The organism is Mangrovibacter plantisponsor, assembly GCF_003182475.1.
In the GTDB taxonomy this organism is placed as follows: Bacteria; Pseudomonadota; Gammaproteobacteria; order Enterobacterales; family Enterobacteriaceae; genus Mangrovibacter; species Mangrovibacter plantisponsor.
In genome coordinates this window covers 1-56574 of the sequence record NZ_QGTS01000001.1, presented here as the reverse complement: position 1 = coordinate 56574, position 56574 = coordinate 1, and the positions used below count along the sequence as shown (strand labels likewise).

Annotated in this window: 57 protein-coding genes, 1 other RNA gene and 1 other annotated feature (1 of these 59 only partly in view); of the genes, 24 read left to right on the top strand and 34 right to left on the bottom strand. The window is 48.9% G+C overall.

The features are described from left to right. Window positions 1–791, top strand: the 3' portion of a protein-coding gene (locus DES37_RS00295; protein ID WP_245929912.1) for a LysR substrate-binding domain-containing protein. 148 nt of this gene lie to the left of the window's left edge; only the last 791 of its 939 coding nucleotides appear in the window; its start codon lies off the left edge, out of view; the stop codon is at window positions 789–791. On the opposite strand, the gene DES37_RS00290 is transcribed toward DES37_RS00295, so the two are convergent. Beyond that, window positions 750–1841 carry a lactonase family protein gene (locus DES37_RS00290; protein ID WP_110024446.1) on the bottom strand — a complete coding sequence of 364 codons (1092 nt, stop codon included), beginning with the start codon at window positions 1839–1841 and terminating at the stop codon, window positions 750–752. The two genes, DES37_RS00295 and DES37_RS00290, sit on opposite strands and share 42 nt — an antisense overlap. 309 nt (window positions 1842–2150) lie before the next feature. Between DES37_RS00290 and phbB the strand changes: the two genes are divergently transcribed. Both phbB and DES37_RS00280 read left to right on the top strand, forming a co-directional pair. Then, window positions 2151–2894 carry an acetoacetyl-CoA reductase gene (gene phbB / locus DES37_RS00285; protein ID WP_110024445.1) on the top strand — a complete coding sequence of 248 codons (744 nt, stop codon included), beginning with the start codon at window positions 2151–2153 and terminating at the stop codon, window positions 2892–2894. 73 nt (window positions 2895–2967) lie between these two features. Then, window positions 2968–4305: a CitMHS family transporter gene (locus DES37_RS00280; RefSeq protein ID WP_110024444.1), complete on the top strand. Its 1338-nt coding sequence runs from the start codon at window positions 2968–2970 to the stop codon at window positions 4303–4305. 44 nt (window positions 4306–4349) lie between these two features. Here the strand turns inward: DES37_RS00280 and DES37_RS00275 are convergent, their stop codons facing one another. The 5 genes from DES37_RS00275 to DES37_RS00250 all read right to left on the bottom strand — a co-directional run bounded on the left by DES37_RS00275 (window position 4350) and on the right by DES37_RS00250 (window position 13171). Beyond that, a complete protein-coding gene (locus tag DES37_RS00275) occupies window positions 4350–5243 on the bottom strand; it encodes a GntR family transcriptional regulator (RefSeq protein WP_110024443.1) in 894 nt (297 codons plus the stop codon). 557 nt (window positions 5244–5800) lie between these two features. Next, the gene (locus tag DES37_RS00265; protein WP_110024441.1) at window positions 5801–7162 is read right to left on the bottom strand and encodes a flavin monoamine oxidase family protein; all 1362 of its coding nucleotides are present in this window, start codon (window positions 7160–7162) and stop codon (window positions 5801–5803) included. Between the two features lie 201 nt (window positions 7163–7363). Next, on the bottom strand, window positions 7364–10468 hold the full coding sequence (locus DES37_RS00260; protein WP_110024440.1) for an efflux RND transporter permease subunit: 3105 nt from the start codon (window positions 10466–10468) through the stop codon (window positions 7364–7366). 25 nt (window positions 10469–10493) lie between these two features. Then, window positions 10494–11630, bottom strand: coding sequence for an efflux RND transporter periplasmic adaptor subunit (locus tag DES37_RS00255; protein ID WP_110024439.1), 1137 nt, complete (start codon window positions 11628–11630; stop codon window positions 10494–10496). A 44-nt stretch (window positions 11631–11674) separates the two neighbouring features. After that, the gene (locus tag DES37_RS00250; RefSeq protein ID WP_110024438.1) at window positions 11675–13171 is read right to left on the bottom strand and encodes an MFS transporter; all 1497 of its coding nucleotides are present in this window, start codon (window positions 13169–13171) and stop codon (window positions 11675–11677) included. A gap of 109 nt (window positions 13172–13280) precedes the next feature. Between DES37_RS00250 and DES37_RS00245 the strand changes: the two genes are divergently transcribed. The 3 genes from DES37_RS00245 to DES37_RS00235 all read left to right on the top strand — a co-directional run bounded on the left by DES37_RS00245 (window position 13281) and on the right by DES37_RS00235 (window position 15136). After that, entirely contained in the window at window positions 13281–13877 is a 597-nt protein-coding gene (locus DES37_RS00245) for a TetR family transcriptional regulator (RefSeq protein ID WP_110024437.1), read from the top strand. A gap of 77 nt (window positions 13878–13954) precedes the next feature. Beyond that, on the top strand, window positions 13955–14713 hold the full coding sequence (locus DES37_RS00240; RefSeq protein WP_110024436.1) for a MipA/OmpV family protein: 759 nt from the start codon (window positions 13955–13957) through the stop codon (window positions 14711–14713). Between the two features lie 87 nt (window positions 14714–14800). Further along, window positions 14801–15136, top strand: coding sequence for a helix-turn-helix domain-containing protein (locus tag DES37_RS00235; RefSeq protein WP_110024435.1), 336 nt, complete (start codon window positions 14801–14803; stop codon window positions 15134–15136). 801 nt (window positions 15137–15937) lie between these two features. Here the strand turns inward: DES37_RS00235 and DES37_RS00230 are convergent. The 3 genes from DES37_RS00230 to DES37_RS00220 form a co-directional block, all read right to left on the bottom strand. Further along, window positions 15938–16486 (bottom strand): VOC family protein, encoded by a 549-nt coding sequence (locus DES37_RS00230; RefSeq protein ID WP_245929909.1) that lies wholly within the window; start codon window positions 16484–16486, stop codon window positions 15938–15940. Between the two features lie 184 nt (window positions 16487–16670). After that, window positions 16671–17450, bottom strand: a complete 780-nt coding sequence (locus tag DES37_RS00225; protein ID WP_110024433.1) for an SDR family oxidoreductase — start codon at window positions 17448–17450, stop codon at window positions 16671–16673. After that, on the bottom strand, window positions 17450–17776 hold the full coding sequence (locus tag DES37_RS00220; RefSeq protein WP_110024432.1) for a nuclear transport factor 2 family protein: 327 nt from the start codon (window positions 17774–17776) through the stop codon (window positions 17450–17452). The genes DES37_RS00225 and DES37_RS00220 overlap by 1 nt, the downstream gene beginning before the upstream one ends. A gap of 90 nt (window positions 17777–17866) precedes the next feature. Between DES37_RS00220 and DES37_RS00215 the strand changes: the two genes are divergently transcribed. Beyond that, window positions 17867–18193, top strand: a complete 327-nt coding sequence (locus DES37_RS00215; RefSeq protein ID WP_110024431.1) for a winged helix-turn-helix transcriptional regulator — start codon at window positions 17867–17869, stop codon at window positions 18191–18193. Between the two features lie 595 nt (window positions 18194–18788). On the opposite strand, the gene yfjT is transcribed toward DES37_RS00215, so the two are convergent. The 6 genes from yfjT to DES37_RS00185 form a co-directional block, all read right to left on the bottom strand. Next, complete coding sequence (gene yfjT / locus DES37_RS00210) at window positions 18789–19256, bottom strand: protein YfjT (protein WP_110024430.1); 468 nt, start codon at window positions 19254–19256, stop codon at window positions 18789–18791. Between the two features lie 23 nt (window positions 19257–19279). Beyond that, window positions 19280–19720, bottom strand: a complete 441-nt coding sequence (locus DES37_RS00205; protein WP_110024429.1) for a YfjS/YafY family lipoprotein — start codon at window positions 19718–19720, stop codon at window positions 19280–19282. Next, the gene (ypjK, locus tag DES37_RS00200) at window positions 19720–19956 is read right to left on the bottom strand and encodes a protein YpjK (RefSeq protein ID WP_001144029.1); all 237 of its coding nucleotides are present in this window, start codon (window positions 19954–19956) and stop codon (window positions 19720–19722) included. Before ypjK ends, DES37_RS00205 begins: the two co-directional genes overlap by 1 nt. Before the next feature lie 40 nt (window positions 19957–19996). After that, window positions 19997–20698: a DeoR family transcriptional regulator gene (locus tag DES37_RS00195; protein WP_110024428.1), complete on the bottom strand. Its 702-nt coding sequence runs from the start codon at window positions 20696–20698 to the stop codon at window positions 19997–19999. 216 nt (window positions 20699–20914) lie between these two features. Further along, the gene (locus tag DES37_RS00190; RefSeq protein ID WP_110024427.1) at window positions 20915–21736 is read right to left on the bottom strand and encodes a DUF932 domain-containing protein; all 822 of its coding nucleotides are present in this window, start codon (window positions 21734–21736) and stop codon (window positions 20915–20917) included. Between the two features lie 91 nt (window positions 21737–21827). Further along, a complete protein-coding gene (locus DES37_RS00185) occupies window positions 21828–22652 on the bottom strand; it encodes a GTPase family protein (protein ID WP_425451678.1) in 825 nt (274 codons plus the stop codon). A gap of 234 nt (window positions 22653–22886) precedes the next feature. Between DES37_RS00185 and DES37_RS00180 the strand changes: the two genes are divergently transcribed. Continuing rightward, on the top strand, window positions 22887–23258 hold the full coding sequence (locus DES37_RS00180) for a hypothetical protein (protein WP_245929906.1): 372 nt from the start codon (window positions 22887–22889) through the stop codon (window positions 23256–23258). A gap of 256 nt (window positions 23259–23514) precedes the next feature. Continuing rightward, a complete protein-coding gene (locus tag DES37_RS00175) occupies window positions 23515–24918 on the top strand; it encodes a hypothetical protein (protein ID WP_211320523.1) in 1404 nt (467 codons plus the stop codon). Between the two features lie 89 nt (window positions 24919–25007). Here DES37_RS00175 and DES37_RS00170 read toward each other — a convergent pair whose 3' ends face one another. The 3 genes from DES37_RS00170 to DES37_RS00160 form a co-directional block, all read right to left on the bottom strand. Then, window positions 25008–25631, bottom strand: coding sequence for an inovirus Gp2 family protein (locus DES37_RS00170; protein WP_110024424.1), 624 nt, complete (start codon window positions 25629–25631; stop codon window positions 25008–25010). A gap of 222 nt (window positions 25632–25853) precedes the next feature. Continuing rightward, window positions 25854–27266 (bottom strand): YfjI family protein, encoded by a 1413-nt coding sequence (locus DES37_RS00165; protein WP_110024423.1) that lies wholly within the window; start codon window positions 27264–27266, stop codon window positions 25854–25856. A 125-nt stretch (window positions 27267–27391) separates the two neighbouring features. After that, window positions 27392–27604, bottom strand: coding sequence for an AlpA family transcriptional regulator (locus DES37_RS00160; protein WP_110024422.1), 213 nt, complete (start codon window positions 27602–27604; stop codon window positions 27392–27394). Between the two features lie 125 nt (window positions 27605–27729). Between DES37_RS00160 and DES37_RS00155 the strand changes: the two genes are divergently transcribed. Further along, window positions 27730–28605 (top strand): hypothetical protein, encoded by an 876-nt coding sequence (locus DES37_RS00155; RefSeq protein WP_110024730.1) that lies wholly within the window; start codon window positions 27730–27732, stop codon window positions 28603–28605. A 62-nt stretch (window positions 28606–28667) separates the two neighbouring features. Here DES37_RS00155 and DES37_RS00150 read toward each other — a convergent pair whose 3' ends face one another. From DES37_RS00150 to smpB, 3 genes are all read right to left on the bottom strand, one after another. Beyond that, the gene (locus DES37_RS00150) at window positions 28668–29909 is read right to left on the bottom strand and encodes an integrase (protein WP_110024421.1); all 1242 of its coding nucleotides are present in this window, start codon (window positions 29907–29909) and stop codon (window positions 28668–28670) included. Between the two features lie 203 nt (window positions 29910–30112). Continuing rightward, window positions 30113–30476, bottom strand: a transfer-messenger RNA (tmRNA) gene (gene ssrA, locus DES37_RS00145). A 97-nt stretch (window positions 30477–30573) separates the two neighbouring features. After that, the gene (gene smpB / locus DES37_RS00140; protein ID WP_036104014.1) at window positions 30574–31056 is read right to left on the bottom strand and encodes an SsrA-binding protein SmpB; all 483 of its coding nucleotides are present in this window, start codon (window positions 31054–31056) and stop codon (window positions 30574–30576) included. A gap of 147 nt (window positions 31057–31203) precedes the next feature. On the opposite strand from smpB, the gene DES37_RS00135 reads away from it, so the two are divergent. Continuing rightward, window positions 31204–31641 carry a type II toxin-antitoxin system RatA family toxin gene (locus tag DES37_RS00135; protein WP_036104016.1) on the top strand — a complete coding sequence of 146 codons (438 nt, stop codon included), beginning with the start codon at window positions 31204–31206 and terminating at the stop codon, window positions 31639–31641. Further along, window positions 31631–31924 carry an RnfH family protein gene (locus tag DES37_RS00130; RefSeq protein ID WP_405027736.1) on the top strand — a complete coding sequence of 98 codons (294 nt, stop codon included), beginning with the start codon at window positions 31631–31633 and terminating at the stop codon, window positions 31922–31924. The genes DES37_RS00135 and DES37_RS00130 overlap by 11 nt, the downstream gene beginning before the upstream one ends. A 104-nt stretch (window positions 31925–32028) precedes the next feature. On the opposite strand, the gene bamE is transcribed toward DES37_RS00130, so the two are convergent. The 3 genes from bamE to nadK all read right to left on the bottom strand — a co-directional run bounded on the left by bamE (window position 32029) and on the right by nadK (window position 35226). Then, window positions 32029–32376, bottom strand: coding sequence for an outer membrane protein assembly factor BamE (gene bamE, locus DES37_RS00125; RefSeq protein WP_110024420.1), 348 nt, complete (start codon window positions 32374–32376; stop codon window positions 32029–32031). Window positions 32377–32599: 223 nt separating this feature from the next. Then, window positions 32600–34261, bottom strand: coding sequence for a DNA repair protein RecN (gene recN, locus DES37_RS00120; protein WP_110024419.1), 1662 nt, complete (start codon window positions 34259–34261; stop codon window positions 32600–32602). Between the two features lie 86 nt (window positions 34262–34347). After that, window positions 34348–35226: an NAD(+) kinase gene (nadK, locus tag DES37_RS00115; protein ID WP_036104029.1), complete on the bottom strand. Its 879-nt coding sequence runs from the start codon at window positions 35224–35226 to the stop codon at window positions 34348–34350. A 98-nt stretch (window positions 35227–35324) separates the two neighbouring features. On the opposite strand from nadK, the gene grpE reads away from it, so the two are divergent. Next, window positions 35325–35933 (top strand): nucleotide exchange factor GrpE, encoded by a 609-nt coding sequence (gene grpE / locus DES37_RS00110; RefSeq protein WP_036104031.1) that lies wholly within the window; start codon window positions 35325–35327, stop codon window positions 35931–35933. 71 nt (window positions 35934–36004) lie between these two features. On the opposite strand, the gene DES37_RS00105 is transcribed toward grpE, so the two are convergent. Further along, window positions 36005–37297: an HlyC/CorC family transporter gene (locus tag DES37_RS00105; protein WP_036104034.1), complete on the bottom strand. Its 1293-nt coding sequence runs from the start codon at window positions 37295–37297 to the stop codon at window positions 36005–36007. 27 nt (window positions 37298–37324) lie between these two features. Continuing rightward, window positions 37325–38110 carry a cytochrome C assembly family protein gene (locus DES37_RS00100; RefSeq protein ID WP_036104145.1) on the bottom strand — a complete coding sequence of 262 codons (786 nt, stop codon included), beginning with the start codon at window positions 38108–38110 and terminating at the stop codon, window positions 37325–37327. A 163-nt stretch (window positions 38111–38273) separates the two neighbouring features. On the opposite strand from DES37_RS00100, the gene ffh reads away from it, so the two are divergent. The 5 genes from ffh (at window position 38274) to rplS (ending at window position 41858) form a co-directional block, all read left to right on the top strand. Then, window positions 38274–39635: a signal recognition particle protein gene (gene ffh, locus DES37_RS00095; protein WP_036104037.1), complete on the top strand. Its 1362-nt coding sequence runs from the start codon at window positions 38274–38276 to the stop codon at window positions 39633–39635. Window positions 39636–39849: 214 nt separating this feature from the next. Further along, entirely contained in the window at window positions 39850–40098 is a 249-nt protein-coding gene (gene rpsP, locus DES37_RS00090; protein ID WP_036104040.1) for a 30S ribosomal protein S16, read from the top strand. An 18-nt stretch (window positions 40099–40116) separates the two neighbouring features. After that, a complete protein-coding gene (gene rimM, locus DES37_RS00085) occupies window positions 40117–40665 on the top strand; it encodes a ribosome maturation factor RimM (RefSeq protein WP_036104043.1) in 549 nt (182 codons plus the stop codon). Between the two features lie 29 nt (window positions 40666–40694). Beyond that, the gene (gene trmD / locus DES37_RS00080; RefSeq protein WP_110024418.1) at window positions 40695–41465 is read left to right on the top strand and encodes a tRNA (guanosine(37)-N1)-methyltransferase TrmD; all 771 of its coding nucleotides are present in this window, start codon (window positions 40695–40697) and stop codon (window positions 41463–41465) included. Window positions 41466–41510: 45 nt separating this feature from the next. Next, window positions 41511–41858 carry a 50S ribosomal protein L19 gene (gene rplS, locus DES37_RS00075; protein ID WP_036104048.1) on the top strand — a complete coding sequence of 116 codons (348 nt, stop codon included), beginning with the start codon at window positions 41511–41513 and terminating at the stop codon, window positions 41856–41858. A gap of 167 nt (window positions 41859–42025) precedes the next feature. Here rplS and lpxP read toward each other — a convergent pair whose 3' ends face one another. The 4 genes from lpxP to yfiR all read right to left on the bottom strand — a co-directional run bounded on the left by lpxP (window position 42026) and on the right by yfiR (window position 45334). Beyond that, the gene (gene lpxP, locus DES37_RS00070) at window positions 42026–42940 is read right to left on the bottom strand and encodes a kdo(2)-lipid IV(A) palmitoleoyltransferase (RefSeq protein WP_110024417.1); all 915 of its coding nucleotides are present in this window, start codon (window positions 42938–42940) and stop codon (window positions 42026–42028) included. A 147-nt stretch (window positions 42941–43087) separates the two neighbouring features. Continuing rightward, window positions 43088–43579, bottom strand: a complete 492-nt coding sequence (locus DES37_RS00065; RefSeq protein WP_110024416.1) for an OmpA family protein — start codon at window positions 43577–43579, stop codon at window positions 43088–43090. 25 nt (window positions 43580–43604) lie between these two features. Next, window positions 43605–44810 carry a diguanylate cyclase DgcN/YfiN gene (gene dgcN / locus DES37_RS00060; protein ID WP_245929904.1) on the bottom strand — a complete coding sequence of 402 codons (1206 nt, stop codon included), beginning with the start codon at window positions 44808–44810 and terminating at the stop codon, window positions 43605–43607. A 5-nt stretch (window positions 44811–44815) separates the two neighbouring features. Next, window positions 44816–45334, bottom strand: coding sequence for a regulatory sequestration protein YfiR (gene yfiR, locus DES37_RS00055; protein ID WP_110024414.1), 519 nt, complete (start codon window positions 45332–45334; stop codon window positions 44816–44818). Window positions 45335–45731: 397 nt separating this feature from the next. On the opposite strand from yfiR, the gene DES37_RS00050 reads away from it, so the two are divergent. The 3 genes from DES37_RS00050 to DES37_RS00040 all read left to right on the top strand — a co-directional run bounded on the left by DES37_RS00050 (window position 45732) and on the right by DES37_RS00040 (window position 48874). Then, window positions 45732–46802, top strand: coding sequence for a 3-deoxy-7-phosphoheptulonate synthase (locus tag DES37_RS00050; RefSeq protein ID WP_110024413.1), 1071 nt, complete (start codon window positions 45732–45734; stop codon window positions 46800–46802). A 12-nt stretch (window positions 46803–46814) separates the two neighbouring features. Then, window positions 46815–47936, top strand: a complete 1122-nt coding sequence (gene tyrA / locus DES37_RS00045) for a bifunctional chorismate mutase/prephenate dehydrogenase (RefSeq protein WP_036104056.1) — start codon at window positions 46815–46817, stop codon at window positions 47934–47936. A 68-nt stretch (window positions 47937–48004) separates the two neighbouring features. Further along, complete coding sequence (locus DES37_RS00040; protein ID WP_110024412.1) at window positions 48005–48874, top strand: SMP-30/gluconolactonase/LRE family protein; 870 nt, start codon at window positions 48005–48007, stop codon at window positions 48872–48874. Window positions 48875–48903: 29 nt separating this feature from the next. Here the strand turns inward: DES37_RS00040 and pheA are convergent, their stop codons facing one another. From pheA to bamD, 4 genes are all read right to left on the bottom strand, one after another. Continuing rightward, the gene (pheA, locus tag DES37_RS00035; RefSeq protein ID WP_036104061.1) at window positions 48904–50064 is read right to left on the bottom strand and encodes a bifunctional chorismate mutase/prephenate dehydratase; all 1161 of its coding nucleotides are present in this window, start codon (window positions 50062–50064) and stop codon (window positions 48904–48906) included. Window positions 50065–50085: 21 nt separating this feature from the next. After that, window positions 50086–50211: a sequence feature (Phe leader region), on the bottom strand. Further along, window positions 50139–50210 carry a pheA operon leader peptide PheL gene (pheL, locus tag DES37_RS25735; protein WP_197499305.1) on the bottom strand — a complete coding sequence of 24 codons (72 nt, stop codon included), beginning with the start codon at window positions 50208–50210 and terminating at the stop codon, window positions 50139–50141. It overlaps the preceding feature by 72 nt. A gap of 102 nt (window positions 50212–50313) precedes the next feature. After that, window positions 50314–50646 carry a ribosome-associated translation inhibitor RaiA gene (gene raiA / locus DES37_RS00030; RefSeq protein ID WP_036104065.1) on the bottom strand — a complete coding sequence of 111 codons (333 nt, stop codon included), beginning with the start codon at window positions 50644–50646 and terminating at the stop codon, window positions 50314–50316. Between the two features lie 268 nt (window positions 50647–50914). Continuing rightward, window positions 50915–51652, bottom strand: coding sequence for an outer membrane protein assembly factor BamD (bamD, locus tag DES37_RS00025; protein ID WP_036104069.1), 738 nt, complete (start codon window positions 51650–51652; stop codon window positions 50915–50917). Between the two features lie 132 nt (window positions 51653–51784). Between bamD and rluD the strand changes: the two genes are divergently transcribed. From rluD to clpB, 3 genes are all read left to right on the top strand, one after another. Further along, window positions 51785–52765: a 23S rRNA pseudouridine(1911/1915/1917) synthase RluD gene (gene rluD / locus DES37_RS00015; protein WP_110024411.1), complete on the top strand. Its 981-nt coding sequence runs from the start codon at window positions 51785–51787 to the stop codon at window positions 52763–52765. After that, window positions 52762–53490: a purine nucleoside phosphorylase YfiH gene (gene yfiH, locus DES37_RS00010; RefSeq protein WP_110024410.1), complete on the top strand. Its 729-nt coding sequence runs from the start codon at window positions 52762–52764 to the stop codon at window positions 53488–53490. Before rluD ends, yfiH begins: the two co-directional genes overlap by 4 nt. Before the next feature lie 129 nt (window positions 53491–53619). Continuing rightward, the gene (gene clpB / locus DES37_RS00005) at window positions 53620–56193 is read left to right on the top strand and encodes an ATP-dependent chaperone ClpB (RefSeq protein WP_110024409.1); all 2574 of its coding nucleotides are present in this window, start codon (window positions 53620–53622) and stop codon (window positions 56191–56193) included. Window positions 56194–56574: the final 381 nt, after the last annotated feature.

Below are 56574 nucleotides of genomic sequence, written 5' to 3'. Positions count from 1 at the left end.
TGCTGCGTCTGCCGAGGGGCATCACCCTGACCCCAGCGGGTCATTCACTGCTCTATCATGCGCGTCAGGTGTTCCGCAATCTTGAAAAAATGGAAGAGGAGCTGAGTGATTATGCCGCGGGTATCCGCGGCCATATCCGTATTTACACCATCTCTGCGGCGCTGATGAATCATTTGCCGCGGGTGGTGAGCGACTATCTGTCGCTCTATCCGCAGACCGACATTGAGATTGAAGAACAAACCGGGATGAGCGTGGTTCAGGGGTTACTGGCAGGAGAAGCCGACGTCGGCTTTTTCTCCAGCTGGACGCCCGCGGCAGGGATTGCGTTCTGGCCCTGGCAGCACGATCTGCTGTCGGTGCTGGTGTGGCCCACTCACCCCCTGGCCGCGCGCAGCCAGCTTACCTTTGCCGATATCGTGAATGAGAAATTGATTGGCTCGCACCGCAACAGCGCCGTAAGTCATATTCTGGAGCGGCAGGCGCGCGCCCTGGGTAAAACCCTGAACGTGGGGCTACGTGTCAGCAGCTTTATCTCGATGGCCGAGCTGGTTGCACAGCAGTTGGGGATTGCCGTGCTGCCGGTGAATGAAGTGGCATCATCGACCCTGCACAGTGGTGTCAGGGTCATTCCGTTGGCGGAGCTCTGGGCGAAACGGGATCTGCTCGTCGGCGTCCGGGACTACGGGCAGGCTTCTCCCTCGGTGAAAACGCTTATCGGCAGCCTGCTACCGACCGAGCAGGCTGCGGGCTCAGACAAAACAGATGCAGGTTGGGCTGGCGGAGGGAATTGAAATCGCTGTTGCTGATAGCATTCCTGTTTCCGCGTCGACATCGAATACCTGAATGGTGTCGGAATCTTCATTCGCGCTGAAGAAACGTGCGCCATCGGGTGAAAGGGTGGTGAAACGGGGTGTTTTTCCGCCGCAGGGAACCCATCCCATGAGCGTCAGCGAGCCATCCTGCTGATTAATGCTGAACACGGCGATGGAGTCATGTCCCCGATTAGCGGCATAGACAAAACGCCCGGACGGGTGCACCTCTATCTCACTGGCATCGCTGCGACTCGTGTAGCCCGCAGGTAGCGCGCTGAGGGTTTGCTGGAGTGAGAAAGTGCCCTTTTCCCGATCGAGATGATATACCGTGACGGTGCTGCTCAGCTCGCTAATGCCGTACAGCCACTTCCCGCTGGGATGAAAATCGACGTGACGCGGCCAGCTGCCTTCCGGAAGTTGAATCTCATCCGCCAGGCATGAGCGGGTCTGCTCCCAGTGATAAAGGCGGATCATATCGATGCCGTTACCGGCCTTTCGGCCCTGAACCGGCACGGCAAAAAGAGTGCTTCCCGGTGCAAAAACAATTTCATGCGGGCGCGACAGCGTGGCATGCGCGGCGGTATGGCCTTCGATAGCGGCAAGATGTACTGGTGGCTCCAGACCCTGGTCGCTGACGGGCAGGGCGGCAATGTTGCCCCCTTCGTGGTTAGCGATGAGCAGGGTATTGCCGTCGGGAGTGAGGGCGGCCCCGACCGGATTATTCCTGCGGGCGGGATCCAGATCGGGATTACCGTGTCGGGGGCCGGTGGTTTGATCCTGGTACAGACTCAGCAGGCCTGTGTCAGGATCGCGGTTAAACACCGCAACGCGGTCGCCGTCGCCGTGTAAAACGTAGAGCCGGTTACGCGGCAGATCGAGCGTCAGCCACGAAGGGTTATCCTGCACCGAAGCAATGCATTGTAATAGCTCCCAATGACCTGAATTCTCAATCCGGTACACGCTGATTCCCTTACCACGTGCACCGCGCCATGCCGAAGTTCGGCAGCCAACATAAGCAAAGGTTGTCATGATTACTCCTGTTCTATTTGCATTTTTTATATAACAAATGCATTTATCGTATTGTGATTTCTCTCTCACTTCTCTGCCGGTGCTCCCTTTTTCTCGGCCTAATGCGCCATTCAGCCCTGTTCAGGTAAGATAAAATAGGAGGTGCAGTTTTTGACACCTCAACAAAACTGCATTTGAATGATGTTAAATGCAAAAATTGAACGATCCTGCTCACATTTCCAACAAGGTCAGGTTGCGGAATCACCATGCCCCCCGCTTAATGTTAATAAGAAGTGAGTGGATGTTAATAAACTGCAACGGGAGAGGGGTATGACCCAACGTATCGCGTATGTCACATCGGGAATGGGTAGTCTCGGTACGGCTATTTGTCGTCGGTTAGCGCAGGATGGCTTTATTGTCGTGGCCGGTTGCGGACCCAATTCAAAAAGGAAGGACGTCTGGCTGGAAGATAACAGGAAGTTAGGTTTCGATTTTATCGCCTCTGAGGGAAACGTTGCAGACTGGGATTCAACGGTAAAAGCCTTCGAAAAGATCCGCGCCGAGGTGGGTGAGGTGGATGTACTGATTAATAATTCCGGGACTGCGCGTAATGTCCTGTTTCGCGACATGCAGCCCCAGGAGTGGCGGGCGGTTATTGACACCAACATGAACTCCTTATTTAACGTAACGCGTCAGGTGGTGGATAGCATGATGGCGCGCGGCTGGGGGCGCATTATTAATATCTCCTCCCTGAATGCGCAGATTGGCACCGTCGGGCAGGTCAACTACTCCACCGCAAAATATGCCGTGCGGGGTTTTACGCGCGCCCTGGCGCGCGAGGTTTCGGCGCGCGGCGTGACGGTGAATACCGTCTCTCCCGGCTATTTGGCCACCAGTAAGCTGAAGACAGTCACCCCCGTTCAGGTCATTGATAAAATTGTTCAGGAGATACCGGTCAGGCGTCTGGGATCGCCAAAAGAGATCGCCTCCATTTGCGCCTGGCTGGCTTCCGATGAAGCAGGTTATGCCACCGGGGCCAATTTCTCCGTCAATGGCGGTATGCACATGAGTTAATCGCTTCTCCCAAACATTTAATAACGTACATTCCTTCATTACGCAGTTAGCAATATCTGCGTCGGAGACTCTTATGCTCTCGTTACTGGGTTACGGCATGATTGTGGTCTTTATGATCCTTATCATGACCAAAAAATTATCCGCTCTGACCGCCCTGACTATTATTCCCATTCTGTTTGCGCTTATTGCCGGTTTCGGTGGTGAGATGGGCGATATGATGATTGAGGGATTAAAGAAGGTCGCGCCCACCGCGATTATGGTTATTTTCGCGATCCTCTATTTTTGTACCATGTTCGACACCGGTTTGTTCGACCCGATAATACGTTTCTTCCTGCGCATTATTGATGGTGACCCGGTTAAAGCGGTGATGTGTACGGCGCTACTGGCGGCGATGGTCTCCCTCGACGGCGACGGTTCAACCACCTACATGATCTGCGTTACGGCAATGCTTCCGCTGTTTAAACGTATTCGTCTCGACCCGCTTGCCCTGACCTGTGTGGTGTTCCTTTCCGGGAGTGTAACCAACCTGCTGCCATGGGGCGGCCCGCTGGCGCGCGTTTCGGCGTCGTTAAAGGTGGAGTCGAGTGAGCTGTTTATACCGTTGATCCCCTCGATGATCTGCGGCCTGGTGGGGGTACTGGTGCTCTCCTGGTATATCGGCATCCGCGAACGTCGTCGTTTGGGCAAACTGAGTATTCAAACCAATGGGCATGGCTCGGTAATTGAAGAAGATGCCGAGAGCTATCTGCCTGCTATCAATGAAGTTAACGACGAGCTGCGTCGGCCAAAAATGTTCTGGTTAAATGCAACGCTGACGCTGGCGCTGATGGCCTCGCTGGTGATGGAACTCCTTCCGCTCTCCGTGCTGTTCATGGTGGCGTTTGCCATCGCGCTGCTGATTAACTACCCGCATCTCGATGCCCAGCGTCAACGCATTGCGGCACATGCGCCCGCCGCGCTGAATCAGACCTCTATTTTCCTCGCGGCCGGGATCTTCGCCGGGATTTTGTCGGGAACGGGTATGGTCAACGCCATGTCCAACACGCTGTTGGATGTGCTGCCTCAGTCCTGGGGTCCTTATCTGGCGCCAATTACCGCGCTCATCAGCCTTCCGGGCACATTCTTCATGTCCAACGACGCTTTCTATTATGGCGTGCTGCCCGTTCTGGCTGAGGCGGCAAAAGCCTACGGCATCGATCCGGTTGAGATTGGCCGGGCGTCGCTGGTGGGGCAACCGGTACACCTGTTAAGCCCGCTGGTGGCTTCGACCTATTTGCTGGTGGGGCTGGCAGGGGTAGAGTTCAGCGACCATCAAAAATACACCTTCAAGTGGGCATTCCTGCTTTGCATGGTCTTCCTGGGATCGGGCTTATTGCTGGGGCTTTATCCCGTCTATTCGGTCGCCAGCTAACCGAAAATCGGCTCACAATGTGAGCCGATTTTTTTGGGCAGGCTTTAACTTTCCGCGCTGATTCGGCGCATTTTTTTATTATCAAGGGCGACGGAGAGGTGCTGCTTCATGGTGTAGGACGCCTCTATGCGCTGCCCGGATTCGATCAGGGCGAGGATGCGCATATGATCTTTTACTTCGGCGTAGTAACGGTTGCGGTCATCCATGATCCGGTAGTCCATCAGCCGACGCATGCGGTTGACATTACGCAGCGAGATTTCAAAGAAGGGATTGTTGGAAAACGCGATAATGGTTTCGTGGAAGCGGTAGCCTGCCAGCTGCAGCTGGGTAGGGGAGAGGCGTTCAATCCCGCTCTCCAACAGCATCTCCAGCTCACGGCGGATCTCGTTAATCTTTTCCTGAGGCGCGTTGAAGGTGGGCTCCAGAATGGCCATCGGCTCAATAACCATACGGAAGCTGAAAATCTGCTCCAGTGCGGTCTTGGTTTTTGCCACCGGTAAAAAACGCCAGCCGTAGCCCTGTTTACGTTCCACCCAGCCTTCACTGATCCCCCTGGCAAGGACAGTCGACAGTTGGCTCTTAGTGAGGTTATAGCGCTTCATCAGGAATAGCTCGGTCACTTCTGACTCGATCTCGTCCCGCAGCCAATCTTCAGCAAGCTGGTAATACTCCGGTAGATCAAGCTCTTCCGACAGCTCCTGCTTAGTATCAGCTTGCGGGGTGTAGTCATCTTTAACAAAAAAGCCGCGGTTTGGCTTTTGCTGCAGAACCCCTTTCTGTTCCAAGTAAACTAAGGCTTCGCGAACAGGAGAGCGGGAGACATCGAAGATTTCGGCCAGCTTAGGTACACTCAGATGTGAACCCAGAGTAATATCGCCAGCATCGATTAACCCCATGACTTTTTGTGAAATTCTTTCGGTTAGTGCACTAATCTTCATCTAAGCGCCCTGAGTATGAAATGCAAATCTAACGATTATTATTGCATTTATAATTTATTAAAAGCAATGTTGAAGGCATTGAGTTCAAAGAAGATATTCCCTCGACTGAACTCACTGTTTTCAATCATATAGAACAGGTTGTCATACTGATCGGTAAAGAATGTTGAAACACGGCGTGGTGCCTGAGGAGTAGGCAACGGGCAAGATCATCAAGCAACGGTTTATTGCTGGGGTCCGCGACGATGATGAGCTATAACAAGTGGGCCAGATTCAGGAGAACGCCGCATGAGGTGTCGGCACTGGTGACAGGCGGTGTCCAGGCGCCGGGCGATCAGGTTGTGGTGTATGCGCTGCCGGAAGAACCTTTTACAGGACGATTAATAAAACAGCGTGGAGCCTTAGGCTCCACGTTAATATACGCAATGATAACGCTTAATCCGGCCAGTCTGGTTTCGCTGTATCAGCCCCTGAATACCCGTGCCGTAAAAATAGTCAGGTGGCCTTTATCAGCGCCTCACTTCCATGTTTGCCGTATTGAGGAGAGATTTTAATAATGATCAACGGGGATTCACCGGGCCAAGGCGCTTCGTAACTTCTTCTGCAGCGCGCAGCCCCGACAAAATAGCCCCGTTCATTGTTCCGCTTGTGTCATGAGCTGTCTCCGTGCCAGCCCAGTGTACACGACCTACTGGCTCACTGAGATACCGGCCAAATGAGCGCCACGCACCCGGACCGACAGCAGGATTAGGACCGCCAGCGGCAAAGGTATCATTTCCCCACGAGAAATCAGCGTAATCTGTTATCTCTCTGGCCCGCTCCCCATATAAATGAACAAGTTGCTCCACGACCCGACGCTGACGTTCTTCCTGATTAAAACCGTCGAATCCTCGCGCATCGCAGAATGCCATTATAATCCCTGTACTTTTGTCCTGCGGAGAAACGTCGAAAGTAAGAAAAACGGTTTCATTGTCGGATACTGATTCACCAGAAAGCCCATCCTCCCGCCAGAAAGGTTTTTCATAAGCGACGAACGCCTTGCTGAGCGCACCCTGTCGCCAGGCGCGCGCAAGCCCGTAATACTGTTCGGGAAGCGGTGGCGTAAAATTGATAAAGGAGCGATGTGCGGGAGAGGCCGTTATTATCGCGAATTGGGCATTTATTTCTTCACGAGGTGTCTGGACAGTCAAACCGTTGTCATTCGTGATGATGTGCTCCACAGGAGCGTTGAGGAGTATCCGGGCATCTAGACTGTTGGCAAATCGTTTAATCAGCCCCTGAGCGGTACCTTCAATTCTGTCCTGTTGATCGCCACCCTCGACCTTGAGCATAACCTCTAAACTGCCGAAACATTTGATGTAGCGAATGACATTCAACAGCGAGACGTCTGTAACGGGCGCCCCCCAATGCACAAGGCTGAGCACATTAAAAAACGCGCGAGTTTCCTCTGCTGCCTTAACGGTGGCAAGCCATTCACCGAAGGACATCGATTCCAGGTAATCGACGTTCGGATGCTCCCACGGAGCGGCAACGGGAACCGCATCAGCCAGTGTCTCCAGACTGAGGGCAATGCGCGACAAGTCATTGGCCAGCCCGGATGCGAAAGCAGATTCATTTTCATCCTGTCGCTTGCCGTCAAACGATAAAACACTTTTTCCGGAATGATATTGAGGAATTAACCGGACACCCATTCTGCTGGCGAGCCCGCGTACAGCAGTATGATGCGGCCCGACCCAGGTCGCTCCCGCATCGACCTCTGTGTCGGCAACATTGATCGTCTTAACCCTTCCACCGACTCTGTCCCGGCCCTCGACGATGATGACATCATAGCCTGAGCGGGTCAGCTGCTCTGCAGCGGCAAGCCCGGCAAGCCCTGCACCGATAATAACCACATCCGATGACAAATTCAGTTTATCGCTCATTTCATACTCCTTTTACATTTGACTGAAAGGATTACTGCTATCAACATTCATCCAGAATTGAAGGTCACATAACTCTCTGAAATTTATTAATTTAAAATAAAGTTGAAAATAATCGGACAGCGCTCAGAGCCTTTATTCATTTCCGTATATTGATATACAACGGGCTACAGGAGAGGTATTACCTCTCCTGTAAATAACCGATCAGGCGCGCGCTTTCTTCCTGAACTTGTCTACCAGCGTTAACACCGTTACGAAGAAAACGGGCACGAAAAAGATGGCCAGTAAGGTTCCGGTGACCATGCCGCCAAAAACCCCGGTACCAATTGCCTGCTGCGTTGTGGCACTTGCTCCAGAGGCGAGCATTAGCGGAACGACGCCCAGCGTAAATGCCAGCGAGGTCATCATTATCGGCCTCAAACGCATCCGCGCAGCCTTGACCGTAGCATTCAGAAGGCTTTCGCCTTCGTGTTGCAACTGGCGGGCAAACTCAACGATCAGGATGGCGTTTTTAGCAGAAAGACCAATGATGGTGATCATCCCCACCTTGAAGAAGGCGTCATTCGGCATCCCTCTCAGGTAGACTGCAATCATCGCCCCGATAAGGCCAAGCGGGACCACGAGCATGACTGAAACCGGGATGGACCAGCTTTCATAGAGAGCAGCCAGCACGAGGAAAATGACCAGCATTGATAGCAGCATTAACATCGGCGCCTCGGAAGCGGACTGCTGTTCCTGGAGTGACTGACCCGTCCATTCGATGGCAAAACCCGCCGGTAAATCTGCGGCAATTTTTTCCATTTCCGCCATTGCATCCCCGCTCGAATAACCCCAGTTTGGCCAGCCTGTTATCCTGAAAGCCGGATATCCCTGATAGCGGACCATCTGCACCGGTGAAACCTGCCAGACCGGACGGACGAACTCTGACAGCGGTACCATACCGCCATTTTTATTACGAACATTGAGGGACAAAATTTCGGGCAGCTGCATGCGTGATTCCGCTTCGGCCTGCACTATGACCTGCTGTATGCGGCCTTCATTAGGGAAGTCATTGACATAACTCGATCCAAGTGCGCCGGAAAGCGTCTGATTGATCTCATTGAAGGATACCCCCATCGCTTCAGCTTTTTGTCTGTCAACTTTCAGGCTCAGCCCCATTCCATCAGGCAGGCCGTCCATATACACGCCATACAGCGCTTCGCTTTGTCCGGCTTTTTCCAGAAGCATATTGAGGGCTTTCACCAGCTCCGGATAACCGTGCCCGGAACGGTCTTCCAGACGCAGGGTGAAACCGGATGAGGTGCTCAGCTCAGAGATCGCAGGAGGAAGAAGGCTGGTGACAGTGGCTTCTGGTATATCGCCCAGGGCATTCTGGATATGGGTCACTTCATTTTGCGCTGTCGCGCCGTTACGCTGATCCCAGTCTTTAAGCGTGGTAAACGCCATCGCGGAGTTTGTACCCGCGCCAGAGAAACTGAACCCCAGAATTGAAACGTTACGTTCCACCCCTGGACGTTCCATCACCTGTTTTTCATACTCTTTCACCACCGCCTCAGTACGTTTCATCGTGGCATCGGCTGGCAGCTGTATTGAGGTGATGAAATAACCCTGATCCTCTTCTGGCAGGAATGACGAAGGTAAGAATTTAAAGGCGAAATAGAGAACACCGCACAAGGCCAGATAGATGAAGGTCATCCTTCCTGTCTTACGTATGACCCGGGTAACGCCATTTTCGTAACGGCCTGTCAGCCGATCAAATGATGTGTTGAACCACGTGAAGAATCGGTTCTTTTTATGGGAGTCAGCCGTAACGGGTTTCAGTAGGGTTGCGCATAGCGCGGGAGTCAGTGTTAACGCCAGAAACGCGGAAAACAGAATGGAAACCGCCATCGAGAGTGTAAACTGACGATAAATCACACCCACCGAGCCAGAGGCAAGCCCCATTGGCAGGAAGACGGCGGTCAGAACTAATGTAATACCCACGACCGCGCCGGTGATCTCCTTCATGGCCTTAACCGTAGCCTCTTTAGGCGATAATCCTTCTTCCGCCATTAAACGCTCAACGTTTTCCACCACGACAATTGCATCATCCACAATTATCCCTATGGCCAGAACCATGCCGTACATCGTCAGAACGTTGATGGAAAAACCGGCCAGCATCATGACCGTGAAGGTACCCAACAACGCAACCGGCGCCACGATCGCCGGTATGAAGGTGTAGCGCACATTTTGCAGAAAGAGATACATCACCAGGAAAACGAGCACCATCGCTTCGATAAACGTATGGACTACCTTTTCAATCGAGATTTTTACGAAAGGCGAGGTATCAAAAGGAATGGAATATTCCATGCCTGACGGGAAGGATTTGGCGAGATCCTGCATCCTGGCCTTAACCGCGTCAGACGTACGAACAGCGTTCGCGCCGGGAGAGAGCTGAATGGCAGCGGCGGTTGAACCATGCCCGTTTTCCCTGATAGCAAACGAATAAGACTGTAATCCAAGTTCAACCCGGGCCACATCACCCAGGATTACCCGCGAGCCGTCCGGATTCGCCCTGAGGACGATTTTACGGAACTCTTCTGGCGTACCGAGCTGACCGTTGACGTCTAATGGATACGCTGTCAACTGATTCGCCGTTGCAGGAGAATCACCCAGTTTACCGGGGGAGACCTGCGCATTTTGTTCTGTAATAGCCGTATTGATATCGCTGATTGAGAGCTTGTAGGCAATGAGTTTTGAAGGATCGACCCAGATGCGCATGGCTTTCTCCGAGCCAAACGCCTGTACTTTGCCGACGCCATCAATACGACGAAGCTCATCTGTAATTTTTCGCGCAAAGTAATCGCTCAGGTCGGCCTCGCTGAACTTTCCGTCAGGGGAGTTCAGACCCACCATCATCAGAAATCCTGAGGAGGCGGCCTCAACGCTTAATCCATTCTGACGGACAGCCTGCGGTAGCCGCGGCTCCACGACTTTAATCTGATTCTGCACATCAACCTGGGCAAGCCGGATATCTGTACCCGGTTTAAAAGTGACAGTGATGGTCGCAACGCCAGACGTATCGCTGGTTGACTCGTAATAAAGCAGATCGTCAACACCTGATAACTCACGTTCAATGAGTGAAATGACCGATTCGTTCATGGTCTGAGGCGTTGCACCGGGATAGGTCACCGTAATAGACAGGCTCGGCGGCGCAACCGACGGATACTGAGCGACCGGAAGTTGCGGGATAGCGATCACGCCTAAAAGAATAATAAAAAGCGCAATAACCCAGGCAAATACAGGTCTGCGGATAAAGAACTGTGACATCAGAATTTCCTGTGAGTATAAGTCATTACGAAGCTAACTGGGTTTCATCAGGACGTGCGGTAACTTCAGCGCCTTCCTGTAGCTTGTCCTGACCTTCAATGACTATCTTGTCGCCAGCTTTCAGGCCGGCTGTTACCGTGATCCCTTTCGCCGTTTGTTCGCCGGTCTGTATTTCAACGCGTTTCGCTTTATTATCCTGACCAACAATCCATACTGTGGTCTTGTCTTCTGCTCTGTTAATAGCCTGCTCAGGAATGGCCATGCCCTCTTTTTCGATAAGGCGCGTGATTTGTAGCTTCACAAACATTCCGGGAAGCAGGGTCCGTTGAGGATTTTCGACTTCAGCCCGAAGAACAACATCACCGGTTTCATCGTTAACGCTCATGCCTGAAAACAGCAAACGCGCAGGCGTGTCATAGGGCCGGCCTTCATCATCAAGCACGACAGCGGTTACGCCAGACTGGCCTGCCGGTGCGGCGTCATTGAACTGGTACAGAGAGCGAAGAGCCTGAGATGGGACGCGTGCGTCTACATAAACACGATCGAGTTGCTGTATGACAGCCATAGCCTGCGTATCGCCAGGACTGACCAGCGCGCCTTCGGTAACGAACTCCTGATCCACTCGCCCGCTGATGGGAGCCTTAACGGTTGCATAATTTAAATCCAGCTTTTTCCGGTTTAGAGATGCTGTCGCTTCGGCAAGTTCAGCCGCGGCCTGGGCACTTGCCGCTTTTGCATCGTCAAGATCCTGCTGGCTTATTGCAGCGTTTTTTTGCAATTTGGAGAAACGATAAGCACGGCTACTCATCTGTTGATAGGTGGCTTTGGCCTTTGCAACCGCTGCGTTAGCCATTTCGACATCTGCCTCAAAAGGCGCTGCATCGATCTGAAAAAGTGCCTGTCCTTCACGTATTTCAGAACCCTGGCGGAACAGTCGCTTTTGAATGATTCCCCCTACCTGAGGGCGAATTTGCGCCGTCTTCACCGCAGTGATTCGTGCAGGAAAATCACGAACGGAATAGATATCTTCAGTGCCAAGCGTTTTAATGACGACTTTGGTTTTTGCTGGCGTGGAGGGCGTTTCAGCCATCTCTGCCGAATCACAACCTGTAATAAAGAATAAGCATAGCGTTGTGCTGATAGCCAGCTTCCTGATATTCATAGTTAATTTCCGAATTTATAAATGTAAGAAGTGTGGCACTGCCATCAGCTGTGGCTGACGGTATTACCCTGTTTGAAAATAAAAAAAGTCAGAATCATCAACACCATCAGAATTAATGAGGCTGATTCAAGCATGACATTGTGCGACTGCATAAAAGCAGACGATGCGGAAGTAAGAAGCTCCTCACGGGCTACTTCATCAAGATGGCGCGCAGCCTCAACGGCTTCGCTAAATGAGGCGCCTGCAGAAGCGCGAACTGATTCAGGCAGGTGCGCCGGCAGACGAACCGTAGTGGAATAAACACTAGCGAGAACCGAACCGAAAATAGTTATTCCCAGCCCGGTTCCCAGTTCGTAAGACATACCCTCAATGGAGCCAGCAGAACTGGCTTTATGCGCAGGTGCTGCAGACATGATGGCTGAGGAAGAAGCCATCAAAGCGATGGTATCCCCGGCCCCAAGAAGTGTCATCCATAGCCATGCTTTCGTGGCCTGAACACCAAAGTTAATGTCTGACAGCATATAAAGACTCAGGGCTGATACAGCAAGGCCTGACGCAGCAACCATCCTGATACCGAAGCTATTAATAAGATAACCGGCAAGAGGGCCAGCCAGACAACCTGCAAGCATCAGCGGCATGATATACAGCCCGGCCTGTACAGGCGTGAAGCGGTGGACGTACTGTAACTCCTGAGAAATGACAAGCTCAAAACCAACCAGGGTAATCATCGAGGTCAGCGCCAGAACGATGCCGGCGAGGATATTGCGTTGCTTCAATAACCCCGTATCCAGAAGAGGCCGTCGGCTCACCATCTGGAGAGTGATGAAAATGCCCAGTAAAACCAGACCGACCAGTAAGAGATAAACAGACATCAGGGTGGGGTTGCCATGATTTATGAGGCTCTTGGCGCCATAAATAGTTATCAGTATTGCACTCATCAGCAGAAGACCCTGAGAGAGGTTTACTGGTTGGCGGATAAGGTTTTCATCCTCAGGTATCAACCGCTGAATTAACATAATGACAATCAGCACAACCGGTACATTTATAAGAAAAACAGATCCCCAGTAAAATTGGCTCAGCAAAGCCCCTCCCACCAGTGGACCTGCCAGAGCGCCGCCTGTACCTATTGTTGTCCAGATCCCCAAAGCCATATTTCTGTCTTTATCATCCGTAAAATTCTTTCTTACAGCCGCAAGCGTCGCAGGCACAATCATTGCCGCACCGACTGCCAGAAGCGCACGCGCCGCTATCAGGAGTTCCGGCGATCGGGCGCAGGCAGCCGCTGCAGAAGCTATGCCGAAAACTATGCTTCCTGCGATCGCCATTTTTTTGTAACCAATACGGTCTCCAAATGAACCCATGGGCAGCAAAAGTGCAGCCATAATCAGAGGGTAGATGTCCATAATCCACAGTAACTGTTGATGAGAAGCCTGAAGCTGCGTACTCAAAACCGGCGCTACAACATAGAGAATTGTTGCGTCAATAGATACGGGTAAGTACATGAATATTATTACTAAAAGTACATACCATTTGCTTTTCATGCTGTAGGTGCCTTGTTGAAACAGTAAGAAGTGGACATGTGTTCAAGTTAAATTTATAGTGAACTTGAACGCATGTCCATATTGAGTTTGAAAAAGGAGTCGAATCGGAATGTCTTATTACAGTCGTGAGGTGAGACGGCAGATGATCCTGGAAACAGCCGTAAGCATTGCCTACCAGGAGGGATTATCGGCTATGACAGTAAGGCGAATTGCACAGGAAGCGCAAACTGCCATTGGACAGATTCATCACCATTTTTCATCTGCTGGCGAGTTGAGGTCCGAGGCGTTTAAGCTTTCGGTCGAGCAAGCCCTTAATCTGCTGACTGATGTGGGAAAAAAAGAAAACGCAAGTTGCCTGGAGATGCTTAGCTGGTGTCTGTTTATTGAGGATCATGAAGAAGCACATAAGTACAGTAAACTGTGGAAAGAAGCTGAGGTCATTTCATTTCATGATGAAAATATGCGTGACGCATTTCGGCTGGTTACCAGACAGTGGCATACGGCGATTGTCGATCTCCTTGAAAAAGGCGCTTTAAATAATGAATTTACCTATGACAGACCGAAAGAATTGATAGCATGGAATTTTATTGCTTATTCTCATGGTCTGGACGGTATATTCAGTCTCGGGATTGAGGATTTTGGTCATAAAGAATATAAAGAAAGTACGGAGTCATTTATCAGAAGTCAGATTGTGATGGTTAAGTAGCCAGGAAGATTTCACAGAAAATCTTCGGGTAAGTAAATGCGCTATAAGAATTATTTAAATTTTTGGCAAGGTAAGGTATGACATATAAAATTGTATCGGGCGTGTCTCTGGCACTTCTGTTGGGAACGTCTTTACACTCTGCACAGGCTGATGACTTTTCGTTAGGTCTTACTGCGGGATGGTCTTCAAAACTGTATAAAGATGTTAATCCGAACAAAAACAGTCTCATATTTCCCAATATCGATTATGATGCGGGTCGCTTCTGGTTCCATGGGCTTAGCGCTGGATTTGATATTCTTCAAACACCTGCGGATAACATCTCTTTAGTCGGATATTATTTCCCACTTTCTTTTAAAGCAAGTGACAGTCATTCCCATGCAATGCGACAGCTAAAAAACCGTCGCAGTACGTTGATGACAGGTATCAGGTATGAGCATGAAACTCTTAGTATGGGTAAATTTGAAACCACGCTTGCTACTGATGCCCTTGGTACGAGCAATGGGTTTCACTGGAACAACGCTTGGAGCTACCCGGTACAGATGGGTTCACTTGGTATAGAACCCGCTTTAGGTTTCAACTGGAATGATCGGAAATTTAATAAGTATTACTACGGCATTAGCGCCGATGAAGCCGGGAGAAGTGGGTTACGAAAATATACGCCGGGTGAAAGTGTAACTCCCTATGCAGAAATCAACCTGAATTATACGCTGACTGAAAAATGGAACATCTACGGGGGGGCTCGTTACACCCTGTTACCGGATGACGTCAAAAAGAGTCCAATGATAGAAAAAGATTCGCTTCTTTCCTTGTGGACCGGGGTTGCTTATACCTTTTAATTACGAGCCGGGTTTGGTAGCCCGGTTTTAATAATCACTAACTTTGGTGGCAATGCATAATAACCAGTTGTGTCTGTAGGTAATGTTATGAATGAAGTCCTGTTCTGTTCTGAATTAAAAATGTGGATTGAAGATAATATTACTGAAAGACTCCTTCTCGATGATGTTGCGATAAAATCCGGCTACTCAAAATGGCATCTGCAACGAGTATTCAAAAAAAACACAGGCATTTCTCTGGGGTTGTTTATCAAACGGAGAAAGCTCAAGTTTGCTTACAATGATATCATGGTAAAAGAAGAGACAATTACTGACATTGCATTAAAGTATGGTTTTGATTCATTGCAGTCTTTCTCTCGGGCTTTTACAAGGCATTACAGGTTTCCGCCTTCGATGATTCGTAAAAAACGCATTGAAAATAAATAAAAAAATAAGTTGACCTTATAATGAATGTTTCGCCCCATCAAAAATCACGGCGAGAATTCGTATTTGAGAACACAGGTTCGCCCCGCTTTTTATGCTAATCTTATAGACGGAAAATTTTCTGAAAAATTTTTCCTGTAATCAAGCAAGCTCCCAGGCTGAAGTGGCAAATATTGTTTCGCGGCAAACGCTTTGTCCGGAAAACCAGAGTGTGCCTGAAAAACAAAGGAAAGATGACTTCTTCAGAAATGCGGTAACCCTTTAAAAATATGGTTGCCGAAGCCTTCTTATCTTCAGAGTTGATGTCGCCTGTTTAGACAGGAATTGTAGATAATGAATGTTAGTAGGCGCCAACCAGAGTCGGTCGGCACCATTCAAAATCGACGCTTACGGCGTGTTTAGAGTAAGAATTTCAGCATAATATGAAGGTTCATTATGAAGATAAAATGAACCGCTTTATTCCAGTCGATTTTGTAGGCTGGTTGCATTTTTTAAACATGTGTTCTCGCAGGATTCATTAAGATAACTGAGGAGGCTCACACCAACGAAGATGCAGAGCATATCGTCGCAGCGAATGAAGGCAATGCGGTATCTATCGCAGCAGGAAGATAGTTTCCAACGGGATAAATATCCATTGCGTATATGGAAATTCAGGTTGCTGGTTTATAAATATATTACTGAGGTGGCAACTGAGTCAAAGCGTCTCTCTTTGAGCATCTAGTTGCCAGTTAAATACTTATCGATAATGATTAGCCATGTCTATGTTTTCTTACCGCTTACATAACCTGGCATGAATCAGGTAAATCAGCCCTTAGGTATCCAACGACGTTCTGTTGCCCCTTCATCGTAACGAACACCGGAGGGGAGGGATATTAACTCAACTAGTATGCCAAACGGCGTCATGCCAAACCACGTCTGGTTACCTTCTCCCTCTTCCTGCGCGAAACAGTCTGACGGCCCGTCAAACATTTCGGCTCCGTGTAAACGCATGTCGGCAGCAGTCTTATGGATATCATCCGTATACAGTGAGAAATGATTAATTCCCGGCTGGCCAGGACTGGCATGATGCTCCTGAACAGCGGGAGAGGTCTGAAACAGTTCGACGTTACAACCGTTCGCCAGACGTAACATGGCTAACCCTGTAAGGTTCATTTCAGCGGGGAAACCATTCAGACGGGACATCTTATCTCCCGTTATGGTTTGATTCTGATGGTCAGATGCCACCAAACGATAAAGGACTGAGGCACCCAGCGCCTGGCAGAAAAATGCTTCAGCTTGTGCAAGATTTGAAACCGTAATGCCAATATGTTCTATACCGCGAATCATCAAAATCCCCCCTTCGGTGTTTTTCATTAGATTGATTTCACAGGTATTTAAGCATGGCAGAAATGTCGTGTTTGTCACATAAAGTGGTTTAGAGGTCTTTTACAAATGAAGTAATCTCTCCAGACTTCTGCCAGAAGCAGACGTAACTCCTTACTTGATTATTCTTAGGATACTTAAACGGCCGGCATCATCAGCCGTTTAAGAGACATGCCTACACCGTTGGGATGGTGCCGCCATCTATCACATATTCCGTACCCGTGATAGTGGCAGCACAGGACGACGCGAGGAAAACGATGAGGTTGGCCACTTCGATGGGCTTTGAAGGACGACCCAGCGGAATACCGCCGAGTGCGTTCATAATGATTTGCTTACCGCCTTCGTAATTTGTTCCTGCCTGCTGCGCCAGTCGTTCCGCCATCGCTACCGATGCTTCGGTTTCTACCCAGCCAGGCGCAACACGAACCACCCGTATTCCCTTAGGGGATACTTCTTTCGACAGGCTTTTGCTATACGTTGACAACGCCGCTTTCGCCGCCGCATATCCAGTGGTCGATTCCGGTAACGGCAGTTCACGCTGAATAGAAGTGACGTGAATGATCACTCCGTCCTGCTGCACCAGCATCTGGGGTAGCAAGGCACGATCTAAGCGTACCGCAGGCAACAGGTTAAGATTGAGTTCCTGTTGCCACTCATCTTCACCTAGCGCTGCAAAGCCACCGCCTGACGCGGTAGAACCGCCTGCTATGTGGACGATGATATCGACACCGCCCATGTGCTCCTGAACGGCTTTCACTACTGAGTCACACCCTTTGATTGTGGTCAAATCCGCCGCAACGAAAGCGTCTGCGATACAATCTGTGGGCGTGTGGCGCGCGGTTGTTAACACGGTAGCGCCGTGCAGTTTTAATAGCCCGACAACCGCTTTGCCGATCCCTTTGGTACCTGCGGTAACGAGCACGCGCCTGCCCTGAAAATGAATATCCATCGGCATCAGACAATCTCCAGGGTGTTAATTTTGTCGCCAACCAGACCGAAAGCATATGTGAGTATCACTGAGCTACCGGGAAAATTACCAACAACATTCGACGTGACCGTTACGCGATCGCCTTCCTGATGAATATCAATGGGCTCAATACTGTAGTCAAATGCAGCCTGCAGGGCACGTTGCCACGCTTCGATTGCCGCATGTCCTCGATGAGTATTATCTTCATCGTTCACAATGGCATCGGTGGTAAAACAGTGCTTAATGCCGTCAATATCGGCACTATTGCTCTTCGCAAAATATGTTGAAATAGCATTCGGTAGTGATAATGACATTGCTCTATACTCTCGTTATTTACAGTACGAGAATTTTTAACATAGACTGTGAAATTAACAAGTACGCACAAAAAAGTGAGCAGCTGAACTATGAGTAAGTTATATAGCCCGGAATCTGCCGCAAGCGGTGTGGAGCAAGTCCTGCGACTGCTGGAAGGCCGCTGGAAACTAATTATTCTTTTTCATCTCTTTGATGGAAAAGTGCAGCGCTATTCTGATTTTGAAAAGCTGATCCCCGAAATTTCGCAGAAAATGTTGGCGCAACAACTGCGAAAGCTTGAAGCCGACGGCATTGTGTCGCGTATGGTGTATCCCCAGGTCCCCCCCAAAGTTGAATATCGACTCACTGAGTGGGGGCAGGCGCTGTGTCCGGCCCTTGATGCAATGCTAAAATGGGCTGAAAAACGCGAGGTTTAGATATCACTGTTATATTTTTATCTCTAAACGATCATTGCTGATGTCTGCTGTTCGCTCACAGCGGACCTTCAATCCAGTAAGTATGTCCGCTTCGAGCTGTGAGTCCAGCGATTATTACAAGAATCGAAATACACTAACCAACTGGGAGCGGGGTACGTCGGCAATCGGAGCTGCAGGCAGGTAGCTCCTGCAGCCAGTATTGTTAACATTTTAACAGCAGCACTCTGCTTCTTTTTCACTACATTCTTCACAAATTCTGCAAGAGCAGAAGTCCTCAAGGTTATTGCACTGGCTACATTTTTTGCAGGTACAGTCCGACTCTTTCTCGTCACAGTTCTCACAAGTTCCACAAGTACATGCACTCATCATGTGTGCACACTTATCACAAATTTTATCCATAGTTTCTCTCAACCGCTAAATAAATAATCTCAACATAACACGTAATTATTTTATCATTTCTATATGGTCAACTAAAATTGGCCACTTCGCTCATCATTCGGAAGTGCCTGGACTAATCGGTGGAAATAAAAAGAAAAAATAAGCCCTGACTGCCTCTGGCAGCCAGGTATTTTGTTATGGATGGAAAGCACAACAGTCACTCGTTAGTGCAGCCTGCTAATGTTGGCAGTGCCTTCGTAGCGTTCGTCAGGTCAACGCTGAAGGTCCCTGCTTTGCGGTCATTGACGTAGACGTCGAACTGCCTGGCCTTACGGATATCCATGATGAAACTAAACCAGGCATTATCACCATTACGCCAGCCAAGGGTCGAGGGAATGGCATATTGCTTATGGTCCATCACCACTGTGATGTCAGTACTGTCATCATGCGAGCTGATCGTTTTATCACCTGCGAGGGTCAGAAAAACCGAGTGCTGGTAAATACCGTTCTGGTCCGGATTTTCTGTGCAGTTGATGGTGAACATCTTTCCGCTGCTATTCGTCACACTGTATTCCGCATTGCCCTGACCGTACCCCTGTTGCCAGAGCCCTGAAACCGCAGAGGCATTGAAGCTGACAAGCAGCACGCCTGCGAGCATGAGCCGATTTAAAGAATTTATTTTCATTTCTGTCTCCTTTGTCTTTGTATTTATTCCCGGTTATCAGGATTTGAGGGTATCAGCAGCCGTCCCATCAATTTGCCGTCATGGGAATATTCAAGGAAACGCTCCCGGGTGCGCGGGTCAGTTTTCTCGTGGTATTCCAGGCTGATGTTGTCGGCAATACACAGCGCATTCATCAGCGGCTGGACGATTTTTTCCTCCATATCCACGAGGTAGTAGTAACTGCCGCCCTCGCAGCCATCGGGCGACTGATTGGTACGTAAGACCTGTAGAGTAGGACCTGAGAGAGTAATCTGCGACCACTCTTCCCTGACATCATCCTGACGGCTCACCACATCGCTGAAGCGCGGAGGCGTGAGGTCCTTAAATTTACTGATAGCTTTGAGGTCATCACTCCTGTCATCGCAGGCGCTCAGAAACAGAGTGGTGGCAACCAGCGCCAGCAGAGGTAGTGTTTTACGTTTCATTATTTTTTCCCTGAAATCAGACGAACCACTTTGGCAAAGACATAAATCCCCACGAAAATACCCACAGGCACGCCAACGAACGGCGTCAGCGCAACACTGGCAGCACCGGCTGCGCCACCACCCGTCAGTAGTGCGGCAACTGTGGCAAGTGTCAGGGCCGTGAGGCTGTCGGACACTCCGGTTTTATTCAGAATGATGACGATGATAACAATGGCGATAATGGCAATAACGGGCACTGGGCTCCTCCCTGTTACCGGGTTGATAACAACGCCTGCGCTATTCCGGTGGGCTGTCAGCCGGAATAAACGTAAGCAGTGACTGCTGGATAAAGCGAAAGTGGGGTAAGGCCTGAATGAAGACCGGATCTTCAACCAGGCGACACAGATTGTCATTGCGGCGGAAAGTCTCCTGTAAAGGCTGAATCAGATGGATTTCATCAAGTGTGAATAAGGCGATATGCCCTTCGTGTTCAGCCACCAGATACCAGGTCTGCTGGTGGATGAGTAACCGGCAGGGAGCCAGGCGCTCACAGCGTCTCCCCTCCGCAATCAGCGTCACCCGCCTGCGCCCGGTAATGGCCTGAATTAGTCTCCAAAAAGACAATGCTCCTGAAGGCGAAGGAACCGGCCTGGCTGGTGCTATCACGCAGGGAGACTCATCGCACATCAGCAGAGCGTTCACCAGACGGCGGTCAAGGCCGGGAAAAAGTCCGGCCAGCCCGCTGCGGTGGGCAAAGATAAGCACGTCGGGCACCATCTGCATCTCACTGCCAGCAGTGCGTAAGCGGCAGTATCCGGACTGATACTCCAGGTCCAGATACATCAGTCGTTCACGAAAATCACGCCGCAGCGTGCGCACTGACACGCCAAACTCAGCCGCCAGTTTCCGCACGCTCAACGTTTCACCCGCAACCAGACGGCTGATTATCAGTGACAGCCTGACAGCCAGCCGGTCATGGCGGCGCTCTGCCTGTGTCATGAGAGGTTCTCCAGAAAAGTTAACTAACTGAAAATGATGTGATTACTTTAAAGAGGGGGGCGGACAGGGTATGGACACCGCAGAAACTATTTTTTATTTCTGCAAAAGCCAGATGTAATGGGGGTTAAAGGCTATAACCGGGAGATTGAGGCACACGAGCACATAGCGATGCGGACAGGTGGTGTCCGATATTAACAATATGGCAACATGAAACGTCTACTGCAATTGCGTGAGCAGTGTTTCTGCCATCACCCACAGCGCACGGTTAAGCTTCACGTCCCCGTCAATGCCACGCACGGCACGGGTATGCGTCCGTCCGCCTTTAGCATTACGCCCGCTGAGTCCGCCCTTAATCAGGTTTTCCTGAATCCGCTGATAGGTGGTCCAAAGGTCATTGCTCTCATCCTGCAAGCGGCGCGGGGAGAGTATCTGCGATTCAGTAACCGGCTGGTGGTCCTCACCAAAACGATACGTAAGCGCGGCTTTTGCCAGTGCCTGCTGCGCAGGTAGCGGTAACAGCAACGACTGCATGGCATCCCGCTTCTCCTCCACCCGGTCAAAAATCCCCAGTACCTCATACGCGCCTTCAATCACCTGACTCACCACGTCCCCCTTGTGTGGCACCCTTACCTCGCCAAACGACTCGCCGCAGACAAGACCGTTCTGACACACTGCTCTGAATAACCCCGGCAGCATCTGGTAGGAACTGGTGCCGTCATGTGAATTAAGCAGAATGATTTCCGGTACCTGTTTACCGGTAATCTGCCCCTCACGCCGCAGACGCAGCATGTGCTTGGTGTGCTCGCGTCGACCCGGGTCACGCACACGGGTCTGACAGGCAAAGAATGGATGGAAGCCCTCCTGTTGCAGGCTGCCCAGCAGGGAGATGGTGGGTATATAGGTATAACGCTCACTGCGGGATTCATGTTTGTCCTCGCTGAATACGCTGGGCACCACGCGAAACAGCTCCTCACGGGTTAACGGGCGGTCGCGACGGATAAGATTTGCTGCGCCAAAGCGCGAAGCCAGACGGGTCATAAGCAGACTCCTCATAACGGGAAAACAAATAAAAGGAATCCCCGTCGCATCGGCGACAGGGTTAGGGAAATAACAGGGATGGATTAAATACTCAGAAGAAGAAATCCCAGACGGCGCGGGCCACTGACACCACGGTGGTGCGCACAGCCTGAATGACGGCCCGCACCGGGGCGGGTATTAGGGGAAAGGCACTGATGCTATCGAGTACAGCGCCGACGGTTTCACCAAAATCGCTACGAGCCTGCTCCCGGACTACCGACGTGCGAAAGGAAGACTGGAGTTGCGACACCACCGGGCTGGTGGCCTCACGTGGCAGGCACTTAATCATTCGCTCGGCCATCATCCGCAGTCCCCACTGCAGACGGACAGACACCGCACACACTGGATGTGCAGGCTGGAACAGCTCATGCAACAGACAGATTTTGCGGCTGATATTCTGCTTCTGTGCCATGGACAATGGTCCCCCACCGCTGGTGGGTTCGGCCTTATCCGACTGGCTGATAACAAACAGCACTTTATGCCGGTAAGCCTCCCCAATCACCTGATGATAAAAGTGTTCATCTACTGCCAGAGCCCGGTCATCAGCCTTGATCAACCACAGCACCAGGTCGAGCCGGGGAAGCTGTTCTCGGTACAGCGCAGCATACTCGGTATCTCGAGCACCACTTTCGCCTACGCCGGGCAGGTCCACGATGGTCATATAGTGGTCGCCAACCTGCAGTCGAAAGCGCAGTGGCTCACGGGTACAGGCCGCCACATCGCTGACGGGTGATACTTCCCCGGCAAACAAAGCGTTGCACAGTGATGACTTACCCGCTCCGGTTTTACCCATAATGCCGATCACAGGTTCATATTCAGTAAGCAAGTGTATGTGTTTTAGGATCGTATCAGAAAGGCGTGTAGGCAGCGCGGCCATCGCCTTGTTGATGGTATTGATACCCTCTTGTTTACTCATGATTTTTCCAGACAGAAAATAAAATAACAACGGCGAACCCACAGGTTCGCCATATGGATGGTTGTGTTCAGAGAAATGATATATGTCTGAAAATATTTGGATTATCTGGTGCCACTTAGATAGTGGAAACTGGGCTAAAGGCATGCTGGAACAACCTACATCTCTCGGTTTAAGGATCGATGAAGCCGTTGATTAGTGTTAAGATTACCGCCAATTTTTCAGCGTTCTGATTCTTTCTGTGAATCAACGTATTGGGCTTCCCTGATAGCCGAACAGTACAAGATTGTTCGTCCCGATTTCCTGTTCTTTGCCGAACAGGATGGCAAAATGGTTGTGGACTTGGTAGATCCACATGGCCTACATTTGGCTGATGCTTTGCCCAAACTGAAAGGACTGGCACTATATGCCGAACATCATCCTAGTGCTTACAGACGAATCGAATCCGTCGCCGAAGTAAAGGGTAAATTACGGGTGTTAGTTTTGAAACGGCAGGATGTACGAAATGCTATAGCTGTAGCTGAAAATGCGGAAACGTTATTCAGTAGTGGGCTTGCCAATGACTATTAATATCCTAAGATAAATTGAATATAAAATGGCTTTTTATAAACTGAAAGGCCAGAGTTATAAAGAATTTTTTTATATACTGATAAGCGGTTCCACTAGTTAACTTAAATAAGTAGGTGATGGCTATGAATTTAGGATTTTTTTTGGTGCTGGTGCAGAAATTGGTTATGGTTTACCAAGTGGAGGCAAATTTGCTATTGATCTTTTTAGACAAGATCCAAGTCAGTATAAAACCGAGCTCCGCCAACAACTGCGATTAGTGGATTCACGCTCACCTTACGCCAATGATTGGCTACCTCAGGGGTATGCTGATAAAAGCATTTATGCTTTTGGACGTAACGAGTTTTCCAGTATTATTGAATCATCTATCGAATATAAACGTGAAGAAATAATTCGCCGTCTAAATCGTTTTGATCAAGAGTGTGATGATACCCTATTAACTCTAGGAATTGATAAGGCCATATTGGAAAATTTATTTTCAGAGTTAACAGGACATGTCATTGGTGAGCGTCTGTATACACATGATATTCGTCTTAACGAGCTACTAGCCAGAGATGTTAAATTATTCGAGTCTGAATATTACTCTGCTATGTTGGACGTGGTACGAGAATCAGATAACAATGATGATTTAAAAAGGTACGTCATATCATTTTTACAATTATTGGTCGGTGCACACGGACAATCTCTTGTTCAACGCCTAAACCAAGAGTTATTTGAGGCTGCACCGGATGATTTACCCATCTTCGATGATATTACCGGTATGTTCCGTCTGGAGTTTAACCGCATTGGTTCGACAGCTTTGGAACTATTGCTGGAAGAAAATAGAAATTTCAATATTGATGAGGATGCAACAGCTCTTACACTTTTCTGTGCTATAGCCCAAAAAGCATTAGAGAATCTGTTCACAACAGTACTCGACTACCAGAAATTGATAGATGACCATTTCCGATATCTCTTCTCACCTTCCACAGAATGGGCTAAGTTTACTCGGATGGTTATTTTCCTCAAGATCGCACGCGATTATATTAGTGCCCAGGCACCATCTATCGAAGATCTTCCCGATCATGGCTATTATCATGACTTAGCTACATTTGATGGTGATCTAACAATTTCAGCCATTGGTACGGCTAATTATAACAGCCTTCTGGCAGAGGTTTTCCGTGGTATGAATATAGAATTACCACAAATTATTCACCTAAACGGCAGTGTACACGACTACTATAATCCTTATAAAAATGCGGTTATCACTTGTGAAAATCCAGATAACGTAGATCAAAGTCAGATCCATGTTCCATTCATGCTGACGCAAAGCGGTCTTAAGCCTTTAACATCAGTAACTATGTCAAGACGATATGTTAGTCTTTTTGATGCTTATGCTGAATCTGATGCTATTATTGTTGTAGGTTTTGGATTTAATAAAGATGATAGCCATATTAATGGACTTTTCCGTGAACTGGTTGAGAATAAAGGACGGAAATTAATTCTTATTTCGAGACGTGTGGATGGAAGTATTGAAGAACAGAAACGGCGGTTGCGAAACAAACTACGTATTTCCCATGAGTTTAACCATTTGTTAATAGTAATTCCAGTAGATGATCTCACAAGGTGTCAAGATGACCGACTATGGTTAGAGCAAGTTGTTGATACTTTGAACGAGGGATAAAGCAGCTAGTGATAGTGCTATAACTATTATTGTTTCTATTGATACTCGCCAGCCCTTATCTCCTTGATAAGGGCGCTAATTAATGCCAATTAATTATTGCTACACCCAAACGACCTATAACCGTCATCAAAGTTCTTGCTTTTCACTTTGGTGAGATAATCAATTCGGTTCAGTAAATCGCCGGGATAAATATCATTAAGAATATCATCACGATTCAGGGTATATTTACAGTTAGAAGGATACTGCACTAGGTGCTGTCCCTCTTCAGTAGTCAGACTTAATGCGCTACACCATGCTGAGGTGATCATAGTCCTTAACGTATCTTCATCCAGATTGAAATCCCCCAGATGATAGTAAGCATCCTTATTTAGAAACAGAAATAGGTGAAAGTGGCGTTTACCATTCTGGGTAAATTCCCGTACCCACGCATATCGGAGCGTATTAGGATGTACTCGTTTACCCTCCTTGCGCTTACGCTGTTCATCTGCTGCCAGTTTAGCTTTCAAGGAATTAGTGAATCTTGATATAGATCCTGAATCTGTATTAGCGTTACAGGAAATGGTATCACCATTGTCCTGAATAACCGGATCATGGAGGTCAACTCGTATTGCAAGTGTACGTCTATGTTCTTTAACAGATTTTTTGATAGCATTGATAATCTTTTCTTTGTATGATTTAACATGACTGCCATACTCGCTTTCGTAGATATTCATAATAATTCACCCCTCGATGGATAACAGTCATCGCATTACTGGCTATGGCCTACTAGTGATATATACAGGCATGGTTAATTACAATATAATAACTATCCGACACTGAATTCTAGAAAAATAGTAGCCACAGCCTACGATGACTGATTAAAAGTTACTCTTTAATTAGGTGTAATGAAGATCGGTTAATAAAAAAATTATTGCGTCATATCTTTGGTCTGTTCGTTATATAAGAATATCAACAGGCTGTATGAAAATGGTTTTCCCTATCTTCTCCGCCCGTATTTTCTTTTGCGAATAAAGTGTACTGAGAAGTTCATTCGCTTTGCTCCGATTTCTGAACCGGTTCGGACCATATTGCAAGATGGTTGTCTTCCTGATATATGGCACCACACACCGGTAGCAATAATCTTTTATCCACGAATAAAGTTCATCTGCTTCTGAACTAACCAACAGCAACGTCTGGGGTTTAGAGAAAATTCTCACATACTCATCCACATACCAGGCGCTTATCTCTACTGCGGCTTCTACAGCACTGAGGGATATATCCCCTTCATCACCATTAAATTTATGCAGCAGAGCGGCAATCCTTGCCATATTTTCCGCCATTTTAGAGGCGTAATCCTTAAAGTTAGACAGGAAGCCAATCAACCCCATCTCTGACTCGACCTTGTTATAAAATTCGATCCAGTTCTTTTCGGCTTCTGCAGAGAAACGTAGGCACTGACGCGCATTTTCATCATTTCTGACAATGCTCTCGTTAACGATCTCCATCAATCGTTTATGAAATACCGGTAGATGCTCGCTTGATACAACCGGGCTGGTAATTTGTCTGTAACCCTGTGTTGAACTAGGCTGACACATCAAACACCGCGCGAAGAATCCGATCCCTTTCGCTGTATCGCCTTTACGCTCCAGATACCCTTTTTTGAACACATCAGGCTGAACCATCAACGACAGTGTCATTCTGGCGTCTTTGATTAATTTATCTGGCTCGCTTTTTCTTTCCACAGTAAACATTGCGCCATCCCACATTTTATTGATGAAAGGCAGTTCATTCAGCGCATAGCCGTTAAAAATGGTACCAGCTTCATCAGACATAAGCCCGATGGACCGCCAACAACCACTGAGATAGTCTTTTATCGCCGCTGGTGTGGCATCATTGAATATCTGCCTGAACCTGACCGGTGTTTTCGGGTTCGCCGACAGCAGCGTTTTCAGCCGTTCATTCGTTGTGGAGTGATCTTTGTTACGGCGAATATCTGATTTCAGTTTTGACATTAGGGCTTTCTTTTCAATGCTAAAAGTCGTTTCCTCATTCCGCCATATAATCAATTCTTGGGTATATTTTTCAAACCATTCTTCTTCCAGTTGATACAATGGCTTCATCAGCAATTTGTCCACGGTGCTTTTGCGTTCACCAGAATCCGCCAGTGTCAGTAAAAAAAGCGATACCGGGCTGCGCAGATTATTCAGTCTGCACACATCAATCCGGTTCTGGCAGGCAAGCGAAATCACCCCCAGTACAGATGCAGCAATCAAAGCTTGGGGAGCCTGCGTATGCTGTTCCACTTCATAAACCGCATTTTTAATGACCTGCGGGAACACATGCACAGGGAAAGGACGACCACACGACATACATACCTCCATTCAATTAATTTAATAAATAATTCAGCGGAATGGCTATTCCGCTATCAATAGCAGAAATAGCAGGATGAAATAACCCTGATTACAACTCTTGAGTGTATGTTCAGGTGACACTTTCAAATAAGTTTGCTGCGTTGCGATAGCCATTCATCGATCTCTGATTCAACCCATCCAACCGATTTGACCCCAAGCATTCGCTTTTTGGGAAAAGTTGAGTCGTAACGCGGTGATTTAGGGTTCAACCAGTCGTAGATTGTTGCCCTTGCCATACCAGTTTTTTGGATAACCGCAGGTAAGCGGAGTATCCTAACGGTTGATGGATTGTTCATGCTTGACTGCCTCTCATTAGTTCATTTTGGTTGTAGAAAGATTAGCGGCAAGCACTAATGCAAAAAATCCGCGTACCAAAAAAATATTTTTTACAACACTTAACTTATTGATATTTGGTGTTTTTATGTTATCTGTGATCGAGTTTTGCGAAGAAATTAGTCAAAAGTTGAAGTGGCTTTCTGGCCATATGGCTGAATGTGAATGGGACATATACATTGATATGCTCAGCGAAAATTATCCTGCGATACGGAAAGAACTAAGCGAAATGCGGGAGCAATTCTGGAACTCTGATAAGGTAGGGACTCGTGTGATTTTGTACAGTGACCCATCTCGTAAGGAGCATAAATTTTGTAATGTTGATGGAGTGGATCAGCTAAAAGAGGAATATACCGAATTATATGATCCGGCTCAGGAGTGCTGGAAACAGTTAAAATCACGTATTTTCAGGGTGACATTTTCTCATCTTATTCAGGAACCTTTTTTAATTGATGATGTGTTTGAATCACATCTTTTTTTTGCCTCACTGACGTATCAATGGGGGAAATCAGTTATGTTGGAGAATGAAAGAGTCGCTATTAAAGCATTCATTAAGTCTGCTGAATTGTTTGATAGATGTATTGGAATGTCATGGTTTCATGTTTCTGTATGTACCCAAAAAAAGTTATCACTTACTAGGGCTAAAGCTGGAAAAAAAGGCGGGGACAGTAAAGCGGAAGTATATCGAGTAATTCAGGATAAACTTGTTTATTTAATCAATGAATCTGTTCCTGAAGGTGGATGGAAAAGTAAAGCAGCTGCGGTAAATACTCTCATTGATCCTTTGTGGGACTTTATTAAAGAGTCAAATTTTGACATTAATAATGAAAGTAAAAAATATCGTATAGCAACAATGAGCCAAGATGCTTTGGAAGATACCATTATTAAAAATTGGTCAAGAAATATTGAAAGCGTTAAACTAGCTTTAGATAATACAGTTACTAGGAAAAAGAAAATAAATTAGTAACAATATGTATGATCTATATTTGAATTATCAGCACCCATAATGGGTGCTGATAAAAGGGCTCATCCTACAAGACGTATTTCCCTAATCCCACTGTTAACGATGCTGCCGCTATCTGCCGCTTTAACAAAATCAGCCCACCACTGCATCATCGGTCGTCGTTGCTCAAGATAGTCGCTTCGATTGTAAGCGCGACGAACCTCATTCTTATCCACATGAGCAAGTGCAGCCTCAATAACATCAGGCGGAAAGCCTTGCTCATTAAGGGCCGTGCTGGCAATAGAACGCAGCCCGTGAGAAACGAGTACGCCTCCTAAGCCAGCACGCTTAAGTGCGGCATTAACTGTTTGGCTGTTCATTGGCTGGGTTGGTTTGATGCGACTGGGAAAGATAAACTCTCGCCCACCACTGAGTGACTTCATCATTTCCAGAATAGCGAGAGCCCCATTAGATAGTGGAACTGTATGGTCCCGGTTCATCTTCATTCGAGCTGCAGGAATTTTCCATTCGTTAGCATCAAAATCGATCTCATCCCATCGAGCTTCAGCTGCTTCGGCGGGACGGGTTATGGTGAGAAGTTGCCACATGAACAGGCATCGTGTGGACAGGCTGATACTTGCCGTACGCATAGTCTGCATTAATTGTGGAAGTTGAGCCGGGTGGATACTCGGCATGTTTTTCTTCTGAGGTTTCTCGAACGCTTTCCCGATGTTTATGCTGGGAACCGCATCAATCAGGCCCGTGTTCTGCGCATAAATCATGACTTCGTTAATACGCTGACAAAGGCGGCGAACAGTCTCTAATGCCCCTCTGGCCTGAACCGGCTGAACTGCTTTAACCAGAGTGTGAGCCTTAATCTCAGTGACACTGATATCACCGATTGCTGGGAAAACATCTCTCTCAAGCGAGCGCCAGATATCGGCGGCATAGTCCTCTGTTACGCTGGCTTTCTTCACATTCCACCAACGTTCGGCAACTAACAAGAAAGTGTTGGTTTTGGCCTCTTGTGAATTTCTGACCTGTTCTTTCTGATGTTCTTGGGGATCAATGTCTTTCGCCAATAAAACTTTAGATTCGGCTCTGAGTTTACGTGCATCAGAAAGCGAGACGGTAGGGTAGGCACCGAAGCTCTGTTTGGTTCGCTGCTTGGTTAGAGGCCGATAGTAACGGAACTGCCAGAGCTTACTCCCGCTGGACTTGATTAGCAGAGTAAGCCCGTCACCATCATACAGCTGGTAATCGGCATCTTTAGGTTTGGCGGCTTTGATTTCCGTATCGGTTAACGGCTTGGTTTTTCTTGCCATGGGGAGTCTCCATGCGTTTAGGCCCAACGAAAACAATAGAGCTTTTCGTTGGGCCTATCAATGGGCCTAAAAGGTTCGGATTTAATTAGTTCTCTTCGGACTTCGTGGGACAAATTGAGGGCACAAAAAAGCCCGCAGGGCTTGCGCCGTGCGGGCTCTTAGGACTTCATCGGATGACTCTGGTAATCACCGATGGAGAATTTTGGTGGAGCTGGCGGGAGTTGAACCCGCGTCCGAAATTCCTACATCCTCGGTACTACATGCTTAGTCCGGTCTTTACATTCGCTTGCCAGCTGCGGACGGACACGCCACTAACAAACTAGCCTGATTGGATTTAACGCTTCAACCCCAGGCAGGGCATCCACGCGATCTCTTTTAGGTTTGACCTCTCTTGATCCCCGTCCTAAGAGCGGAGGCTAGGGAGAGAGGGCTCTAAGCAGGTTATTAAGCTGCTAAAGCGTAGTTTTCGTCGTTTGCGACTATTTTTTTGCGGCTTTTTACGAGGCCAACCGCCCCTCGGCATGCACCTTGGGTTTCGCGAATCCCGTCGAATCCAGAATCAGCCCCAAAGTATTCGTGAAAGTATAACAGAATTCAGTTGCTGCACACCAGCGTTGGCTGAATCCGTTTTACCTAAGTGCTGAATAAAACAGCACATTCACTTTTAACGCCCCGCGTGTTTCATGATGCGGGCTTTATCAACCTGCCATTCGCGGTCTTTAATATCTGTACGCTTGTCGTGCTGTTTTTTGCCTTTGGCGACGCCAATTTTGACTTTTGCCCAGGCATTTTTCCAGTAGAGAGACAGTGCGACCACGGTATAACCTTCGCGGTTTACCCGGCCGTACAGGTTATCGAGCTCGCGCTGGTTCAGTAACAGTTTACGGGTACGGGTTGGGTCGCATACGACATGGCTGGAAGCGACCTGAAGCGGGGTGATATTGGCCCCAAATAAATAAGCTTCGCCATCCTTAAGCAGAACGTAGCTGTCGCCAATGTTTGCTTTACCTGCACGCATGGATTTCACTTCCCACCCCTGCAGGGACAGGCCAGCTTCAAACTCATCTTCGATAAAGAACTCGTGGCGGGCACGTTTATTTAACGCAATGGTGGCTGAGCCAGGTTTGTGTGTTTTTTTCTTCGTCATAATGCTGCTCAGTATACGGATTCCTGTCGTAAATGCATCCCATCCAGTGTGAGAAACATATCATCTTACCATGGCTGCGTTCAGTGTTTTTCTTTACTCGTCGATAAATGATATTATTTATGCGATTTATGTAACACGGGAAACACTATGCCGCAGATCAATCGTTCTGCCCTTGTGCCATACAGTGCCGAGCAGATGTACCAGTTAGTTAACGACGTAAAATCGTATCCGGACTTCCTGCCCGGTTGCGTGGGCAGCCGGGTGATTGAAAGTTCTTCACAACATATGACCGCTGCTGTTGATGTTTCAAAAGCGGGGATCAGTAAAACCTTTACCACGCGTAACGAACTGACCAGTAACCAGAGCATTTTAATGCACCTGGTGGATGGCCCATTTAAAAAATTAATGGGCGGCTGGAAGTTTACGCCGCTCACGCCAGAAGCCTGCCGTATTGAGTTCCAGCTTGATTTTGAGTTTACCAACAAGCTCATTGAGCTGGCATTCGGGCGTATCTTTAAAGAGTTGGCGGCGAATATGGTGAATGCGTTCACCAGCCGTGCGAAAGAGGTTTATCGTGTTGCCTGAAATCACGGTGGAAGTGGTATATGCCCTGCCGGAAAAACAGTATTTACGCAAAGTAACGCTTACCGAAGGGGCAACCCTGCAACAGGCGATTGAGGCTTCCGGGTTACTGGCATTGCGCACAGATATTAACCTTGAGAAGAACAAAGTTGGCATCTACAGCCGCCCGGCTAAGTTGAACGATACCGTGCAGGATGGCGACAGGGTGGAAATCTACCGGCCATTAACTGCAGACCCGAAAGCGTTACGGCGCATGCGGGCGGAGCAGTCGGCGCAGAAGAAGTAATATTGCCGCAAGTGAGCTGTAGCAAGCTGACTAATAAAAAAGGTGCCACTGGCACCTTTTTTATTGGCTGCACCAGGCGTAATGCCTGGTAAGCGGGCGAGCACTTAACCTTCGTTACCGGTTAAAGCAGGCTTGTTATCAATATTGGTAAGGATGCCGCTACTGTTAAAAGTGAGTGTCAGGGTTTGCTGAGTCACTTTTTCATGGCCTGGCTGGCGGCGGAAAACATAAATCCATGTATTACTGCCGAACGGGTCGGTCATCATTGGAGTACCCAGTGCGTAAGCAACTTGCTGTTGAGTCATACCGTTATGAACCTGGGCAATATCAGTACTGGTGAGGTAATTCCCCTGGTTGATATCAGGGCGGTACACCACTCGCTCCACAGTGGAGCAGCCAGCGGTTAACATCAGAAGAACCGCTGCGGCAGCAGTCAGCGTTTTACAGCGCATAGTTTTTAGATTCCTTTTTGGGCCCGAGTTGTGCCTGGCTCATGTGTCATGTAGCCGATGATAATAAACCTTCAGCCAGTTTAAAACCTTAAGGCGCTTCAGTATGACCTTAGAGTTGAAAAAAAGTTGAGTGTAAGTGGTAAAACAGGGAATAAAAAACGTGCTGTGTTTGTTTTTTATACAAACACAGCACGGCGCAGAAGCAGAGGGTAATGATTGCGAATCAGGCAGCCAGTAATTCCCTGGCATTCGCCAGCGTGTTACGGGTGACTTCGCTGCCACCTAACAGGCGGGCGAGTTCATTCAGGCGGGCGCGTTTATTCAGTGCCTGCATATGGGTTTCAGTAACGGTGCCATCGGTTTCTTTGCTGACAAAGAAATGCTGATGAGCACAACCGGCAACCTGAGGCAGGTGCGTGACACACATTACCTGAGTGGATTCACCCAGCGCGCGGAGCAATTTACCGACCACTGCGGCTGTTGGCCCACTGATACCTACGTCCACTTCATCAAAAATCAGTGCCGGGGTATCCATTTTACGGGCGGTTATCACCTGAATAGCCAGGGCGATGCGCGACAATTCCCCCCCAGAGGCAACTTTACCTAAAGGCTGCAAAGACTGGCCCGGGTTAGTGCATACCCGGAACTCAATGCGGTCTGCACCTTCTGGTGTCAGGTGGTTTTCATCAAAGGTGACATCAATAGTGAACTGGCCGTGAGGCATGGATAGTGAGTGCATACTATCAGTCACTAACTGGCTCAGTTCTGTGGCGCGTATTTCACGTTTTTCGTGCAGGGTTTGGGCCACAGAAAGTGCGCGCATATGATGTTGTGCAACGGTGTCGCTCAGAGTGTCTTGCGCTTCGCCTTGTTCTTCCAGTTCCATCTGTTCCTGGAGCAGAGCCTGGTGGAACCCGGGCAGTTCCTCCGGGGAAATATGGTGTTTGCGCGCCAGAGAAATCTGGCGGGAAATACGCTGTTCCAGTTCAAACAGGCGGTTAGGATCAAGTTCCGTGCTTTCGCAGTAATGGCGTAGTTCATCGCTGGCCTCGCTAACCTGAATGGCGGCTTCCTCCAGCATATCCAGTACGCTGGAAAGTTTGCTGTCCATGCCCACTAATTCACTCACCTGCTGGCGAGCGGTGTACAGCAGGCTTTGTACGTCGGCTGATTCGGTATCGGATAATACGGCTAACGCCTGCTGGCTGGTGGACAATAGTTGCCCACTGTTTGCCAGGCGTTTGTACTCTTCATCAATTTGTTCGAATTCGCCAGACTGGGGCGCAAATTCATTGAGTTCTTTTAGCTGGTAATGCAGCAGTTCCAGGCGGGCGGTGCGCTCCTGGGTTTGTTGCTGGTGCTGTGCCAGTGCACGGCAGCTTTGGTTCCAGTTTTGCCAGCACTGTTTCATTTCCTGAGTGAGTGCGTACTCACCTGCAAAGCCATCCAGCAGAGCCTTCTGATGTTCTGGTTTGAGCAGCAACTGGTGGGCGTGTTGCCCGTGGATTTGAATAAGTAACTGCCCCAGTTCGCGTAATTGAGAAAGGGGAACCGCGGTGCCGTTGATAAAGCCACGGGAACGGCCATCTGCGCTGATTACCCGGCGAAGCAGGCATTCATTGCCGTCTTCCAGTTGGTTCTCTTCCAGCCACTGTTGCGCAGCTGGTGTATCTTTGAGCCCAAAGCGGGCGCATAAATCTGCCCGGCCTGCGCCAGCGCGCACGCTGTCACCTTCTGCACGGCCACCCAGACATAAGCCCAGAGCATCAATAGCAATTGATTTCCCTGCGCCTGTTTCCCCGGTAATGGCGGTCATTCCGGCGTGAAAATCAATTTCCAGTTCCCGAACGATTGCGAAGTTACTGATAGTGAGTTGTGACAGCATAGCCACCTTCCTGTATAAAATAACAGAGCTGTGTTTTCATACAGTATAAACTGGTTTTATATACAGTAAAGTGGCAAAAGCAAAATTTAGAATAATTTTTTTGACCAGCCAAGCTTTGAGCTTAACGTGTTGAAATAACTATAATCAATTGGGTGTATCAGGTTCAGTTGGTAGTCGCACCGGCGAATGAAGACGTCTTCGCCTTCCTGGATGGGAAGCGCAATCTGGCTGTCGCAACTAATTTCCAGGTCATTGCGCCGGTGGGAAAAACGCAGGCGAATTGTGCTGCTGCCATTTATAACCAATGGCCGCGCTGAGAGCGTATGCGGGAACATTGGTACCAACGTAATGGCGTCCAGCGATGGGGTGAGAATGGGGCCACCGGCAGAAAGGGAGTAAGCGGTGGAGCCTGTTGGCGTGGAAATAATCAGGCCGTCGGAACGCTGGGAGAACGCAAATTTTTCGTCAATATAGACTTCAAATTCTATCATGTGTGCCACTTTGCCCGGGTGCAGCACAACTTCATTAATTGCAGTGCTCAGCCGTTTTGGGCTGTCTTTCTGGCAAACCTGGGCTTCCAGTAAAAAGCGTTGTTCACTGATATAATGGCCTTCGAGTACATCGGCAAGTTGTTGGTGAGCGTTATCCGGGTCAAGGTCCGTCAGGAACCCCAGGTTACCCCTGTTGATGCCAATCACTTTAATGCCATAACGGGCAAGAACCCTTGCGGCCCCGAGCATGTTGCCGTCACCGCCGACTACAACCGCCAGGTCTGCCTGCTGGCCTATATCCGCCAGTGTACCGGTGCGGGCTTGCTTCAGGCCCAGTTCATGTGCGATTTGCTGTTCCATAATGACGTCATAACCTTTACTGCACAGCCAGCGCCATAACATTTCATGGGTGCTGAGCGCGCCAGGATGACGAGGGTGCCCAACAATGCCGATGCAGTTAAACTGTTTGTTCATTATTACGGAGTCCTTACATGGGGTTGGATCACGACAATCTGCCCTGTTCCCTTGAAACACGGAAACTGATCCCCATAATAAGCGAACCAGCGAGACAAATGCGAAAAAACGCGGAGAATTTCATGAGCAGTAAAGATCAGAAAACACCTGAAGAGCATCAGCCGGATGAAATCGTTATGGAACAGCATGATGAAGTAGACGCTGCGGACACAGCGGGCCAGGTGGATCCGCGCGATGAACAGATTGCTAACCTGGAGAAACAGTTAGCCGAAGTTCAGCAGCGCGAACAAGACAATGTGCTGCGCGCACGGGCGGAAATGGAGAACCTGCGTCGCCGTACTGAGCAGGATGTCGAAAAAGCGCATAAATTTGCACTGGAAAAATTCGTTAACGAATTACTGCCCGTAATCGATAGCCTGGACCGTGCTATGGAAGTGGCGGATAAAGAAAATGCGGATATGGCGTCCATGGTGGAAGGGATTGAACTGACCCTGAAATCCATGCTGGATGTAGTACGCAAGTTTGGTGTAGATGTCATCAGTGATGTGAATGTACCGTTGGACCCGAATGTTCACCAGGCCATTGCCATGGTGGAATCAGAAGAGGTGGCAGCAGGTAACGTGCTCCACGTTATGCAAAAAGGTTACACCCTGAATGGCCGCACTATTCGTGCCGCTATGGTGACCGTTGCTAAAGCAAAAGCCTGATACTTTTCTTTAGTAGAAAAAAAACCTCTGCCTGGCCGGGCAGAGGTTTTTTTGTGGGTGAACAACAGTAATTATTCCGCGTCCTGAATACTGGTTTTTAGCGGGGTTACCGGGGTCACTTTCACCTGTTTAATCATGTTGTCCTGCACATCAAGAATATCAATATCGTACTGGCCAATATTGACTCGTGTGCCTGCCGCAGGGATCTCCTCCAGAGCCTCAAGCAACATCCCATTTACGGTACGTGCTTCTTCTTCAGGGAAATGCCAGTTAAAGGCTTTATTGAGGTCACGAATGTTGGCGCTCCCTTCAATAATGACCGAGCCATCATTTTGCGGTGTGACTTCTTCCGCTAAAGAAGGTGACATCGAAGTCGTAAAATCCCCGACAATTTCCTCAAGGATATCTTCAACGGTAATCAGCCCCTGAATATCGCCGTATTCATCTACCACCAGGCCCACTTTCTTTTTATTGCGCTGGAATTTGATGAGCTGGGTACTGAGCGGCGTGCCTTCGGGAACAAAATAAATTTCATCGGCGGCGCGCAGCATCACTTCTTTCGTGAACTCTTTTTTCTCTGTCATTAACCGGTAGGCTTCACGCACACGCAGCATGCTGATGGCATCATCCAGTGATTCACGGTAGAGCACGATACGCCCGTGTGGTGAGTGAGTCAGCTGGCGAACAATGGATTTCCAGTCGTCATTGATATCAATGCCCACGATTTCATTGCGCGGCACCATGATGTCGTTAACACTCACTTTCTCCAGATCCAGCACAGAAAGCAGCATGTCCTGGTTGCGCTGGGAGATTTTGGATTTAGATTCATTAACAATGGTACGCAGTTCATCTTTGGTGAGCGCTGCACTAACCACCGCGTCGGTTCTTATCCCCACGGTACGCATTAAGATGCGGGTTATCATGTTCAGCAACCACACCAGTGGCATCATGATGACCTGGAGCGGGGCTAATAACACACTACTGGGGAACGCGACTTTTTCAGGGTAGAGTGCAGCGACGGTTTTGGGCAGCACTTCAGCAAAAATCAGTACCACGAAGGTGAGAACACCGGTGGCAATAGCAACCCCGGCATCGCCATACAGGCGCATACCAACAATGGTTGCCAGTGCAGAAGCAAGGATATTGACCAGGTTATTGCCAATCAGCACCAGGCTTATCAGGCGGTCTGGTGTACGCAGAAGTTTTTCGACACGCCGCGCAGATTTATTTCCCTGCTTTGCGAGATGGCGCAGGCGATAACGGTTAAGTGTCATCATTCCGGTTTCCGAACCGGAGAAGTAGGCGGAAATCAACACCATGATCACCAGGGTGATAATCAACGTGGTGGTGGAAATGTCTTCCAAAAAAATCGTCCTTTATTAATAAGAAAATTAGCCGAGGATTTGTTGCAGTACACGGCTTCCAAAATAGGCAAGAGTGAGTAGCAGCGCACCGGCCATATTGAACCAGACAACGCGGCGACCACGCCACCCTTCATGATAATGCCCCCACAGCAGGATGATATAGACAAACCATGCCAGAATAGACAGCACGGCTTTATCAATGTTCTCCATGGTAAACATGTTGTGCATGTAGAACAGGCCTGTTGCCAGGGTTAGCGTGAGCAGCACCACACCAATTTGCGTGATGTGAAACATTTTGCGTTCAATGCCCATGAGCGGCGGCATATCTGCGCTGAACGCCAGGCGTTTGTTCTTCAGTTGGTAGTCAATCCATGCCAGTTGCAGGGCATAAAGCGCCGCGATAATCAGCGTAGCATAAGAGAAGAGAGACAACCCTATGTGCACCATCATGCCTGGGGTGGTTTCCAGGTGAGTAATAAACTCATTCGGCATAAATGAGGCAAAAGCCAGGTTAATAAGGGCAAACGCATACACAATTGGCAACAACAGCCAGCCACGGTTTTTTGTCGCGACTACGGTCATCACGATACAAATCATCAGGCTGACCAGCGAGCCAACGTTAAGCAAACTGAGGTTTTGCCCGCCATTGATAAAAATACGGGATTCAAGCGCCAGAGCATGGCAAACCAGGGCGATAATGGCCGACAAAATCGCCATACGGCGCCAGCCGCTCTGTTGTTTTAACAGACCGGGAATGATGAGCGCGAGGCTGACTGAGTAGGCCGCCAGCGCAAGAATAGAAAAAACAGGCATATAGGATGTCGGTGTTAGCCAGAACCAGAAGACGCAGTATAACGTTACACGCTCCTGGCTCCAACCGTTGCATAACATCAATGGCGGCTTCATGTTATACTCCGCCAATTCATGAATCACTGTCGCGCATGCGGCCGTAAGTTACCATTCGGGTAAGAAGACAATGTTTGATAATTTAACAGACCGTTTGTCGCGCACGCTGCGCAATATCAGCGGCCGTGGGCGGCTTACCGAAGACAATATTAAAGATACGCTGCGCGAAGTGCGCATGGCGCTGCTGGAAGCAGATGTCGCTCTGCCAGTGGTGCGTGAGTTTATCAACCGTGTTAAAGAAAGCGCGGTTGGTCATGAAGTAAACAAAAGCCTGACGCCGGGCCAGGAGTTCGTGAAAATCGTCCGCACAGAACTGGTGTCGGCGATGGGTGAAGAAAACACCGCGCTCAACCTGGCGGCACAACCTCCTGCTGTGGTTTTGATGGCAGGTTTGCAAGGGGCCGGTAAAACCACCAGTGTGGGTAAACTGGGTAAATTCCTGCGCGAAAAACATAAAAAGAAAGTTCTGGTGGTGTCTGCCGACGTTTATCGCCCGGCAGCTATCAAACAGTTGGAAACCCTGGCACAGCAGGTTGAGGTTGATTTCTTCCCTTCTGATGTTCAGCAAAAGCCTGTGGATATTGTTAACAGTGCGCTGCAACACGCCAAACTGAAATTCTACGATGTGCTGCTGGTGGATACTGCCGGTCGTTTGCACGTCGATGAAGCAATGATGGATGAAATTAAGCAAGTCCATCACGCGATTAATCCGGTGGAAACGCTGTTCGTGGTTGATGCCATGACCGGGCAGGATGCCGCGAATACCGCCAAAGCGTTTAACGAAGCGCTGCCATTGACCGGGGTTATTCTTACCAAAGTTGATGGTGATGCCCGTGGCGGTGCGGCATTATCCATTCGCCATATTACCGGGAAACCTATTAAGTTCCTGGGTGTGGGCGAAAAAACAGAAGCGCTTGAGCCTTTCCACCCGGACCGTATTGCTTCACGTATTCTCGGTATGGGCGATGTGCTGTCGCTGATTGAAGATATCGAAAGTAAAGTTGACCGTGCTCAGGCCGAGAAACTGGCAACCAAGCTGAAGAAAGGTGATGGCTTTGATCTGACCGATTTTCTTGAGCAACTTAAGCAAATGCGCAATATGGGCGGTATGGCGAGCCTGATGGGTAAGTTGCCGGGCATGGGCCAAATACCGGATAACGTGAAATCCCAGATGGACGACAAAGTGCTGGTGCGGATGGAGGCTATCATTAATTCAATGACCCTCAAAGAGCGTGCTCAGCCAGATATCATCAAGGGCTCTCGTAAACGCCGTATTGCCGCTGGTTGCGGTATGCAGGTTCAGGATGTTAACCGTCTTCTGAAACAGTTCGACGACATGCAGCGCATGATGAAGAAAATGAAGAAGGGCGGGATGATGAAAATGATGCGTGGCATGAAAGGCATGATGCCACCGGGCTTCCCGGGGCGTTGATGCCTGTTTAGCCAACGTTTGGCTGGCTGGCATTGTGTTGCCAGGGTGTTAGCTGAACGCCGGTGCAGCTGGAATTGCACTACACCGCGGCCACACAACCCGTAAATTGAATTGATTTTTACACAGAAATGAGTAAAATTTTCGGGCTTTTTATATGACACCGGGCTCCGTTCCTCGATGGAGCCCGGTTGTTTTATTAACTCAAGAGGATGTTATGGTAACTATTCGTTTAGCACGTCACGGCGCTAAAAAGCGTCCGTTCTACCAGGTTGTCGTTGCTGACAGCCGTAATGCGCGCAACGGTCGCTTCATTGAGCGCGTTGGTTTCTTCAACCCGCTGGCTAGCGAAAAAGAAGAAGGCTCACGCCTGGATCTGGATCGTATCGCTCACTGGGTTGGCCAGGGCGCAACTGTATCTGATCGCGTTGCTGCGCTGATCAAATCAGTAAAACAAGCAGCTTAATCTGTCGCGGTGGTCATGATGAGCAAGCAACAAACCGTATCAACGCCCGCTGAACCCATAGTTCTGGGGAAAATGGGGTCTCCCTACGGTATTCGTGGTTGGCTCAGAATGTTTTCTTCCACTGAAGAGACCGAAAGCATTTTTGACTATCAGCCCTGGTTTATCCAGAAGGCGGGTCAGTGGCAAGTTGTTGAGCTGGAAAGCTGGCGCTACCACAATCAGGATGTTGTCATCAAACTGAAAGGTGTTGATGACCGTGATGCCGCGAATTTACTGACTAATTGCGAAATTGTCGTGGATTCGTCGCAGTTGCCGCAGCTGGAAGATGGTGATTATTACTGGAAAGACCTGATGGGCTGCCAGGTAGTCACAACGGAAGGTTATAGCCTGGGTAAAGTCATTGATATGATGGAAACCGGGTCGAATGACGTTCTCGTCATTAAGGCAAACCTGAAAGATGCATTTGGTGTCAAGGAGCGGTTGGTTCCGTTCCTGGACGGGCAGGTTATCAAGAAAGTCGATCTCACTACTCAAACTATTGAAGTAGATTGGGATCCTGGTTTTTAACCACCGGATAATACGGTAATAACAGCGCTATGTGGATTGGCATAATTAGCCTGTTTCCCGAGATGTTTCGCGCGATTACCGATTTCGGGGTAACTGGTCGGGCTGTAAAAAATGGCCTGCTCAGCATCGAAAGCTGGAGTCCTCGTGACTTCACGCATGACAGGCACCGTACTGTGGACGATCGTCCTTATGGTGGCGGGCCTGGGATGCTGATGATGGTTCAACCCTTGCGGGATGCCATCAATGCAGCCAAAGCCGCGGCAGGTGAAGGCGCTAAGGTGATCTATCTGTCACCTCAGGGGCGCAAGCTTGATCAAGCTGGCGTCAGTGAACTGGCAACAAATGAGAAGTTGATTCTGGTTTGTGGCCGGTACGAAGGTATTGATGAGCGCGTTATACAAACCGAGATTGACGAAGAGTGGTCTATCGGTGATTACGTGCTCAGTGGTGGTGAGTTACCTGCCATGACGTTAATTGATTCCGTTGCCCGGTTTGTTCCTGGTGTACTGGGTCATGAAGCGTCAGCAAATGAAGATTCATTTGCGGATGGGTTGCTGGATTGCCCACATTATACCCGGCCTGAGGTTTTGGAAGGCATGGAAGTACCGCCAGTGTTACTGTCGGGTAATCATGCAGAGATTCGCCGCTGGCGTTTGAAACAGTCGCTTGGGCGCACCTGGCTTAGAAGACCTGAACTTCTGGAAAACCTGGCTCTGACTGAAGAGCAAGCAAAGTTGCTGGCGGAGTTCCAGCGGGAACATAAGCAGCAACATAAACATGATGGGAATGGCGAAGCATAGGCTGCCACCCGAAACATCAGTTTACCCAGGATAAGAGATTAAATTATGAGCAACATTATCAAGCAAATTGAACAAGAGCAGATGAAGCAGGACGTACCTTCCTTCCGTCCGGGCGATACCGTGGAAGTGAAAGTATGGGTTGTTGAAGGTTCTAAAAAACGTCTGCAGGCATTCGAGGGCGTGGTTATCGCTATCCGTAACCGCGGTCTGCACTCTGCATTCACTGTTCGTAAAATTTCCAACGGCGAAGGTGTTGAGCGTGTATTCCAGACTCACTCACCGGTTGTTGATTCTATCAACGTCAAACGCCGTGGTGCCGTTCGTAAAGCTAAACTGTACTACCTGCGTGAACGTACTGGTAAATCTGCTCGTATCAAAGAGCGTCTTAACTAAGTACACGCGCAAGCGTCATCTTAAAGTTAATAGAAAACAAGGGGTTGGCATTATGCCAGCCCCTTTTTCTTTGCCATACTTATTGCTATTGCCCTCTGGTAACCCATTTATTGATTAAACAGCTTTCAATAGCCGGATTTGGCATCATCTTGCCGTTGCTCCTCAGGTTACGAATAGAGCTGAGTGGCGCCTTCCGGGCGAGTTTTAAAACGCCGGTGTACCCACAAATACTGCCCGGGTGCACGCAGGATCTCTTGCTCTATAACTTTGTTGATGTACCTGGCTGCCTGTATCTTGCTTTCCGGGTAGTCATCAAAGGCTTTGCTGATATGCAAGCGGTAACCGGCATGGCCGGGTTTACGAACCATGGTGATAGTCAGCATCGCAGAACGGGAAAGTTGGGAAACTGCATAGGTACCATTGGTGGTGGCGGCATCCGGTACTGAGAAAAATGGGGCAAAGACACTGCCTTTCGGGCCGTAATCCTGGTCTGGCGCAAACCATACCGCTTCCCCGCTTTTTAGTGCGTTGACCAGGCCTTTCAGGTTTCGCCTGTCTATCATTGCTTTATTTGACCGCAAGCGGCCTTTGGTTTGTACCCACTCCATTAAAGGGCTGTTATGAGGCCTGTATGTCGCCATCATTGGCCGGCACAACCCCATCACTCTGCCGCCCAACTCAAGTGACATGAAGTGAACACCTATCGCGATTACGCCTTTTCCGGTGCTCATTGCCTGGTCAAGGTGTGCGTAGCCTTCAACATCAAACCATTTTCTCACTCGTGAATCGCGCCAAAACCATGCCATGCCCGTTTCAACCAGCCCCATGCCAAGGGAAATAAAGTTGTCGTCGATAAGCTTTTCTTTTTCAACTGCACTCATTTCTGGGAAACACAATTCAATGTTACGCCTGGCGATTTTTTCACGGCGCTTCAGAAATGGGCGAGACGCTTTACCCAACGACCGGCCAATGCAGGCTATAACCGGATACGGAAGCTGAACCATTGCCCACAAAATACCCAGACCCAGCCAGGTTAGCCAGTTTCTTGGGTGAAGGAAGGATTTCTTGAAGCCTGAAAACATGGATTCTCCAGTGACATGAAACAGTGTGGCGCGTGAAGAAGAACTAACCGCTAATCAGCCTGTTTTAGTTATGAATATGATAATTAGACAACTGGAGTATGAAACGATTCACCTGTTTACGAATGTTTAATTAAACAAGCGGAACAATTAAGGAGCCGTAATCACCACAGCTACATGGCGGTTTTCCGCACGCCCTTCGCGAGTTGCGTTACTGGCTACCGGGTATTTGTCACCCAGACCTTCGGTAGTGAGGTTGGTTCTGGGTATGTTTGTTCCTTCTGACCATGCATCAGCAACGGCATTCGCACGTTTCAGAGACAGAGTGAGGTTGTACTGCCTGTCACCGTAATTATCGGTGTAGCCATTAAAATGTACGTGAGTGATGCCTACTTGAGCCAGGTGTTGAGCCATACCCTGTATTTTTTGTTCGCTGGCAGGTTTCAGGCGAAATTGCTCTGTGTCGAACAGAATTTTATCAGACATCCCAAGAGACCAGCCTGAATCTGTTGGTTTAAAACCATAAGATTGCATGGCCTCAACCTGCTGATGGGTGAAGGTGGAAGTATTCGTCTGGCAGGCTGTTAGCAGTACAGCTGCTGTTAACAATAATGGAGCGAAAGCGTGTCTCATTGTTACCATTCCCAATTGCTGTGTCTTATGCTTCTTATCTGCGTGTTGAGCGCTTCACCTGGTACATACAGGTGTCTGCACTTTCAATGAGTTCATCTGGGGTACTACAAGAGTGTGCCCAGGCATAGCCAATACTTAATGACATCACTACACTTTTTTCCGGTGAGATAGCAATAGAAGGCGACAGCCGTTGTGTTATTTCGCTGATTTTCTGCGTGATATCAGCTTCATGCCGTATGCCGGCCAACAGAACAGCAAATTCGTCCCCGCCCAGCCGAAATGCCGGGCAGGTTTCGCCAGCAAATGTAGCCAGCCTGTGGGCAGTTTCAATCAGCACCAGGTCTCCTGCGTTGTGCCCCCATGTGTCGTTAATGGTCTTGAAATGATTACCGTCCATATACAGCAACACGGCACCGTTTTTAGCTTCTGGCGTGGCATATAGCTTATCGAGCGCCTGGCAAAATGCATTGCGGTTACCCAGACCGGTTAGCGGGTCATGCAGAGTACTCTTCAGTAAAGAGGCATTGCGTTGCTGGAGCTGGATTTGCCAGGTCTCCATGTCATCAAGCAGGCTGTTAAAGTCATTGGCAAAACGGTAGAACTCATCAATGTGGGTTGGGGTGGCACGCCGGGAAAAATCACGGTTTTCCCGCACGTCGTGCACCACGCTGGTCATTGCATGCAGGGCTTTATTGAGATCGCGGTGCAGGTAGTTACTGATAAGTAGTGACAACAATGCAGCCAGGAACAGGCAACCGGCCAGTACTGCCAACGAAAGCCAGACAAAATGTGTGACGATGCCATCAGTACCAGTCAGTACGAGTGTGCCGACTACCTGGCCATTGTGTTCAATTGTTTTAGAGACAGGCTCAGGGTAAACCCACTTACTGACCAGGTTTTCTATCATGGCCTGATGGCGTATTTTTGGGCTGTCCCAGCGGGTCATCTCCTGCTGCTGGTTATCATAAACAATGGCTGCAGAAAACTGCCCCTGTTCTCCCAGTGTTTCCAGTGTGTTTAGCGCAGCCAGTGAATCATGAAATACCGTGGCGGCCTCAAGGCTGTGGCTGATAGTACTACTCAGTAACGCTAAGTTTGTTTGTGCATATTGCTTGAGTGCCACCATTGATGTCAGAGAGATAAGGACCCATGACGCAATCATCGCCACTACCACGCTAATCAGGCTGATGCGCCGTAGCGTATTTTTGAATGTTGGTCGTGAGCAAAATCGGGTGTCCATTACCATCACTTCTCCGTTTTTCTTGCGAGCAACAAAACATCAGGCGAAACGTGCACACCGCTGCGTGTCAACGAATCCAAATTCACGGAAAATTTTACCGAATCAGATGTTATGGCAAGGCAAAATGCGCTGCCTGTTACACATTGTGGGTTATTTTCTGAAATGAACAGGCGGGCACCAGCAGGGAGTTGCTGAATAATGGCCTGTTGTGTTTGAGCTGATTCCTGACCGAAATAGATGCCATCGCACTGTGTTGCGGTTGAGTTGTTAATCTCAGTTAAAACAACAGGCTGGTAAGGCATATTTGCTGCGTCATTCGCAGATGTCAGTTCGCCCAGATAAGGAGTGCTGTGAGAAAAACACATGCGGGGCCTGCCTGCCAGAGAAGGCCAGCGGGTATAGCTGACAATGCCATAAACCATTCTCTTTACATTTTGCGCTGCGCCGGGCAGGTATGGTTGAGACCTTGCGTCAGAGGCGCTGGACTTTGCGGAAATACAGCATGCAAAAAGCAAAAACAGCATTGAGACGAGTCGGGGCATGTGAGTTCTGGCTCGTACTTACAGCATGAGAATAATCCTATGATGGTAACATTTTGTTATCATTCCGTCAGTCCGTAAATAGCGTGTTTATTCACCACATGGCTTTTTCCTGGTTTATCAGCTCAGAAAAAAACTGTTTTTCTGCCGTAAATACGTGTCATGCAGAGTGACGTGAGATCAGTGTGTTAGCGAAGTGCTTTTTAATAGTGTAATTATAAGTTTACATTTATATGGTGTTTATCCCGGTTTAATGGCAATTAAATTGATGGTGTAAATTAATGTTTACGTATTTTGGATTGAAATCTTTACCCACTGTGGTAAGGTGAACGCGCCTTTCGGGGAAAATATCGCAAACTTCGTTTTAAACAGGACTTCCACCATGCAAAAAGACACGCTGAATAATATCAACATCGCTGATGAACAAATCTTGATTACGCCTGATCAACTCAAAGCGCAGTTTCCACTGACTGCAGAACAGGAAGCTCAAGTGTCTGAATCTCGTAAGACCATTGCAGATATTATTGCCGGGCGCGATCCGCGCTTGTTAGTGGTGTGTGGCCCTTGCTCTATTCATGATCCCGAAGCGGCAATTGAATACGCCCGTCGTTTTAAAACGCTCTCAGAACAAGTCGGCGATAGCTTGTATCTGGTGATGCGTGTCTATTTTGAAAAACCGCGTACTACCGTTGGCTGGAAAGGCTTAATCAACGATCCGCATATGGATGGTTCATTTGACGTGGAATCCGGCCTGAAAATTGCTCGTCGCTTGCTGGTAGAACTGGTTGGTATGGGCTTACCACTGGCAACAGAAGCACTGGATCCAAACAGCCCGCAATACCTGGGTGATCTGTTCAGTTGGTCTGCTATTGGTGCCCGTACAACTGAGTCGCAAACTCACCGTGAAATGGCTTCAGGGCTGTCTATGCCGGTTGGTTTTAAAAATGGGACTGATGGCAGCCTGGCTACCGCAATCAATGCAATGCGTGCCGCTTCTATGCAGCACCGGTTTATGGGGATTAACCAGGCAGGCCAGGTTTGCCTGTTGCAAACCCAGGGTAACCCGGACGGGCATGTTATTTTACGCGGTGGTAAAGCACCAAACTACGGTCCTGAAGATGTTGCTCAATGTGAAAAAGAGATGCAGAAGGCGGGACTCCGTCCATCTCTGATGATAGATTGCAGCCATGGCAACTCAAACAAAGATTTCCGCCGTCAAACCGGGGTTGCTGAATCGGCTGTCGCCCAGATCAAGGATGGCAACCGTTCTATTATTGGCCTGATGATTGAAAGTAACTTATTCGAAGGCAACCAGTCATCAGAACAGCCCCGCAACGAAATGAAATACGGGGTTTCCGTAACTGATGCCTGCATTAGTTGGGAAACGACCGAGGCGCTGCTGTGTGATATTCATGAAGATCTTCGTGAGCATATCGCTGCACGCCAGGCTTAAGAGGACAAATGAATGGTTGCAGAACTGACTGCACTGCGCGATCAAATTGATGAAGTGGATAAAGCGTTACTCGGATTACTGGCGCGTCGCCTTGAACTGGTAGCTGAAGTCGGAGAAGTAAAGAGCCGTTACGGGTTGCCGATTTATGTTCCAGAGCGGGAGGCGTCCATGTTGGCCTCGCGTCGCCATGAAGCTGAAACGCTTGGGGTACCACCGGATCTGATCGAGGACGTGTTACGTCGGGTGATGCGCGAGTCTTATTCCAGCGAGAACGATAAAGGCTTTAAAACACTGATGCCAGGGTTGCGGCCTGTGGTGATTATCGGTGGCGCAGGGCAAATGGGGCGGTTGTTTGAAAAACTGCTGGTGTTGTCCGGTTACCAGGTGAGAATTTTGGAACAAGGGGACTGGCCGCAGGCCGAAACGCTGTTGCATGATGCCGGAATGGTTATTGTCAGCGTGCCCATTCATTTGACCGAGCAGGTGATTAACCAGCTTCCGCCTCTGCCACAGGATTGTATTCTGGTCGATCTTGCTTCGGTGAAGAATTCTCCGCTGCAGGCAATGCTGGCTGCTCACTCCGGGCCTGTTTTGGGGCTGCATCCCATGTTTGGCCCGGATACTGGCAGCCTCGCTAAACAAGTTGTTGTGTGGTGCGATGGGCGCCAACCGGAAGCGTATCAATGGTTCCTTGAACAAATCCAGGTTTGGGGCGCACGCATACACCGCATTAGCGCGGTTGAGCATGACCAGAATATGGCCTTTATTCAGGCATTGCGCCATTTCGCAACGTTTGCTTATGGCCTGCATTTGGCTGAAGAGAATGTTCAACTTGATCAGCTGCTGGCGCTGTCTTCGCCTATATACCGGCTTGAGCTGGCAATGGTCGGGCGCTTGTTTGCCCAGGACCCGCAATTGTATGCGGATATCATTATGTCTTCCGGGAATAATCTGGCACTTATCAAGCGTTACTATCAGCGCTTTGGTGAGGCGTTGAGCCTGATAGAGCATGGCGACAAACAGGCCTTTATTGACAGTTTCCGTAAAGTTGAACACTGGTTTGGTGATTACGCGAAACATTTCCAGGCAGAAAGCCGAAATTTGTTACGCCAGGCTAACGATAACCGCCAATAATCAAAACAGGTTTTATACTTGAAAGCCAGCAGGGTAAATCTGCTGGCTTTTTTATTTTGGGGGAAACCATGGGGACGCCAGAACTGTTACTGGATTATATCGGGCACTTGCCGGAAAGCCCGGTGTGGGATGAGCAAGCAGGATCTCTGTACTGGACTGATATCCTGGAGCAGGAAATTCATTGTTTCCAGTTATCATCGCACCAGCATCGTGTTATTCGTTTTCCTGAAGAAGTTGGTTGTTTTGCTTTGCGCCAGTCTGGTGGTTTTATTGTGGCAATGCGCAGTGGTATCTGGTTGAGTAACGCAACGGGTATTTTGCTGCACAAAGTGTGTGATAACCCCAATAACCCACAACTCGCACGGTTTAACGATGGTGGTACAGACCGCCTGGGCAACTTTTATGCCGGAACCTTTTGGGCGCCAGGTGATTTCAATGGTGCGTTATTGGTGCGTGTTGACAACGCTTTGCAATCACAAGTAATTCAGTGTGATTTGCAGGGTGCTAATGGGCTGGCGTTCAGCCCATCGGGTGAATACATGTATAACTCAGATTCCCCTAACCGCGTGATTTACCAGAGCAGAATAGATGAGCAGGGCGGTCCTGGTGTGCGCCGGGTATTCCGTAATTTTACCCCAGAAGAGGGGCTGCCGGATGGTGCTGCTGTAGATGCCGAAGGGTGCTACTGGAGTGCATTTCATGGTGGCAGCCGTATTGCCCGCTTTTCACCACAGGGGGAACAGTTACTGGAAGTGCGACTGCCAGTACCTATGCCTACTATGGTTTGCTTTGGTGGTGCGGATATGCGCACGTTGTTTATTACCACCACCCGGGAAAATATGAGTGACGAGGGGCAGGCTGAGTACCCCTTATCTGGCGCTATTTTCACCTTGCCTGTGGATGTGGAAGGGATAGCTGCAACCCGTTTTGCGGGCTAGCAGTGTGCTGTTCCACTGGCGAAAGACGGCTATGCCGGTTCAACTGGAATTACATTTTCGCTGGGGTAGCAGCCCAGGACCTTCAGGTAACGGGTGATGCTCTCCAGCTCAGCCAGAGCATGTTGCATAGCGCTGGATTGCAGGTTGGCCTGAATATCCAGGTAAAACATTTCTTCCCACGGGTTACCGTGAATTGGGCGGGACTCCAGCCTGGTCATGATCAGGTTGTGGTTGCGCAGCACCAACAGCGCTTCAACCAGCGCGCCTGCCTGTTGCCCGGTGGCCATAAGCAGTGTGGTTTTGGCCGGGACCTGGTCAGAAACGTTTACTGGTTTGCGGGCCAGAACGACAAAGCGGGTAATATTTTGCTTCTGGTTCGCGAGATTGCGTTCCAGTACCTGGAGCCCGTATAAAGCGCCGCCAGGTTCACTTCCCAGAGCTGCGACAGAAGGGTCTGAAGACTGGGCCACTTTTTCCATTGCCGCTGCAGTGCTCTCACAATATTCAATATTCCAGTGCGGGTAGCGGTTGATGAACTGACTGCATTGCTGAAAGGGTTGTGGGTGGCTGTAAACGGTTTTTATTGTATCAAGGTCCGTTGTTGTGGATACCAGTACACAATGGTCAATAGGCAGTGTCAGTTCGCCCACAATAGACAGGTTGGTGTGTTGCAGCAAATCATAAACATCATTGATTGCGCCTGAGCTGGTGTTTTCCAGTGGAACAACGGCGTAGTCTGCCTGGCCTGTTTCGACCTGGTTGAAAATATCCTGAAATTTATTGCAACCACACTCAACAAACTCTTCAAAATGGCGTGCAGCATACTGGCGGGAAGCCAGGTGCGACCAGGAGCCTTTGGGGCCAAGGAAAGAGATACGAGCGGTGTGTGGGTTTGTTTTGTTCAGGCTTTGCTGCAGAAGGGCTTGCTGGGTAAGAACGGAGTCTTCAATGATCAATTGAAACAGGCGGGTAATATAGTGTGCGTCGAGTTGCTTTTGTTTACCCAGAATAATCAGGCGCTCAAGCAAATCTTTTTCTCTGTCAATATCGCGCACAGGCCGGTGCGTTGCCAGTTTCGCTTTACCTACTTCCACCGCCAGCGCTTTACGCTCAGACAGGAGATCCAGCAGCTTTTCATCAACTGCGCTGATTTTGTCCCGCAGGGCCAGTAATGGATTTTCCGGAGTCATAACTCAACCTTTTTGTTAGCCATAAAAAAGGCCTCCCGGTTTGGGAGGCCTGCTTATTCGTCTTCGCGTGCTTCTTATATGACGAATCGCCCCCCCGAGATGGGGAAGATAAAGAAGAATGCGAAGAAGAACAGACGTTGTTTCATGTAAGTTTCTCTGAAAGTGATACCAGTAAAGTACCCGCAGAGTTTTCGTTCTGTCAATAAAAAACGCGCCCGAAGGCGCGTTAGAAAATGTATCTGCGATGTATCACGCTTCTTCAGCACTGATCACATCTTTAACTGAAGCATCGGCCCGGCGGGCTTCACTTTTGTGCTGTACCTTATTCAGTTGGCGCTCCAGCTTCGTTATCAGTTCATTAATGGCGGCGTACATATCTTCATGTTTTGCGCTGGCCACCAGATGCCCATTCGGTGTGTTGATGGTTGCATCTGCAACAAAACCCTTAGGTTCTTTGGACAAAATAATATGCGGATTAATAAGATGCGTTTGCCATTTGTCCAGTTTGGAGAGACGTTCGGTGACATGCTGGCGAATAGCTGGGGTGATTTCCATTTGTTTGCTGGTAATGTTCATTGTCATAAATTTACCTCTTGTCTTTCCGTCTTGGTGATTTCAGCATACCGCGCTGAATGTCAAAATGCGTGAGTAAAATCACGTAATTTTGTCACTTTTTGTCAATCTAACGTGTTTTGTGAGGCAGGACAGGATGAGGCTATTTAGGCCTTGTCGAATACGCTAAAAAGCGCCATAGTTGACTGGATAACACAACTGCAAAAGTGACAGTTTGTGTGTGAATAGCATAAAAAAACGGCAGCCTGTGGCTACCGTTTTTTGTGTGAAGCACTAATCAGGTGTTCGGGCTGTTTGACGCAATAATTTTGGCTACTTTATCTGCCTGCGCGTCCAGCTGCATTTTGCGGTAGGCATTTTCCATCAGAGGCAGGGCATCACGAGTAGCCTGCGTATCCTGGTAGTTTTTCAGCATACCTTCCACACGGTTAACAACAGCAACCCAGGCTCCACGTTTGGTGTAATATTGCGCCACGGAGAGCTCATATTTTGCCAGGCGGTCTTTCAGGAACAGCATCCGTTTCTCTGCATCGTTCGCATACTGGCTGTGCGGGTAACCACGTACCAGTTTAGAGAAATCGTTGAACGCATCACGTGCATGCTGTGGGTCACGGTCTGAACGATCCACACCGAAGAAACCTTGCAGTGCGCTGTCGTCGAGTGCCATGTTGGTCAGACCACGCATGTAAAGCACATAATCAATGTTAGGATGCGTGGGGTTCAGGCGCAGGAAGCGGTCAATAGCTGCCTGTGCCAGCGGCAAGTCTGCGTTTTTATAATAGGCGTAGATAAGATCCAACTGAACTTGTTGCGAATATGGGCCAAAAGGATAACGGTTATCCAGCGCTTCAAGTTGCTTTATCGCCGCTTTCCAGTTACCGTCCTGCAGCTTTTGCTGAGCAGTCGCGTAAATTTCAGAAGGCGGATTATCAGGCACCTCATCTTTGGAGCTGGAACAACCAGCCAGAGCAAGGCTCAGTGTGGCGGCTGCCAGCAGATATTTCATACGCATCATGACGTTTTGGCTTTCCTCAAAATGTTATTCCGGGAGACTTTCCGTGAAGCTTCCGGTCAAGACCAGCTACAATAGCACACTATATTAAACGGCAAAGCCGTAAAAACCCAACGTTAAACAAAGAAGCTGTATATGGCACAACTAGTACAACTCACTGCAACGGTATCCGAAACTCAGCTCGGTCAACGCTTAGATCAGGCTTTGGCTGAATTGTTCCCGGATTATTCCCGTTCTCGAATAAAAGAGTGGATTTTGCAGGGCCGCGTTCAGATTAATGGCCTGACTTGCGATAAGCCTAAAGAAAAAGTGCTTGGTGGGGAACAGGTTTCCATCAATGCGGAAATTGAAGAAGAAGTACGCTTCGAGCCGCAGGACATCCCGCTGGATATCGTGTACGAAGATGAAGACATCATCGTTATTAATAAACCGCGCGATTTGGTGGTTCACCCGGGTGCTGGTAACCCGGACGGCACTATTCTAAACGCATTACTGCATTATTACCCGCCGATTGTGGATGTTCCTCGGGCAGGGATTGTGCATCGCCTGGATAAAGACACCACCGGGTTGATGGTGGTCGCAAAAACCGTCCCGGCGCAGACGCGCCTGGTTGAGTCTCTGCAGCGCAGAGAAATTACCCGTGAATATGAAGCAGTGGCAATTGGGCATATGACCGCGGGTGGTCTGGTTAATGAACCCATCAGCCGGCATCCTACTAAGCGCACTCATATGGCAGTGCACCCAATGGGTAAACATGCTGTGACGCACTACCGGATTATGGAACAGTTCCGGGTTCATACCCGCCTGCGCCTGCGCCTGGAAACTGGCCGTACTCACCAGATTCGCGTCCATATGGCACATATCAGCCACCCGCTGGTGGGGGATCCATTATATGGCGGTCGCCCGCGTCCACCAAAAGGTGCCTCTGAAGCATTTATTGACACCCTGCGTAAATTTGACAGGCAGGCGTTGCATGCCACCATGTTGCGTTTATATCACCCCATTTCCGGTATAGAAATGGAATGGCATGCTCCTATCCCACAAGACATGATTGATCTTATTGCTGTAATGCGTGACGATTTCGAAACCTACAAAGATCAAGTGGACTGGTTATGACCAAAATGATCACCCCGCAGTGGCCGTTACCCGAAGGTGTAATGGCGTGCAGTAGTACTCGAATTGGCGGGGTGAGTCAGCCACCCTGGGGGAGCCTGAATTTAGGCGCCCACTGCGGCGATGATGCCGCGCATGTTGAACACAACAGGCAAATTTTTTATACGGCAGCTGGTTTGCCGGCTCAGCCCGAATGGCTTGAGCAAGTTCATGGTACGCATGTACTTAATTTGGATTCCCCCTGGGAGAATAAGCGTGCAGATGCGGTATATACCCGGCAAAGAGGGAAAGTGTGTGCTGTCATGACGGCAGACTGTTTGCCGGTTTTATTGTGCAACACTGCGGGTACGGAAGTGGCCGCGGCGCATGCTGGCTGGCGTGGGTTGTGTGAAGGTGTTATTGAGGCAACCGTTGCTTGTTTTGAAGATAAACCAGCCAATTTACTCGCATGGTTAGGCCCGGCGATTGGCCCTGAGGCCTTTGAAGTTGGCCCGGAAGTGCGGGCCGCATTTATGGAAAAGGCCCCGGAAGCACAGCAGGCATTCAGGCCTGCGGGTGAGAAATATTTCGCCGATATTTACCAACTGGCTCGCCAGCGCCTGGCAAACCTGGGTATTACCCGGGTGTATGGCGGTGACCATTGCACATTCAGTGAACCCAGTACGTTCTTCTCTTATCGCCGTGACAGGACTACCGGGCGTATGGCAAGTTTTGTCTGGCTGATATAACCTATTAAATCAAGACGATCCAGTACGTGTAACTTTTCCCAAACATAATTATGGTCATTAACCTTGAATAATTGAGGGATGACCTCATTTAATCTCCAGTAGCAAATTTGACCTGTTATGGGAGGAATTATGCGTCTGGATCGTCTTACTAACAAATTCCAGCTTGCTCTCGCTGATGCCCAGTCTCTTGCTCTCGGGCACGACAACCAATTTATCGAACCGCTTCACCTGATGAATGCTTTATTCAATCAGGAGGGGGGCTCTGTACGTCCTTTACTGACTTCTGCTGGCGTTAATACCACTCAGCTTAAAAGCGCCATGGAAAATGCGCTATCCCGGCTACCTCAGGTTGAAGGTACCGGAGGCGATGTTCAGCCTTCGCAGGATCTGGTGCGTGTATTGAACATGTGCGACAAACTGGCGCAAAAACGAGGCGATAACTTTATTTCGTCAGAACTGTTCGTTTTGGCTGCGCTGGAGTCGCGTGGTTCACTGGCAGATATTCTGAAATCTGCTGGAGCAACAACGGCCAATATTACACAAGCGATTGAACAAATTCGCGGAGGGGAAAACGTGAACGATCAGGGTGCCGAGGACCAGCGGCAAGCCTTAAAAAAATATACGCTTGACCTGACTGAACGTGCGGAACAAGGCAAACTTGATCCGGTTATTGGCCGTGATGAAGAAATTCGCCGAACCATTCAGGTATTGCAGCGCCGTACTAAAAACAATCCAGTATTGATTGGTGAGCCTGGTGTGGGTAAAACTGCCATTGTGGAAGGACTTGCCCAACGTATTATTAACGGCGAAGTGCCTGAAGGCTTGAAAGGCCGCCGTGTTCTGGCGCTGGATATGGGGGCGCTGGTGGCTGGCGCTAAATACCGCGGCGAGTTTGAAGAACGGCTGAAAGCAGTGCTGAATGACCTGTCCAAACAGGAAGGTAACGTCATTCTGTTTATTGATGAATTACACACAATGGTGGGGGCTGGTAAGGCCGATGGCGCAATGGATGCGGGAAATATGCTGAAACCGGCACTTGCCCGTGGTGAGTTACATTGCGTTGGGGCTACCACACTGGATGAATACCGTCAGTACATTGAAAAAGATGCTGCGCTGGAACGTCGTTTCCAGAAAGTATTTGTCGCGCAACCGAGTGTTGAAGACACCATCGCTATTTTGCGTGGTTTGAAAGAACGCTATGAATTGCATCACCATGTGCAAATTACTGACCCGGCTATTGTTGCCGCAGCAACGCTGTCACATCGTTATATTGCAGACCGGCAGTTGCCGGATAAAGCGATTGACCTGATAGATGAAGCCGCTTCCAGCATTCGTATGCAGATTGACTCGAAACCTGAAGAACTGGATCGTCTTGACCGCAGAATCATTCAACTGAAACTGGAACAGCAGGCGTTACTGAAAGAATCTGATGATGCCAGTAAAAAGCGTCTGGAAATGCTTAATGATGAGTTATCTCAGAAAGAGCGTGACTACGCAGAGCTGGAAGAAGAATGGAAAGCTGAAAAAGCGTCGTTGTCCGGTACTCAAACCATTAAGGCTGAATTAGAACAGGCCAAAATTGCCATCGACCAGGCTCGTCGTGCTGGTGACCTGGCAAGGATGTCTGAACTGCAGTACGGTAAAATTCCCGAACTGGAGAAACAACTGGCAGCAGCAACGCAGTCTGAAGGTAAAACGATGCGCTTGTTGCGTAATAAAGTGACTGATGCAGAAATTGCTGAGGTACTTGCTCGCTGGACGGGGATCCCAGTGTCCCGCATGTTGGAAAGCGAGCGGGATAAGCTGTTGCGTATGGAAGAACAGCTGCATCAGCGTGTGATTGGCCAGGATGAAGCGGTCCAGGCCGTTTCGAATGCTATTCGCCGTAGCCGTGCAGGGCTTTCTGATCCTAATCGTCCAATTGGTTCTTTCTTGTTCCTCGGTCCGACAGGGGTTGGGAAAACAGAACTGTGTAAATCACTGGCGAACTTTATGTTTGATAGTGATGACGCCATGGTGCGCATCGATATGTCTGAGTTTATGGAAAAGCACTCGGTTTCCCGCCTGGTTGGGGCACCTCCAGGATATGTCGGTTATGAAGAAGGTGGCTACTTGACAGAAGCGGTGCGTCGCCGTCCGTATTCGGTCATTTTGCTGGATGAAGTCGAAAAGGCACATCCTGATGTATTCAATATCTTATTACAGGTATTGGATGACGGGCGTCTTACTGATGGCCAGGGGAGAACCGTCGATTTCAGGAATACTGTGGTCATCATGACTTCAAACCTGGGGTCTGATTTAATCCAGGAAAGGTTTGGGGAACTGGATTACGGCAATATGAAAGAGCTGGTGATGGGCGTAGTGACTCATAGCTTCAGGCCTGAGTTTATCAACCGTATTGATGAGGTGGTTGTGTTCCATCCGCTTTCGGAGCGCCATATTGCTTCTATTGCGAATATTCAGTTGCAGCGGTTGTATAAACGCCTGGAAGAACGTGGCTATGAACTTCATATCACTGATGAAGCTCTGGCGATGCTTGGTGAAAATGGCTACGACCCGGTTTATGGTGCGCGGCCGTTGAAACGGGCTATTCAGCAACAGATCGAGAACCCACTTGCTCAACAGATTTTATCGGGCGAGTTGATTCCGGGGAAAACAATTGAACTGAAAGTTAAAGATGGCACGATTGTCGCAGTGCAGTAAATCACAAAAATAATAAAAACAGGCCTCGCGGGGCCTGTTTTTGTATAAGAAGTATTCAATAATCACGGTTTGAGATGGGATTTGCCTGGAAAATAATCGAACGATAATTTTTTCGTATTAAACACTTGCCAGCTTCAGATTAGGCCCTATAATGCGCCTCCACTGACACGGCACAACGGCAAACAAACCGGCCTGTCAGGCAAAGTTAAGTGAAAATAAATGCTTGACTCTGCAGCGGGAAAGCGTAATATACGCAGCCCGCGCCACCCGGAAATACGGTGGCAATGCTCTTTAACAATTTATCAGACAATCTGTGTGGGCACTCATAAGCACTGATATCTTAACGTCGAAAGACGCTAAAAATTATCAAGTCTTAAAGAG

What these genes read in the sequence shown, in the direction of transcription:
- DES37_RS00290 (WP_110024446.1), bottom strand. Translation starts at nt 1,841, where the DNA reads ATGACAACCTTTGCTTATGTTGGCTGCCGAACTTCGGCATGGCGCGGT.
- phbB (WP_110024445.1), top strand. Translation starts at nt 2,151, where the DNA reads ATGACCCAACGTATCGCGTATGTCACATCGGGAATGGGTAGTCTCGGT.
- DES37_RS00280 (WP_110024444.1), top strand. Translation starts at nt 2,968, where the DNA reads ATGCTCTCGTTACTGGGTTACGGCATGATTGTGGTCTTTATGATCCTT.
- DES37_RS00275 (WP_110024443.1), bottom strand. Translation starts at nt 5,243, where the DNA reads ATGAAGATTAGTGCACTAACCGAAAGAATTTCACAAAAAGTCATGGGG.
- DES37_RS00265 (WP_110024441.1), bottom strand. Translation starts at nt 7,162, where the DNA reads ATGAGCGATAAACTGAATTTGTCATCGGATGTGGTTATTATCGGTGCA.
- DES37_RS00260 (WP_110024440.1), bottom strand. Translation starts at nt 10,468, where the DNA reads ATGTCACAGTTCTTTATCCGCAGACCTGTATTTGCCTGGGTTATTGCG.
- DES37_RS00255 (WP_110024439.1), bottom strand. Translation starts at nt 11,630, where the DNA reads ATGAATATCAGGAAGCTGGCTATCAGCACAACGCTATGCTTATTCTTT.
- DES37_RS00250 (WP_110024438.1), bottom strand. Translation starts at nt 13,171, where the DNA reads ATGAAAAGCAAATGGTATGTACTTTTAGTAATAATATTCATGTACTTA.
- DES37_RS00245 (WP_110024437.1), top strand. Translation starts at nt 13,281, where the DNA reads ATGTCTTATTACAGTCGTGAGGTGAGACGGCAGATGATCCTGGAAACA.
- DES37_RS00240 (WP_110024436.1), top strand. Translation starts at nt 13,955, where the DNA reads ATGACATATAAAATTGTATCGGGCGTGTCTCTGGCACTTCTGTTGGGA.
- DES37_RS00235 (WP_110024435.1), top strand. Translation starts at nt 14,801, where the DNA reads ATGAATGAAGTCCTGTTCTGTTCTGAATTAAAAATGTGGATTGAAGAT.
- DES37_RS00230 (WP_245929909.1), bottom strand. Translation starts at nt 16,486, where the DNA reads ATGAAAAACACCGAAGGGGGGATTTTGATGATTCGCGGTATAGAACAT.
- DES37_RS00225 (WP_110024433.1), bottom strand. Translation starts at nt 17,450, where the DNA reads ATGCCGATGGATATTCATTTTCAGGGCAGGCGCGTGCTCGTTACCGCA.
- DES37_RS00220 (WP_110024432.1), bottom strand. Translation starts at nt 17,776, where the DNA reads ATGTCATTATCACTACCGAATGCTATTTCAACATATTTTGCGAAGAGC.
- DES37_RS00215 (WP_110024431.1), top strand. Translation starts at nt 17,867, where the DNA reads ATGAGTAAGTTATATAGCCCGGAATCTGCCGCAAGCGGTGTGGAGCAA.
- yfjT (WP_110024430.1), bottom strand. Translation starts at nt 19,256, where the DNA reads ATGAAAATAAATTCTTTAAATCGGCTCATGCTCGCAGGCGTGCTGCTT.
- DES37_RS00205 (WP_110024429.1), bottom strand. Translation starts at nt 19,720, where the DNA reads ATGAAACGTAAAACACTACCTCTGCTGGCGCTGGTTGCCACCACTCTG.
- DES37_RS00195 (WP_110024428.1), bottom strand. Translation starts at nt 20,698, where the DNA reads ATGACACAGGCAGAGCGCCGCCATGACCGGCTGGCTGTCAGGCTGTCA.
- DES37_RS00190 (WP_110024427.1), bottom strand. Translation starts at nt 21,736, where the DNA reads ATGACCCGTCTGGCTTCGCGCTTTGGCGCAGCAAATCTTATCCGTCGC.
- DES37_RS00185 (WP_425451678.1), bottom strand. Translation starts at nt 22,652, where the DNA reads ATGGCCGCGCTGCCTACACGCCTTTCTGATACGATCCTAAAACACATA.
- DES37_RS00170 (WP_110024424.1), bottom strand. Translation starts at nt 25,631, where the DNA reads ATGAATATCTACGAAAGCGAGTATGGCAGTCATGTTAAATCATACAAA.
- DES37_RS00165 (WP_110024423.1), bottom strand. Translation starts at nt 27,266, where the DNA reads ATGTCGTGTGGTCGTCCTTTCCCTGTGCATGTGTTCCCGCAGGTCATT.
- DES37_RS00160 (WP_110024422.1), bottom strand. Translation starts at nt 27,604, where the DNA reads ATGAACAATCCATCAACCGTTAGGATACTCCGCTTACCTGCGGTTATC.
- DES37_RS00155 (WP_110024730.1), top strand. Translation starts at nt 27,730, where the DNA reads ATGTTATCTGTGATCGAGTTTTGCGAAGAAATTAGTCAAAAGTTGAAG.
- DES37_RS00150 (WP_110024421.1), bottom strand. Translation starts at nt 29,909, where the DNA reads ATGGCAAGAAAAACCAAGCCGTTAACCGATACGGAAATCAAAGCCGCC.
- smpB (WP_036104014.1), bottom strand. Translation starts at nt 31,056, where the DNA reads ATGACGAAGAAAAAAACACACAAACCTGGCTCAGCCACCATTGCGTTA.
- DES37_RS00135 (WP_036104016.1), top strand. Translation starts at nt 31,204, where the DNA reads ATGCCGCAGATCAATCGTTCTGCCCTTGTGCCATACAGTGCCGAGCAG.
- bamE (WP_110024420.1), bottom strand. Translation starts at nt 32,376, where the DNA reads ATGCGCTGTAAAACGCTGACTGCTGCCGCAGCGGTTCTTCTGATGTTA.
- recN (WP_110024419.1), bottom strand. Translation starts at nt 34,261, where the DNA reads ATGCTGTCACAACTCACTATCAGTAACTTCGCAATCGTTCGGGAACTG.
- nadK (WP_036104029.1), bottom strand. Translation starts at nt 35,226, where the DNA reads ATGAACAAACAGTTTAACTGCATCGGCATTGTTGGGCACCCTCGTCAT.
- grpE (WP_036104031.1), top strand. Translation starts at nt 35,325, where the DNA reads ATGCGAAAAAACGCGGAGAATTTCATGAGCAGTAAAGATCAGAAAACA.
- DES37_RS00100 (WP_036104145.1), bottom strand. Translation starts at nt 38,110, where the DNA reads ATGCCTGTTTTTTCTATTCTTGCGCTGGCGGCCTACTCAGTCAGCCTC.
- ffh (WP_036104037.1), top strand. Translation starts at nt 38,274, where the DNA reads ATGTTTGATAATTTAACAGACCGTTTGTCGCGCACGCTGCGCAATATC.
- rpsP (WP_036104040.1), top strand. Translation starts at nt 39,850, where the DNA reads ATGGTAACTATTCGTTTAGCACGTCACGGCGCTAAAAAGCGTCCGTTC.
- rimM (WP_036104043.1), top strand. Translation starts at nt 40,117, where the DNA reads ATGAGCAAGCAACAAACCGTATCAACGCCCGCTGAACCCATAGTTCTG.
- trmD (WP_110024418.1), top strand. Translation starts at nt 40,695, where the DNA reads ATGTGGATTGGCATAATTAGCCTGTTTCCCGAGATGTTTCGCGCGATT.
- rplS (WP_036104048.1), top strand. Translation starts at nt 41,511, where the DNA reads ATGAGCAACATTATCAAGCAAATTGAACAAGAGCAGATGAAGCAGGAC.
- lpxP (WP_110024417.1), bottom strand. Translation starts at nt 42,940, where the DNA reads ATGTTTTCAGGCTTCAAGAAATCCTTCCTTCACCCAAGAAACTGGCTA.
- DES37_RS00065 (WP_110024416.1), bottom strand. Translation starts at nt 43,579, where the DNA reads ATGGTAACAATGAGACACGCTTTCGCTCCATTATTGTTAACAGCAGCT.
- dgcN (WP_245929904.1), bottom strand. Translation starts at nt 44,810, where the DNA reads ATGGACACCCGATTTTGCTCACGACCAACATTCAAAAATACGCTACGG.
- yfiR (WP_110024414.1), bottom strand. Translation starts at nt 45,334, where the DNA reads ATGCTGTTTTTGCTTTTTGCATGCTGTATTTCCGCAAAGTCCAGCGCC.
- DES37_RS00050 (WP_110024413.1), top strand. Translation starts at nt 45,732, where the DNA reads ATGCAAAAAGACACGCTGAATAATATCAACATCGCTGATGAACAAATC.
- tyrA (WP_036104056.1), top strand. Translation starts at nt 46,815, where the DNA reads ATGGTTGCAGAACTGACTGCACTGCGCGATCAAATTGATGAAGTGGAT.
- DES37_RS00040 (WP_110024412.1), top strand. Translation starts at nt 48,005, where the DNA reads ATGGGGACGCCAGAACTGTTACTGGATTATATCGGGCACTTGCCGGAA.
- pheA (WP_036104061.1), bottom strand. Translation starts at nt 50,064, where the DNA reads ATGACTCCGGAAAATCCATTACTGGCCCTGCGGGACAAAATCAGCGCA.
- raiA (WP_036104065.1), bottom strand. Translation starts at nt 50,646, where the DNA reads ATGACAATGAACATTACCAGCAAACAAATGGAAATCACCCCAGCTATT.
- bamD (WP_036104069.1), bottom strand. Translation starts at nt 51,652, where the DNA reads ATGATGCGTATGAAATATCTGCTGGCAGCCGCCACACTGAGCCTTGCT.
- rluD (WP_110024411.1), top strand. Translation starts at nt 51,785, where the DNA reads ATGGCACAACTAGTACAACTCACTGCAACGGTATCCGAAACTCAGCTC.
- yfiH (WP_110024410.1), top strand. Translation starts at nt 52,762, where the DNA reads ATGACCAAAATGATCACCCCGCAGTGGCCGTTACCCGAAGGTGTAATG.
- clpB (WP_110024409.1), top strand. Translation starts at nt 53,620, where the DNA reads ATGCGTCTGGATCGTCTTACTAACAAATTCCAGCTTGCTCTCGCTGAT.